This window comes from Ancylomarina longa, from assembly GCF_003996985.1.
Taxonomy (GTDB): domain Bacteria; phylum Bacteroidota; class Bacteroidia; order Bacteroidales; family Marinifilaceae; genus Ancylomarina_A; species Ancylomarina_A longa.
Window position 1 is genome coordinate 173,015 of the sequence record NZ_RJJX01000001.1, and the last position, 57,671, is coordinate 230,685.

Sequence of the window (57,671 nt, forward strand, 5' to 3'; positions counted from 1 at the left end):
CAGGATTAAAAGATGTTATCACCAATGTTGGAGATATTATTGTAAGATCTCAATTAGCCGATTTCACTTATAAAAATTCGAATACTTTAATTGAAAAACACACAGAATTGTTAAAATCTATTGGCCCGAACCAAGAGTTTTTTTACACCATGGTACAAGGGGTATTTGAATCAAATCTTGTGGTTTCAAAATCTCTAAAGGAAAAAGTGGAAGATACTTTTGCTGGGGAATATTTAATTAGCAAGAGTGATAAATTATCCTCTGTAACTTTAAAATTACCGTCTTCCAACAGCCAACAACTTGGCTTTTACTACTATATCCTAAAAAGCATTGCTTGGGCAGGTATTAATATTCAAGAAGTTGTATCCACTACCAATGAATTTACATTGGTGGTAAATGATGTTGATATAGATAAAACTTTTTCAGTTTTAAAAAACATGGGAAATCATTAAGACTTCCCGATTTTTATTTTATTTGTTCCTAAAACAACATTTCTTATATTTCTTTCCACTCCCACAGTAACAGGGTTTATTTCTACCATGCAATTTTTCAGGTTTTTCATCCATGGAATACTCTCCGGAAACGTACCTCCAACAACCATTCTCCTTTTGGAAAAATGATTTTTCATATAATTTTTGCCTTTTTCCTTCCTCGAGATATGTAGCCTGAAATTCAACATAACCTTCTACATCTAATATGTTGCCTTTTTCAGTATTTAACACTTCTAAACCCAGCCAATCCACCGATTTTGTCCAGTCCAAAATATTTTGTCTTTCTCCAATTGGGCGAGTTGTATCTGCATAGGTTAAGAGAATATAATCAACGTTTGCCATTACAAAGGCAGAATATCTACTTCGCATCAGTTCTTCTGCAGTCTTTGCTTTTCTCATTCCTGTATGCAAAGCCCCACAGCAATCTAAATATTTATCAGATTTACCACAATAACAATTAGTTTCCATGCTATTTTAATGTTAAAATTCACTAAAAAGGACATCCAACTTGTCAAAATCTTGCTCCCCAATTAGTCCTAAAAATAACGCAAAATTTGGTAGTACATTTTGTAAAGTATCTTTAATTTTAAACAAGGCGTTAAATTCTGTAATAAACTCAGCTCTCATATCAAAAGCGCTTACTAGTGTTTCATAGAATACACGAAATAGATTTTCCTGTAAGTACAACACCTGATCATCAATGGAAATTACCTTTAACAAATTCATCAACAACTGAAAATCTTTCAACTCGATAGCAACTGCTAGTCCCTTGGTGTAATTTGCAAAAAGCATTTGCAAAGACTCTTTATCATTATATTCAGGAATAGGAACCGGCATAAATTTACAATCAGAAAAAGCCTGTAATGCCTCGTCTTTTTTGCCTGTTGTTAAAAGCATAAAAGCCTTTACATTAATTAAACACAGGTGATAAAATGCCGTGTACTTATTTTCAGGTAAATCATGAAGAGCTTGATTCAATACAGCAATTCCATTTTCCATGGCGGTAATTATCTTCTCCTCTCCTCGTTTGAATGAATATTCAGCCATGAATTGCAAGGCCCAGTTCAACCCATATACCCATTTCCCTTCCTTGGAACAAAAGGAATATCCTTTGCTGTATTCTTCGCCTACCTTAATTAACTCCCCAAACAAAGAAAAAGCAGATGCTCTTAACTGAAGGATTTCCAAATAATATCCTGCATTCTCTTTTAACAATTCTACTGAATCATTATTTAAGAAAACTCGAATTAATCCAGCATCTTTCTTTTGAATTCCATTATTATATTCCTCAACAAGAGACTTATAAATCTGTTCCTTATTTTGTGTCATTTTATTATTTAATCAGATTTTTAATCCTTACTTCTTTTAAACTATTTATTTTTTCACCTTTATTAATTGCACAAATCCCAAAGAAATTATACTAACGATGGAACCTGCAATAAATGGTATTTGCCTATCAATCATCCATAACAAACCACCTAAAACAGGAATTACCACAGCAGAGATATGGTTAATAGTAAAACCAACTGCCATTGATGGAGCTATATCTTTTGCATCACCAGTTTTCTGAAAATAGGTATTAATTCCCATCGAAAATCCAAAGAAAATATGATCAATAATATATAAACCAGCAATAAACCAGGCATTCTCCACCCAAGCATAACCTAAAAACACAAAAATAAGACTAAAGTATTCCATACTAAGCATTATCCTTTCGCCCAATCGATTAATTCCCTTAGCAATAAAAGGAGAAATAAAATAGGTAATGATATTATTGATAACAAATAGAATAGCAATATCCTTAACAGAGTAGTGAAATTTTTCAACCATCATAAAAACGGCAAAAACCACGAATACCTGACGACGTGCACCACTTAGAAAATTAAGTACATAAAATAACCAATATTTCTTCCGCAGCACCATTCCTTTATTCTGAGGAGGTAAAGATTTATCTACAGGATTTAGGAAAAAGGCATAAATTCCAACGCAAAATACGGCAGCTCCAATCAATACAAAACTTGCCTGAACCGATATGAATTGTGAAACAATCAGTATGAAAGCTCCCATCCCTATATTTGCCATGGCAGTCCAGCTTTTCTGTTTTGCAAAAACAATTGGAGATTGATTTATAGAGAAGTATTGCAAGGTTAATGATTTATTTGTGGTTTCGAAGTAATGAAAACCAACTGACATCAGAAATGTTGTAAATATTAATCCCAAAAAACTTGGAAAAAATCCTGTTAATGCAACACCAAGTCCAACCAATAATACCGCAATTGCTGACAATTTATGTTCCTTAATTATCAACAACAGGTACACAACGAGAAGTGCTAAAAACCCGGGGATTTCCCTTACAGATTGAATAACTCCAACCTGGAATCCATTAATACCAATATCATCTACTGCAAAATTATTAAATAAGGTTCTCCATCCCTGATGTCCCGCCGTAGCCGCAATTACCAATAACATTAGATATTGGAACATTAGATTTCTTTTCAGTTCTTTTGTCATTTATAGCTTCATTTCCGAGTGAGTTTGCAAAGGTAGCAATTTGTTCTATTCTGTTTCTAATCTTTAGATTTTCAAAGATGAAATCAGTTGTCATTTCTTATCTTGTGTGCAATAAGTCGAAATACCATTTAAAAATAAAAAACGTTTTAGCTATGCAATTTTCACAATTAATTCTTCAAAGATATTCTGTACGTTCTTATCAGCAAATGCCAGTGGAGAAAACTGAATTATTGAAGATTTTACAAGCTGGTCAATATGCTCCATCAGCTGCAAATAAACAGCCATGGCATTTTATAGTTGTCCAAGAACAGAAAAATCATGAACAATTCTCTGAAATTTATCATCGAAATTGGTTTAAAAATGCGCCAGTCTATATTGTAATTTGTGCAGATCATGATCAGACCTGGAGAAGGCAGGAAGATGGCAAAAGTCATGGCGATATAGATGTTGCTATTGCCATTGATCATATGACTCTGCAAGCTACCGAACTTGGTTTAGGAACCTGTTGGATTTGTAACTTTTTTGTAGAAAAATGTCGTGATTTTTTTCAACTTCCTCAACATATTGAGCCTATAGCAATTCTTTCTTTAGGATATCCTGCAGACGAAAAAAGACCTGATAAGCAGAGAAAATCATTAGAAGAAATTGTGCATTGGGAGAAATTTAGTTTATAAAGGAAAACCACAACTATTCATTCGCCTACGATTTAGTTACAAAATAACATGCACATCAAAATTAATAAGGTTAAAAGTAGTGTTAAACCTTGGAATATAGTTAAAAAGAAAAAGAGAGGAAAAATCTCTCTTTTTTATATCATCCAGTTTCACTTATTCGTTCCAGATGCCCAAAATCTAAAATCTTAACATTTCTTCCATCTAAAATTATGATTTTTTCATTATGCAATTCTTTAAGAATTCGAATAGCACTATCCTTCGACATTCCTGTCAAATCCGCAATATCCTGTCTGGAAAGATGAATGTAAAAATCAAGACTTTCATATATTCTATTGGATAAATATATTAATCCATCCGCTATTCTTCCATGCATTTGTTTCTGAGATAGGCTCACCATTTTATCAAACGAAAAGATCCCTCTTTGGGTACTCATTTTAATAAACTCCTCTGCAAAATCAGAATTACTTCTAATAGCTTTTTTAAAGGATTCTATTTCTAAAAAACAAGCAGTAACCTCATCTAAAGCAGCTATTGAGTAATGATGTCGATTATCAAAATACAAAGAAGCCTGACCAATAACTTCCCACGGTCGTATTATTCTAATAATTAATTGTTTATCCTGAACACCTTCCACATACAACTTCGCAAGACCAGAAGTTAAAATAATAAGATGTGTTGCAGATGTTCCTTGTTTAAAAATAGTTTCACCAGATTTAAATTTTACTTCAAATCGATTAGCATTTAACTCGTCCAATTCACTTTGGGATAGTAAGCTTAATAAGGGAATTCGCATATTGCAATCAGTACAGTTTTTGCAATGATCCGATTTTGTAAATTTAGCCATATATCTAGGTAGAGATTAAAATTTCTCAATTATTGAATTCAAAGCTATTCGAAAAAAGAAGAAAAAAAAACCGTATTCCTTATAAATATAAGGGATACATCACGTTTCTTAATTTATTTTTTTTCTTATACAATATTTAAATATAGAAATTTATATGGGATAAAACTAGGGTAATGCTGTTAAATATCGATCTGAAATAGACAAATTCCTTTTTTCCATAAAAGAAATCTCGGCAATCTTGGTACATAAGGCAAATTGCAAATCTTTACCTTTAAACTTTCGGGCAACATTTATTAAAAGCCCAATTATTAGTACTTAATTCTAAATCTTAATACTATGCAAAAGAGAAAGTTCGTACGTCTTTCAATGATTTTATTGGCTGTTCTTTGTTTTTCTTCCTGCGAATACGACGTGATTGAAGAAGATCCGATCGTTATACCACCTACTCAGGAAATCAGCTTTGCCAATGACATTCTACCAATCTTCACATCAAATTGTGTGGCTTGCCATAATGGTAGCAATAATCCGGACTTTAGACCTGATAATGCTTACAACTCCTTAATTGACGGTGATTATATTAATATTGATAGTCCGGAAAACAGTGAAATTTATCAAAAACTACAAAGTGATCCTCACAGTACCAGAGCTTCATCCGCTCAAAAACAATTAATTTTGGAATGGATAACCAGAGGTGCTAAAAATGATTAAATCTAACCACTATGGAAACAAGAAAAAATATGAATAAAATTTCAATAAAATCAATGTGCTCCCAATTCCTGCTAATTATCTCCTTATTGATAATTTGTTTGTTTTCCAGCACGACCTCTTTTGCCCAAGAGAACGAATTTGCTAACGATCCTGTTTCAGGAACATTCGAGTCAGGTTTGTTGGGAGAAACACAAACTATTGAAACACCATTTGCCGGCGAATTTGAACTTCATATTCAACACCGATTTGGACTTGTTGAAAATGGTTTGGAAGATGTATTTGGTATCTATTCCACTTCCAATATCAGAATGGGCTTAAATTATGGTATAACCAAAGATTTTATGATTGGTTATGGCTATACCAAAGAATTTAAATTGCAGGAATTCCAAGGTAAATACAGAATATTTAATCAGACAGAATCCAATTCAATGCCTGTATCTGTTGCTTTATACGGCAATTTATCTGTGAATTCGTTAGATAAAGCATATTTTGGTAATAACTATAAATTCTCGGATCGCCTGGGTTATTTCTCTCAAATCATTGTTGCTCATAAATTTAACGACGCAATTTCTTTGCAATTTGCTCCAAGTTTTACACACTTTAATAAAACTCAGAACTTGGCAGAGCACGATAAATTTGCATTGGATTTGTCTGGTAGAGCAAAAGTTACTTCATCCATGTCAATATTCTTTAATTACACACAACCTTTAAATATTGACAGTATGAGAGAATATTTAAAGTCTGAAGAACTCGATCCTGAAGCAAATTTAACTTTTGGCGTGGAAATTGGTACAAGTACTCATGTATTTCAAGTATTTCTAACAAATTATAGCGGTATTACACCACAAAGAAATATATTGTATAACCAAAATAATATTGGAGACGGAGATTTCTTATTTGGATTTAATATTCTAGTAAGATTCTAATAATTTTTAATTAGAAAAAATAGTTAATATGAAGACAATTAAAATTTTTGCAATAATTGCGATCGCAATTATTGGTTTTGCATTTACAGGAATTCAAAAGAAGCAACCTGCACCTTGGAAAATTCCTGCGGAATATAAAACCATGAAAAACCCATTGGCTAATGATAAAGCAAGTGTTAATAAAGGGAAAATGATTTTTATGAAACACTGTCGTTCATGTCATGGAAATACAGGTATTGGCAATGGCCCAAAAGCTGCTAGATTGAAAACTTTCCCTGGTGATTTTTCAAGTACTAAATTTACCTTTACTGATGGTGAATTACTTTTTATCACTTTAAATGGACGTGATGAAATGCCAAATTATAAAACAAAAATTCCAGGTAAAAAGGATCAATGGTCACTTGTTAACTACTTGAAATCATTGAAAAAATAAATTAATGCATATTTTTAAAAATGGGTATAATTATATTTAATTACACCCATTTTTTTTTGTAATTTTAGTTAACCAAAACAATCCAATCCCTAAAACTTAAATATCATTTCAACTCTTATCAAGTTAGAAATTAATTTTTAAGTTAGACGATATATGAAATATCGTAATTCATCTCTTTCTAAATAGTAGCATCACACTATTTCCGACTAAATAATTCACAGATTAATTGAGCCTATCCTACCACAATGATCCGACCCAAAATCAAACATTTAATCCAATTTATCAGTTTCTTTTTTTTACTAACCGTCTTTCCGATACCCAAAGTAAATGCTGATTCTGTACCCGATCAGAATTATTCTTGCCTTAAGTGCCATGGACATCATACTTATAAATACCAAAATTCGGACTTGGGTATTGAAATTAAAGAAGCAATGTGTACTAAGAGAGTAATTGATACCTTAGCATTTATCCAATCAAATCATGGGAAGTTCAAATGCACCGATTGTCACGATCCGGAATATAATACTTTTCCTCATCCCGGTAATCTCAGAATGGAACTAATGTATGTATGCACAGATTGTCACGGTGGCGATCCGGAATATGCAAAATTTCATTTTGAGGATATTGAAGCAGCATTTTACGAAAGCATGCATTATCAGCGTGCCCCCGATGCATTTACATGCTGGAGTTGCCACAATCCTCACTCCTACAAAACACATGCTCGCTTTGGAGCTGACATTTCAAAAACAGTTTTGTATGATAATAACATTTGTTTAAGTTGCCATGCACACGTTAGTAAATACGAATTACTTACAGAAAGAGATAGCATCAACATACTTAAAACACACTCTTGGCTACCAAATCAAGAATTACACTTTAGAAATGTTAGATGTATAGAATGTCATACCCAACCTAATGATAGCTTGTTAATCAGTCATGTAGTAATGCCTAGAGCTAATGCAGTACGAAATTGCACTTCTTGTCACTCTAAGGATTCGCGTCTTATGGCAAGTTTGTACAAATACCAAAGCTTGGAATCTAGAAAAGAGAGAGGTTTTCTGAATGCTGTGATACTGAATAACTCCTATGTTATTGGAGCAAATCGAAATCAATACCTCAACAAATTGAGTCTAATACTATTCGGATTACTCCTTTTAGGAATTGCCATACATACTCTTTTTAGAATCTTTAAACATTAATATGATGACAACAGAAAAACTCTATTTATATCCACTTTGGGTTCGATTATGGCATTGGCTTAATGCTATATTTTTCCTTACGCTACTAGTTACCGGTATTAGTATGCAGTATTCCTCTCCTAACAGTTCCTTTTTAATTTCTTTTGAAAAATCTGTTCAATTGCACAACATTTGTGGAATATTAATAAGTATAAACTACCTACTATTTATTATTGGCAACATATTTACCACCAACGGGAAATTTTACAAAATTCAATTAAAAGGATTATTCAATCGCCTCACCAAGCAGATTCAGTTTTATTTATTTGGTATGTTTCAGCATCAAAATCCACCATTCCCTGTTTCTGAAAAGAGTAAATTTAACCCCTTGCAAAAAGTATCCTACGTAGCAGCAATGTATATTGGTTTCCCAATAATAATAATTAGTGGATGGGCAATGCTCTTTCCTGAATTAGTTCCGGCAGTAGTTTTAAATACTAGTGGATTACTTTTTACTGCTTTATTTCATGTTATTTTCGGATTTATATTATCTGTATTTCTGATAATTCACTTATATGTATGCACTTTTGCAAGTCCAATTGTTAGCAACTTTAAAAGCATGATTACAGGTTGGCATTACTAAATCTAAAATACTAGTTTGAATTCCATATCATAGAAAAAAGCTGCGATAAAATATCGCAGTTTTTTTTATGTCCTCCCATAGTATTGCATTTAATGAGTCGATCTAATCCTATTTTGTCAATTTATTCTTTTGGGATTTTGATCTAAATCCTGAATAATTAGTTAGTAAAAAAACTTCTTCCTTTATTTTCGAAACAAAGTCCTAAAATAATAATCTGCAACTGCAAGCTTTACATTCCCCGTATTGTTCATATTGTCTTTTATGTAATTTCCAACAATTTTACCATTCGTAAATCCTATTTTATATGCCCGATAACAAGCTCAAATGCTATCCTTATCCTACGTTTCTTTCTCCTTGTAGTTTTGCCATATGAGTGATTTGAATTTAACTATTTAGAGATGTCAATTATGATTCCATAAATCAGTTTTTTAAACGAAGACTTTTTTTAGTTTAATAATTTCCAGATTTACTATTCTTTGAGTCATCTACAAAAAGGCATAAAAAAAGGGCTATTGCAATCAACAGCCCTAATATTTAAATTTGTATTTTTTCTAATTGAATGAAGCGATTGATTCATTCAAAAGAGCTTCAGTATAATCAGCATTGTGAACTCCCATGCTCTTATCATCATGAATCATTTCATAGTTGAATAAGGCACCGGCTTGATCAACAGTGTAAGTACCTGTTACAATGCCACCGTTAGCATCTAATAAACCTGCTGTTATTAATTTAGCTTTTAAAGTCTCCATTAAAGCCTCTACATCAGTTTGAACGTTATTCACATCAAAATCTGTAGCATCAGTATGACATTGCTGACAAGCAGTAATTTGAGGTTCCCAATCATGAGTAGGAACACCATCTTTATCATTCATATGACATGTAACACAAGCTTCTGTATTCTTAAAGTGACCTGAATCATATGCAGTAGGATAAGCTCCACCGGTTTTTTCATAACCACCAATACCTGCAAACATAGTTGCTTGTGGACCGTGGTGAGGACCATAATGCGTACTTGTAACAGCAAAGTTACCATCAACATCACCTGTAGGAGGTGCAGTTCTTGGTTGGTGACAGTTAATACACAAGTTGCTTTCAGATTTTAGATCAATAGAAATAGTAGGATCTATCAATAATTTTACTGGAGCTTTTGTTCTTAATGGTAAGATTTCGTCAGCTTCATCACTATCAAGACTTGAATGTGATCCATGACAAGTTTTACAAGTTATATTTGTTGGATTTGCTATATCTGTAGCAGTTGTATCCAATCCTGTTGTTTGAGTTAAAATAAAACCTTCATTGGAGTGACATTTTGCACAACCATTTCTTCCTCCTGCATAATCCTTAACAAAAGGACTTCCCGGGTAAAAATTTTGACTTCCACCATGTACTGAAGATTCATATTGTGCTGTAATGGTAGACTGTACTGTTTCGTTATGACACTCCAAACAAACAGTTGTTCCATTGGTTCCATTGGTTCCATCAACCCCATTGGTTCCATCAGCCCCTGCTGGACCCATTGCACCCTCTTTGGTACAGCTGACCATAAATAAAGAAATGGCAAAAACACCAATCCCTAATAGTTGAAAAAACAAGCGATTCTTTTTCATAATCATTAATATAGGTTAAAATTTGATAGTTGCATAATTGGTAAAAGAACATGCGCTCTTCACACTTCTAAATATATAGTAATGAAAAAAGCATATCAATATTAGTACAACGAGATATACAAAAGAGAAAAAAGAGTTTTGTGATGATTAAAAAACGAGTATTTTATTTTTCTTATCGATATTTTCCAGTGTTCTTTCGTTATTAATCGACTCTGAATTAGATAGCTTAAGAAGAAAGCATTCCAGCCCTCTTGTAATTCCACTAAAACACCAATAAATATCATACAAAAAGGACAAACCAACATTTGCTGATTTGTCCTTTTCAATGAAACAATAATTCTATCTATAATTACTTATATTCTAAGATTTCTGTTTCCCTTCTTAGGATCATACGTCCATAATAGCTGAGAGCTCCTAAGACCTCAGCACCCGGATATACCGCTATTGGAGCTATTTTTTCGACGCGTCTTTTAATTTCACCAACGAATCTTTCATCCTTTGCCATACCCCCCGTAAGCAGAATTGCATCCACTTGTTCCCCTTCAAATACAGGATACATGCCTCCTATTGATTTAGCTACCTGGTATGCCATAGCAGCAAGCACTTCCCCTGCTCTCTGATCACCAGCATCTCTTCTTTTGCAAATCTCATATCCACTAAAAGTATTAAAGTGAGCATACAGTCCGCCTTCCCCTGTTTGTCTCTTTAGCATTTCTTCCTGTGTGAATTTGCCTGAAAAGCATAAACGAATAGTGTCGCCCATTGGTAAACTTCCACTTCTAATTGGAGAGAAGGGTCCATCGCCATCATAGGCTTGGTTAGAATCTACCACTTTGCCTTTGCGATGTGCTCCAACACTAATTCCACCACCTAAATGAGCCACAATTAGATTTAAATCCTCATATTTTTTATAGATACTCTTCGCATATTTTCTGGCTGTTATCTTATGATTTAAGGCATGAAAAACAGATTTCCGTTCCATATCAGGATGACCTGTTATTCTAGCCACATCTTCCAATTCATCCACCACAACAGGATCTGCAATATAAGCCTTTGCATTACTTATTTGACTAGCGATTCTATAAGCAAGTAATCCTCCCAAATTCACCACATCATTTCCAACTTCACAATCTGACAAATCATGAATCATAGCTTCATTTACTAAATAAACCCCAGATTTAACAGGTTTCAACAATCCCCCGCGACCTATTACGATAGCAATATCCTCCACTGAAATATCATTGGATGCAAGTTCCTCCAAAATAACTTTAGATCGTAATTTTACCTGATCACAAAAACAAGCATGCGCTTCCAGCTCCTCTTCGTTATGATTGATCTTTTTTAAAAAAACAGGTGAATTCATACGATAAACAGCTATTCTTGTAAAATGCATGCGTGGATTTAAAGCAAGTATCAGTTCTTTACTCATAATGTTCGTATTTAGTGTGTTTATGAATTTTTTATTAAAGCGAACCTCTGTGATCCTTCTTGAATACAGAATTTACACAAATCAACAACCAATATGCCTGGAAATTACCAAGCGCTGTATTTCGGATGTTCCTTCTCCAATTTGCAACAAGCGTTGATCTCTATAAAATCTTTCTATTGGATATTCCTTCATCAAGCCATAGCCACCGTGTATTTGCACTGCCTCATCAGCAACCTCCTTGGCTATTTCGGAGCAATATAATTTCGACATGGCAGCTTCCTTCGCAAATTCTTTTCCGTTATCCTTCAACCAACAAGCTTTGTACAATAAATTACGAGCCAATTCAATCTTCAAAGCCATATCAGCTAGTTTAAATGATATAGCTTGAAATTTAGAGATAGGCTTTCCAAATTGCTTGCGTTCCTTGGAATAGCTTAGTGCCATTTCGTAGGCTCCCTGTGCCAATCCCAATCCCATTGCAGCAATAGACAATCTACCGGAATCGAGCGTTTGCAGCATTATTTTAGATCCTGCCCCTCTGTTTCCCAGCATATTCTCTTTGGGGATACAACAGGTATCAAAAAACATTTCGGCAGTATCGGAGGAACGCCACATCATTTTACCGTGCATTGCCCGGGAAACCCAACCAGGAGTATCCTTCTCCACAATAAAAGTAGTAAACTCCTTATCTTCTCCATTCATAGCAGTAACTGCTTGCACAGTAACACCGGCACATAAAGGATTGGAACCATTGGTTATAAATATTTTTGAACCATTGATCTCCCAGTTGATGCCATTATCCTTAGCAAAGGTTTTGGAGCCACGCGAATCGGAGCCAGCCTCGGCTTCGGTTAAGCCAAAGGCCCAAAGTTGATTCCCAGTGCATAAACCTGGCAAGTACTTCATTTTTTGAGCCTCCGTTCCGAATCGGTATAAAGGTCCAATACCCAAAGAATTATGTGCCGCCAAGGTTGCAGCATGCGAACCATCCACACGGGCGATTTCTTCCACTGCGATGATATAGGATAGATAACCGGTATTTTGTCCGCCGTATTTTTCGGGCAGAAACATTCCGAAGAGTCCCATCTCTCCCATTTTCCTGGTTAAATCCAACGAGAACTCAGCCTTTTCGTCCAGTTCTTGTGCCAGGGGTTTAATTTCGCGTTCCGCAAAGTCGCGAACTGCCTTTCTTATAATATCATGTTCTTCGTTTAAATATGGAAACATATATTTTAGTTAGATTTAAATTTGTATGTAATTGATTTCGGAGAGTGCGAACTCTCCAATTCACCATTTATAGTGCAATTAAGGTAGCATTAATCAGGGATTATCCCAATCTATACTCCCGTTTTCATGCCTTTATTTTGCGATTCGGCTTCCAACACAGAGGAAAGAATTTTCTCCGGAATCTTTATTTCCTGATTGAGCAATGCCGAAGCATCTGTTTTGCCTTGCGCATCAATCATGAGAGATTTGGTTCCACCGCCATCTAAAGCTTCCTCCAGCAAAAAGTTAAGTGCCATAAGATTATCAATCTCGAAACGAGTCACCTTTCCTTTGCTGATTCCTGCAAACATGGTACTTACATACTCGGCAGTAAGCGCTGTTTTCATAAAGGCGTAAACCTCTTTTGAGCGAGCCAAAACGCCAATATTTACCGTATCGCCTTTATCTCCTGATCGTGCCAAACATATTTTGCGTAGGGGTACTGTAATCCTTTTGTCATCGGCGTAAGCTTGTTTTGTTTCCGCCACCTTACGAACAGGTGTCACCATCTCCCTTTCGTTGCCTAAAACAGATGCAATATCGTATTGTTCCTGCACCTCCCCATTATCATCTAAAATATGAACTTTAGAAATGATACTGGATTTGGGAACTAAGGTAGGCCAGTAGGTGATTACCTGCTGCATTCGGGCTCTTCCGCCGGTTACGGCTACTCCCGGAGGTCCGCTTAAAATAAGTGGAGCAATGCTCATCGAAAACTTCTTTATTTTCTCGGTATCGGTATCGTAAACCGACAATCGCAATAGTATTTCGTTGGGATCGATATGCTCTGCCAGATGTTGGTGACAAGCATTATATCCGACAAACTCGGTATTCTTTTTCAGATAATCAGTATTTAAACGCTGCCAGAATATTTTCTCAAATTCCTGTGCCTTATTTAGCACGCGACCACCACTAATTACGATGGAGCTGGTAGCTTTATATCCATCTTCGAAAGCCATAGACACCTTTAAGTAGGGAGTAGAAGGATACCCCTTGGCATTTTTCACCGACACTTTATTCTCGGCGACTTGTTCCAATTGCAGATGGCTAAAATCGGCCACCACATCCGGACTGATATACTGAGCAGGATTTCCCATTTCGTACACCAATTGCTCTCGGATGGTATCCACACTGATGAGTCCGCCCGTATTCTCGTGCTTGTAAACCGTAAATTCTCCATTTTTATTCATTTCCACAATAGGATATCCCATATTATCCCAGCGCTCCACCTTTTGCCAATCGGTAAAGTTACCTCCGGTAGATTGAGCACCACATTCAATAATATGACCAGCAATCAGTCCGGCAGCCAGTTTGTCCCAATCATCGAGTTGCCATCCCAACTCATGAATCATGGGAGCCATAGTAACCGAAGTATCGGTAACCCGGCCTGCCAAAATTAGGTCGGCACCACTTTCCAGAGCTTTCAAGAGCGGAGGAACGCCCAGATAGATATTGGCACTTTGCAAGTTTTGAGAGATAAGCTCAAAGCTTTCGCCGGTATCCATATTTTTAAAATCGGCTGCAGCCGGATAAAATTCATCAATCCTATCGATGATGTTATCGCCGTCCACCACAGCAATTTTAAGGCTAATGCCTTTCTTACTTAATTCGGATAAAATTTTGCGTGCGCAGCCAATAGGATTAATACCACCAGCATTGGTAATCATTCGTACGCCTTTCTGTTTCATCAGATCGGCAACATCCACAATTTGATCCACAAAATCGGTTACATATCCCAGCGACTCGTTCTTGAGCTGTTGTTTGCGAAGAATACTCATGGTTACTTCGGCAAGAAAATCGGAAGAAATATAATCGACCGCTCCACCTTCGAGTTGCCTGCGTAATACATCGAGATCATCACCCCAAAAACCGCCTGCATTTGCAATTCTGATTTTGTTTCTCATATCTGTTGATTTAATATTTAGTTGCAATATTGTCCTAATTAAATTGGTGCTTCGCGAAAACCAGCTGCGCTCGTGGGGAAGCTTTCGCAGATCCGCGGAAGCTCGCTGCCCTCAGCGGGAAACTTTCGCGAGTCCGCGGAAGCTTGCTGCCCTCAGCGGGAGACTTTCGCAAGCCCGCGGAAGTCTGCTGCCGCCAGCGGGAGACTTTCGCGCCTTATCGCTTTCCTAAAACCATAAGCTCCATCTCATTTTTCACTTGTTCGCCCTCATCAACCAACACATTCTCAATTTCCCCATCGAAAGGTGCTAGTATATTATTTTCCATTTTCATTGCTTCCACGATGATTAACACATCGCCTTTGTTTACCTTCTGTCCTACCTGAGTCTCAATCTTCACCACCTTACCGGGCATAGGAGATAGAATCCGTCCATCGCTCGCATCGGTAGTGGTATTTGCCTTGCTTTTTGATTGAATTTCGGACCAGCGTTCCATCTCATGCACCAAGCCCTGGCAGCTCACAAAACTCTTTCCCGCCTGATTTTTCGATCGGTAAAAGCGATATCTCACGCCTTCATATTCCAAGGTTATTTTGTTATCCTGAATCTGTACATTTTCGAGTTGATAAAGCTGCTGATTGATGCTGATTTGGCAAGGATGCTCACTTAAAATATCCACATCAAACAATTCTCCATCCAGTATTCTGATTCGTTTTCCTTGCTGTCGCCAATATCCTATTTCTTCCCAAATAGATTCCACCTTTTGTCGATGCAATTCAAATAGGGTGAAGCTAATCTGAAAAAGCGCTTCCGGAATTTCTTCTCGTTCGGCTTGCATTTTTTCCCTTAACACCTCTGCATGATCCTGACAGAAATGAGTAGAGATGCGATTCTCCTTAAAAGCATTAGTGCTTAAAAGTGCTTGCAGATAAAGGATATTATTCTTGATTCCGTGAATTTCGTACTCGTGCAAAGCACAATGCAATTGTTCCATAGCCAAAACCCGGTTCTCATCCCAAACCACCAATTTAGCAATCATGGGATCGTAATCAGGATAAATGGTACAGGGACCAACTATAGACGAATCCACACGCAAGCGATGGGGAAAAGTTTTTGGTGCCTTATAAAAGCTGATGTCACCGGGGGAAGGAATAAAATCCTTTTCGGGATCTTCGGCATATATTCTGGCCTCAATGGCATGTCCCTTCATCGGGATATCCGCTTGCACCAAATTCAAGGATCTTCCCGAAGCAATTGCCAGTTGTTGTGCTACCAAATCTATTCCGGTTATCATTTCCGTTACCGGATGTTCCACCTGTATTCGGGTATTCATCTCTAAAAAGTAGAAATTCAAATCCCCGTCAACCAGAAATTCCACCGTGCCGGCACTCCTGTAGTTCATTTTTTTGGCAATAAGAACAGCCGTCTGCCCCATTTTTTCCCGTAAGGCAGCGTTTAGCGTAGGCGATGGAGCTTCCTCAATCACTTTCTGAAACCTGCGCTGAATAGAGCATTCCCGTTCGTATAAATGCACCACATTTCCTTGCTGATCAGCCAAAATCTGCACCTCGATATGTCGGGGATTTTCGATATAGCGTTCGACCAAAAGCGCACCATCGCCAAAATAGGTTGCTGCCTCACGAGAAGTAGATTCCAGAGCCTGTTGCAATTCCTCCGTCCGATATACGATACGCATTCCCTTACCACCACCACCGGCCGCTGCTTTAATCAACAGCGGAAATTGTAATTGCTTGCTTGCCTCAGCCAGACTATCTATGGTGCCAGTGACCCCCTCCAATACCGGAACGCCAATTGATTTGGCAAATTCGCGGGCATTCACTTTGTTTCCCATAAGGGTGATTGCTGTTGCATCCGGACCAATAAAATCGATGTTCGCTTGCTGGCACAATAGTGCGAAAGCTGCATTCTCGGCCAAAAAACCGTAACCGGGATGAATGGCATCTGCATTGGCTCGTTTTGCAATCTCCACAATCTGATGAGCATTTAAATAGGTTTGCTGCAAATCGTTTCCCTTTAAAGGGAAAGCCTCATCGGCTTGCTTTACATGCTCCGCCTGCCTATCGAGTTCGGTGTACAAAGCTATGGTTTGAATGCCCAGATTTTTTGCTGTACGCATAATTCTGAGGGCAATTTCGCCACGATTCGCTATCAATATTCGTTTGTAGTACATGTAATTGTTTTCATTTGCGATGCCTATCCCGCACCTCTTAAATTAATCCATTTTATCCACCCAATTCGGTTTGCGTTTTTCGAGGAAGGAGTTCATGCCTTCCTGTCCTTCCGCTGATTGTCGGAGTTCGGCAATCATTCGGGCAGTATTTTCCATCGCCTGCTCATGATTCCATACATTTTTCACATCGTACAGCAGCTGCTTGCAGGTAGAAACAGCTATCGGACCGCTTGTCTTTAATTTAGATATCAGATCCACTAATTTAGCATCCAATTTTTTCTCTCCTCCCGACCAGTTCACCAATCCTGCTTTTTGAGCTTCCTTTCCTCTAAATCGCATGCCGGTAAGCATCAATTCCTTCGATTTATATTCCCCCACGCGCTTCACAACGTATGGCGAAATACAGGCAGGTACAATTCCTATTTTCACTTCGCTGAGCGAGAATACCGTTTGTTTATGAGCCAGCACAAAATCGCAGGCAGCAAGCAGTCCGTTCGCACCTCCAATAGCAGCTCCATGCACCAAGGCTACAGTAGGAAACTTACATGCATAAATGGCATTAAAACATTGCGACAGATTAAAACTCTCCTGATAATTTTCCTGATAGGAATAATTGGCAACTCCTTTCATCCAATTCAGATCGGCTCCGGCACAAAAGGATTTCCCTTTTCCTTTAAGCAATACCACGCGCAAAGTTTGATAATCCATCTGCTCTATTTCACCAAAACAATGCAGTATGTCGGCTATCATCACCTCGTTAAAGGCATTATGAATTTCCGGTCGATTCAAACAAATGGTACCGATCTTATTTTCTATACTAAAGGTTATCGTTTGATATTCTTTCATTTTCTTGCTCGGATAGATTATTAAAATTACATGCGGAAGATGCCAAATTCCGGCTCACCGTATTCTTTATTGAGAGAAGCTGCAATTCCCATAGCCAGCACCTTTCGGGTATCTGCCGGATCGATAATACCATCGTCCCATAAACGAGAAGTACTGAAATAAGCAGAACCCTCCCGTTCATATTTTTCCAGAATATCGGCTTTCAATTTATTCTGTTCCTTCTCCGGAAACTCCAAACCTCTTTTCTTCAATTGCTGTTCTTTTACCTGAACCAACACTCCGGCAGCTTGCTCCCCGCCCATTACCGAAATCTTGGCATTGGGCCACATAAACAACAAGCGAGGTTCATAAGCCCGACCAGCCATGGCATAGTTACCAGCACCAAACGATCCCCCTACAATTACAGTAAACTTAGGAACCTGAGCGTTAGCAACCGCATGTACCATTTTAGCACCATCGCGGGCAATTCCCTTGTGTTCGTATTCTTTTCCTACCATAAAACCGGTAATATTCTGCAAGAAGATCAATGGTATCTTCCGAAAACTGCACAACTCGATAAAATGAGCTGCTTTCAGCGATGTTTCGGAAAAGATGATGCCATTATTAGCAATAATTCCAACTGGAAATCCCATGATCTTTGCAAAACCAGTTACGATAGTCGGAGCATATCTCTCCTTAAATTCCTGAAAAGAGCTGCCATCCACAATCCGCATGATGATTTCCCTCGCATCCACAGGTTTTTTGAAATCCAAAGGAGCCAAACCGTATAATTCTTCAGCTGGATACAAAGGTTCCTGAACCTCGGTGCGTTCTAGTCCATACCTTTTCACCTTAGGCATGGATTCGAATATATCACGACAAATCTGTATCGCATGTCGATCGTCCTGAGCAAGATGATCAGCCACTCCCGAAATACTGGTATGTACATCGGCACCACCCAGTTCCTCTGCCGTTACCTCTTCGCCTGTTGCGGCTTTCACCAATGGAGGTCCGCCAATAAAAATGGTTCCCTGTCCTTTCACGATGATGGTTTCATCACTCATGGCAGGCACATAAGCACCACCAGCGGTACACGAACCCATTACCAGTGAGATTTGCGGAATTCCTCTGGCGGACATCTTCGATTGATTGAAGAAAAACCTGCCAAAATCGTATTTGTCAGGGAATACTTTCGATTGCTCCGGCAGAAATACACCTCCCGAATCGACCATGTAAATACATGACAGATGATTTTCCATGGCAATTTCCTGTGCACGGATATGTTTTTTAATCGTTTCCTTGATGTAAGTACCACCTTTTACAGTAGCATCATTGGCTATTATTACGCATTCCCTTCCATGAATAACCCCAATACCGGTAACAATACCCGCTGAAGGGAATTGATTTTTGTATTGATCGCAAGCAGCCATCGCTGATAGCTCCAGGAAGGGAGTATTCTTATCCAAGAGTAGTTCTATTCTATCGCGTACCAGCAATTTTCCACGCTTCAGATGCCTATCCTTAGCCTTTTCGTCGACTCCATTCATGATAGCTTGTAATCGCTGCCGATAGTCCGTCAACAATTGTTTATAGGCTTCTCTGTTCTCCAGAAAATCCGCTGATTTCACGTTTATTTTAGTTTGTAGGGCTTTCAATTTTATTGTCTTTTTGGTTTCTAAGTTTCAGAGTAACTATTACATATTCCTTCTATATTGTCCGCCAACCTCATATAAAGCATTGGTAATTTGTCCTAGCGTACAGTATTTACAGACTTCCATAAGCGATGCGAATATGTTCTCGTTATGTAGCGCAGTTTCTTTTAAATTTTGTAGCGCCAAACCAGCTTTTTCTTTCTGATTCTCCTGAACAAGCTCTTTAAATTTAACCTGGTGTTCCTTTTCCGATTCGTCTGATCGGATCACCTCTTTGGGTTGCACAGTTGGAGAACCTTGAGAATTTAAAAAGGTATTTACTCCAATAATTGGTAATTCGCCACTATGCTTTAAACCTTCGTAATACATCGATTCTGATTGTATTTTACCACGCTGATACATGGTTTCCATAGCTCCCAATACTCCACCTCTCTCGGTCAACCTGTCGAATTCTAGCATTACGGCCTCTTCAACCAAATTGGTAAGCTCATCCAAAATAAAAGAACCCTGCAATGGGTTTTCATTCTTCACCAAGCCAAATTCCTTATTAATAATAAGCTGAATTGCCATTGCCCTGCGAACCGATTCTTCTGTTGGCGTTGTAATTGCCTCATCGTAAGCATTGGTGTGTAAAGAATTACAATTGTCATAAATGCCTGTTAGCGCCTGAAGTGTGGTTCTAATATCATTAAACTCAATTTCTTGAGCGTGTAAGGATCTTCCGGATGTTTGTATATGATATTTCAATTTTTGAGAGCGACTGTTCGCCTTGTATAAGAATTTCATGGCCTTCGCCCAAATTATTCTGGCTACTCTGCCTATAACGGTATATTCCGGATCCATCCCATTGGAAAAGAAAAAGGATAAGTTCGGGGCAAATTCATCTACATGCATTCCTCGGGAGATGTAATATTCAACTAAGGTAAATCCATTAGACAAGGTAAAGGCCAATTGAGTAATAGGATTTGCTCCCGCTTCCGCGATATGATAGCCGGAAATAGAAACTGAGTAGAAATTTCTTACTTGCTTATCTATGAAATATTGCTGGATATCCCCCATCATCTTAAGGGCAAAATCGATAGAAAAGATACAGGTGTTCTGCGCCTGATCTTCCTTTAGCATATCCGCCTGAACTGTTCCGCGGATCTTGCAAATGGTTTCTGATTTAATCTTGTCATATACTTCTTTTGGCAATACCTGATCTCCGGTAAGCCCAAGTAATAACAGTCCTAATCCGTTATTTTCCTTTGGTAGATTGCCTTGATAAGTAATTCTTTGTTTGCCGGCATATATTTGCACAATCTTTTGATTCACCTCATCCAAGAGTCCATTTTCCCGAATATACTTTTCGCATTGCTGATCGATTGCCACATTCATAAAGTAAGCAACCATCATTGGTGCTGGTCCGTTGATTGTCATGGAAACCGATGTTTTGGGATCACATAAATCGAATCCACTATATAATTTCTTGGCATCATCCAAACTGGCGACTGAAACACCGGAATTTCCAACCTTTCCGTATATATCCGGACGATAATCTGGATCGGCACCATAAAGTGTGACCGAATCAAAAGCTGTGGACAAACGAACAGCTGGTTGTCCTGCAGCTAAATAATGAAAACGCTTATTGGTTCTTTCGGGAGAGCCTTCCCCGGCAAACATTCTGGTAGGATCTTCACCTTCCCGTTTGAAAGGAAAAACACCTGCAGCATATGGAAATTCGCCTGGAACATTTTCCATTAAATTCCATTTCACAATATCACCCCAACTTCTGTATTTTGGTAATGCAATCTTAGATATCCGACTATGCGACATCGTTTCGATGAAAGTCTTTACGCAAACTTCCTTATTTCTTACTTTATAACAGTACAGATCATTTTTATACTTCAACTGCTTCTCTTTCCAACCATCGATAATAGCCTGATATTTGAAGTCTTTCTTTAAGGATTTTATCTTTTCTTTCAAACTGATTTGAACCACATCTTCCACAAATAAAACAAGTGATTTGTTCAATGCATAAAGTTGATCTGCTATTTCAGCTTGTTCTTCTGCTTTTCTGTTATATTTTCGGACCGTTGCGGCTATTTCAGACAAATAACGAACTCTCGAAGGTGGCACAATTTCTATTTTTTCCACCGCATCCAATAATGGCTTCTCGCCATCCTTAAAAATATCTGCTTTTGTTGATTCTTTGATAAATTGAACCAGCTTATGATACAGAACATTCACCCCATGATCATTAAATTGGGAAGCCACTGTACCGTAAACTGGCATATCCTCTACTTCGGTATCCCACAATAAATGATTTCGCTGATATTGCTTTTTCACATCGCGTAAAGCATCCTGCGCACCATACTTATCAGATTTATTAATCGCAACAAGATCAGCAAAATCAAGCATATCAATTTTTTCTAATTGTGTCGCTGCTCCAAAATCAGGAGTCATTACATACAATTTCACATCGCTATGATCTACAATTTCCGTATCGGATTGTCCAATGCCAGAACTCTCCAAAAAGATGCAATCAAAACCTGCCGATTTAAAAAGAATTAAAGCATCTCCAACATGTTTTGACAATGCCAGGTTCGCACGGCGTGTAGCCAATGATCTCAAATAAATATTAGGATTATGGATGGAGTTCATTCGGATACGATCACCCAGCAATGCACCGCCACTCTTTTTCCGGGATGGATCCACGGAGAGAATTGCAATCTTTAAATCCGGATAGTCAAATTGAAACCTTCTAATCAGCTCATCGCTAAGGGAAGATTTTCCTGCTCCGCCAGTTCCCGTAATTCCAATCACAGGAGTTATACTAATCTTTGCTTGGTTTCTTAGTTTTAGAAACAAGTCTGATTCCTGAAGTAGATCTTGTTCTGCCAAACTTATTAAGCGGGATAATAGTTTTACCTGATCTGTTGTAATTTCAGATGCTTTAGGAAGCTCAATTTGATCCAGTGAATAATCAGATTTTTCCAATACCTCATTAATCATTCCCTGTAATCCCAGATTACGCCCATCATCCGGAGAATACAATCCTGCAATTCCATATTGCTCCAATTCCTTAATCTCTGATGGCAATATCACACCACCTCCACCACCAAAAATCTTAATATGATCAGCCTTTTTCTCTTTCAGCAAATCATACATATACTTAAAAAACTCCATGTGCCCACCCTGATAAGAACTAATTGCAATAGCCTGAGCATCTTCCTGAATAGCACAATTCACGATTTCTTCTACAGAACGATTGTGTCCCAAATGAATGACTTCAGCTCCCGAAGCCTGAATAATTCGGCGCATAATATTAATGGAAGCATCATGCCCATCAAAAAGTGAAGTGGCAGTTACTATTCGTACTGAATTCTTAAGCTGATAAGCAGTATTTGTATTCATATCAAAATATTACAATTCTAAAGCTCTTTCAATTATTTCGGCTACATCCAAATTCTGTAATTCGTTCTCTTTATTCTTTAATTTTATTCCATCGGTAAGCATGGTCATGCAGAACGGGCATGCTGAAGCGACTTTATCAACCTTTCGCTCGATTATTTCTTCGGTACGCTCAATATTTACTTCCTTCTCCCCCTTTTCGGCTTCCTTAAACATTTGAGCTCCACCGGCTCCACAGCAAAGACCAAAGCTTCTCGATCTTTTCATTTCCTTCACCTCACCAAAAACTGCTTTCACAACATTGCGTGGTGCCTCATATATTTTGTTTCCTCTCCCCAAATAACAGGGATCATGATAGGTTATGGTCTCCCCTTTAAATGGGTTATTCTCCAATTTTAGCTTTCCGGATTGAATCATTTCATTCAAAAAGACAGTGTAATTAATAACCTCGTAATTACCTCCAAGATCTGGGTATTCATTTTTTAGAGTATTATAGCAATGCGGGCAGGTACAAATTATCTTTTTCACTTCATAAGCATTCAATGTCTCAATGTTTTGCATTGCCTGCATCTGAAATAACATTTCATTACCAGCTCGCTTTGCAGCATCACCAGTGCAGCTCTCTTCTTTTCCTAAAACAGCATAACTAACCCCCAGGTGATTTAAAATTTTGGAAAAAGCTCTCGCTACCTTTTGGTATCTATCATCGAAAGCACCCGCACAACCAACCCAATAGAGGTATTCCGGATTTTCACCTTTTGCAGCTAAATCTGCCATTATCGGAACATTAATTTTAGTATCCTTTGTCATTATTTAATGTAGTTAGATTCTTATCAATAACTTCTTAACATAGTCCTTTAATTCAATTTCTATAGATGATAAAGCCAATGCGGAATATTTAATTAACAACTTCACCACAAATCGCTAACACTTTAATTACCAACACCTATCAGCCAAGAATTTATTCCGTCCATTTTAATCTATCCTCAGGAGAAAATTGCCAAGGTGCACCGTTATTTTCTATATTAGCGAACATTGCATTAAGACCTGCAGGAGCAACTGCCTCCTCCATCACTAAATACCTTCTCATATCCATGATTAGGTTTGGATGGCTAATATCTATCGGACATTCCTGTGCGCACGCATTACAAGTAGTACAGGCCCACAATTCCTCCTCACTTATATAATCTCTCAAAAGAGATTTCTCATCTCCTTTGCCGTTCACAGCCAATGGACCTATTTCATTCATACGATGACGCAGATCCACAAAGATTTTTCTTGGAGATAATAATTTCCCGGTAATATTTGCAGGGCAAACATCTGTACATCTGCCACATTGCGTACAAGACAAGGAATCCATATAATTCTTCCAACTCACATCTTGTACATCTTTCACACCAAAGCGAGCCACTTCTATAGTATCATCATATGCAGCATTAGGATCTAACATTAAATTTACCTCTCTAGTGATACTTGCCAAATTAGGATACTTGGTTAAAGGGGCGAGATTTGCAAGAAATACATTTGGTATCGATAAAAAGACATGAAAATGCTTGGAATATGGCAGATAATTGGCAAAACAAAAAATTAATAAGATATGAATCCACCAACCAGGCTCCTGAAGCCAGCCGAAGTTTATTCCTATTAAATGAACTAATGTTGCAGAAATTGGATATACACCATCATATCCATTAGGATGATTACTTACGTAACCCATATTATATGCAAGCAAAGAAACCATCAAAAAGCCTATGAAATAAAGAGAGATTTGTGCATCCCAATTCGCTTTTGGAGTCATTTCCACTCCAGAAAAACGTTTAATTTTCATAAACATTCTGCGAAGTAAAAAAATCTTAATAAATGCAATTATCAATAATGCAAATACATCTCCCGAGGCAATTACAAAATCATAAAACCAACCTATTATAACGAAAGATCTTTCCGAACCTGTAAGACCATCCACAACAATTTCTATGCTACCCAAAGTAATTACAAGGAATCCCCAAAAAACAATGGCATGCATGAAACCAATCACTGGTTTCCGAAAAATCTTACTCTGCCCAAAGGCTACATTCATTGTATGTGAAATTCTTGCAGCTATATTTTTAATTGGATATGCAGGCTTGGTCAGCCTAAAAAAGGACCATAAACGTCTCACAGACCAAGCAAATACAGCTAAAGTAATTAGAAGGGATAAACTAAATACAAATTGTTTTATCATGACTCATGATTTTAAAATTCAATTAAGATTTGGATTTTCGAAAAGCTTCCGTTAATCGTGGTAAAACATCCATAACATCCCCGATAATTCCATAATCAGCAACGCTAAATATCGGAGCTTCAGGATCTGTATTAATGGCAACAATACATTTGCTTCGGCTAATGCCTGCTACATGTTGTATAGCTCCGGATATACCTGCAGCAATATATAAGTTTGGTGCGATCACTTTTCCTGTTTGTCCCACATGTTCTTCATGACTGCGCCATCCTTCATCCGATACAGGCCTTGAGCAGGCTGTCGCTGCTCCCAGAACTTCTGCCAGCTCTTCTACAGGTCTCCAATTATCCGGACTTCTCATGCCACGACCTGCGGAAACAACACAATCTGCATCTGTAAGGATAACTTTATTTTTTTGCTCCTCTTCACTTATAATCTGGATCTTAAACAGCCCGGTGTTCACCTCTGGATGAGATATGTCAATATTACATTCCACAGGATTCTCAACTAATCCAAAGCAGTTCTTTGCAAGAGTCAAAACTCTTATTGCTGAATTGATCTGAACATACCCAAAAGTTTTTCCCGAAAACATTTGCTTCTTCACAACAAATGGCTTTATCGAAACGGGTAATTCCTGAACCGCTGCAACCATACCTGCTTTCAGTTTTACAGCTACTCTAGGAGCAATAGCTTTGCCACTATTATTATCTGTCATTACAACAAGCTCCGCACTCTCCTTTTTAGCAATCTGAGCAATAACTTCTGCATAAACGCGACTTGTAAGCACATTCATTCGGGCATCATTAACGGAAATGATTCTATCCGCACCATATTGTGAAAGTTTATTTAATTCTTCTTCAGTTATTTTTCCAATAGAAACAATAACTAAATTTGTTTGCATCTGATTGGCTAACTCTTTTGTATAGGATACCAATTCGTAGCTGGAATTCTTAAATTTTCCATTCCAGTTTTTGGCAAATGCGACTACTGACATAGGCTTTCAATTAAAATTCGTTAAAGTTTAATGATCAAAAGGAAATTCAATTACAACACCTTAGCTTCATTTTTTAATAATTCAACTAACTGTTCCACATGCTCTGGATCAATCATTTTACAGGTCCCTTTTGCTTGTGGTAATTCAAATTTTACAGTTTGTGTTAAAACTGGTAATTCAGCGGCGGGAATTACTTCCAATGGTTTTTTACGAGCCATCATAATCCCTCTCATCGAAGGAATCCGTGGTTCTTTTGCTATTCCTTTCTGAACAATAGCTACAAAAGGAGTTTCTGTTTTAATCATTTGTTTTCCTCCGGGAATAGCACGTGAAACCACAATATCATCATCTAAATTAACATTAGTCACGGATGAAATACCTGAATAATTCATAAATTCGGCTAACATCGCACCCACAGATGAACCATTATAATCACTGGATTCAATACCACTAAATATCAAATCATATACATTTTCTTTAAGATATTCAGCAATTTGTCCTGCTACATGATAAGCATCCGATGGACATGCGTCGATACGAATTGCTTTATCTGCACCAATTGCCAAAGCCTTTCTTAGGGTTGCTTCAGTTAATGAGCCACCAACATTAATAACACAAACCTCATTCACCGAATTTCCAGCATCTTCCTTAAGCTCAAGCGCTCTTGTCAAGGCCAATTCATCCCATGGATTAATTATCCATTGAATTCCTGAATCATCCAGCAATGTATTGTCTTCCTTAAACTTAACTTTTGTAGTAGTATCCGGAACATTACTAATACAGACTAGTATTTTCATATATCATATTTTTAAATTTATTAAACAAGCGACTGAAACTTTAGAAGTCCTTAATGATCTAATCGACATTAATCTTCAAATTTATTTGAGTGATTTTCAATCCATCAAACCACGGGAAATAACAATTTTTTGTATTTCAGAAGTCCCTTCATAGATTTGCGTGAGTTTAGCTTCTCGCATCAGTCTCTCCACATGATATTCCTTCACGTAACCATATCCTCCATGAATTTGAACTGCTTCAGTAGTTACCTTCATTGCCGTTTCAGCAGCATAGAGCTTTGCCATAGCACTTGCGTGTCCATAAGGTTTTCCCTGATCTTTCAACCATGCAGCTTTCAAACAGAAATAACGAGCGGCTTCAATTTCAACCGCCATATCAGCCAATTTAAATGCAATTACCTGATGATTTATAATTTCTTTACCAAAAGCTTTTCTTTCCTGAGCATATTTTAATGCCAACTCATACGCTCCGGAAGCAATTCCCAGAGCCTGAGAGGCGATACCAATTCTTCCACCTTCCAGAGATTTCATAGCCAATTTAAAGCCAAATCCCTCTTCCCCTAATCTATTTTCTTTTGGAACCTTAACATTATTAAACATCACAGAATGAGTATCAGAGGCTCTCATTCCCATTTTATTTTCATGCGGACCAACAGAGATTCCTTCTGTATCTGCCTCCACAATAAGTGCATTGATACCACGATGTTTTAACTCTTTATGAGTTTGCGCAAACACAATATAAGTAGATGCTGATTTTCCATTAGTTATCCAATTTTTTGTTCCATTCACCAGATAATGATCTCCCATATCTATTGCAGTAGTTCTTTGAGATGTGGCATCAGAACCTGCTTCCGGTTCGGATAGGAGAAATGCGCCTATTTTCTCACCTCGAGCCATAGGCTTTAAATATTTTTCTTTCTGTTCTTCCGTACCATATTTTTCCACTCCCCAACAAACCAATGAATTATTTACCGACATAATAACCGCGACAGAAGAATCAACCTTCGAGATTTCTTCCATTGCTAACACATAAGATATAGTGTCCATTCCCCCACCATCATACTTCGAACCGACAAGCATTCCTAAAAACCCCAATTCAGCTAATTTCTTAACTTGTTCAGTCGGATAGATTGCCTTATCATCTCTTTCAATTACCCCAGGTAACAATTCGCGTTGTGCAAAATCACGAGCCGCATCACGTATCATCAAATGTTCTTCGGTAAATTCAAAATTCATAGTTTAATTTTTTAGGTATGATTAATGTTAAAACATAAAGTATGATCAGAGATTTTAGATGATAAAATCTCCGATCAACTATTAATTAAAACGAAATGAATTTTCTTATTTTCATTGATTTATCTTACTTCATTCGTCTCCTATCTTAAATTCCTCTACGATAAACAATAGCAACAAGAGTTTTATCATCTCCTCCCATATTCACTGACATAGCAAATGGTTTTCCCTTTGAAATTTCAATCTGTGCAGCACCAGCTTTACCTGTTAATTGTTCCCATACGGTTACTGCCTGATGCACACCAGTAGCTCCTGTTGGGTGTCCCCAACCAATTAAGCCCCCGGTAGTATTAAAAGGCACCTTACCATTTCTGGATGTATTCCCGTTCAAAACAAATTCACATCCCTTTCCCTTTTCTGCAAAGCCAAGAGCTTCTGTTGCCATAATCCCTGCTATGGAAAAACAATCATGAACTTCAACTGTCGCTATTTGATCCAGGCTAATTCCTGCCATCTCAATCGCCTTCTCAGCGGCTTTTTTCATGGTAGATAAACTAGTTAAATCCTCTGGCTTTTGAGTTATATCAGCAGCTACCTGTGCAAAGCCAACCACCTCAATCGCCTCACTTGCCGGCACACCAATTCGCTTCAACCCATCGTCAGAGACAATAGCAATTGCAGAGGCTCCATCAGATACTTTAGAACAATCAAAAACATTCAGATTCTCCACAAAACGTCTTGGATTTAATGGTGTATTTGCAGTTGCTTCTAAATTTGGATTTGTATTCTGATATTCCTGTGCTGTTTTGCACAATCGTGCATTTTCAATCGCATTACAATACCATTTAGCCATAGCTTTTCGGGTCAGTTCCTTCCCATACTTTTCGTAATAAGCTCCCGCACGATCACTAAAAGCACCAGGAAAAAAATAAGCATGACCATTTTTTCGTTCCTTTTGCCAACCCGCGCCAGCAAGAATATCAGCACCATACATAGCTTTAACAGTATTCTGCACCTCAAATCCTACAGCTAAAACAACATCTGCAGTCTCAGCAAGTACTGATTTTATTCCCGAAGCTAATGCCAATCCCCCCGAAGCACAAGCTCCTTCCACACTAATAGAAGGTTTATACTTCAAATCAGGATCAATCATTGGCAGGAAGGCAGGTAAATTCGCCTGCTTATTAAATCGAGCTGCCATAAAATTTCCTATTACACCTTCATCTACATTTTTTGCTCCACCAATTCCCTTTAGCGTGGCTTGTCCTGCTTCTTTTATATAATGCTCCAATCCTGGTCTTTCTTTTCTTGGATTGAACTCCTTTCTTCCGGTTCCCATAGAAATGGTGTTGTAACCGGCTAGCATATATACTTTTTTGCGTAATTTTTTCATTTTACTCAGATTTACTATTCAAAATACTCATTGATTGGTCCATAAGCATGAAAAAAACCCGTTTCCAAAACCGTATTCACATCAGCTGCAGATTCAGCAACATCTGTATCAACCAACATTTGTGCAATTGCTTTGGAATTTTTGCCATAGTTCATCGCCAGCTTAGCTGCAAAACCATCAATTTGGCCAAGCTCATTAAAGAATTGCTCCAACAGCTTTGCTTTCAATTTATCACGCACTACAGTTTTCCATGCTAGTAGCGAAGTTGGCAAAACACCCATCTTAGTTTTACACTCCGATTCAAGCGCAGCAACAGGAATATATTTCTTTTCATTTAGATCATAAACCTCTTTAATTCTACCCCTTTCATATTTAAAAATCCCGTCCTTCTGTGAACCATCGGCAAACTGACCACCTTTCACATCATTGTCAAGCAATTGATTTAGGACCCCATGAGACAAATTTTCATTCGGAAATGATGGTTGCATACTATCTAAAATAAATCGAGTCACATCTACTCCAACATAATCAAGTAATTGAAAGATACCCATCGGACGAACCAGAAGATCACGACTAATAGTATCAATCAAAAAGAAAGCCTTTGACCAGGAAGATTCCTTTGCAATTTCCTGAGCTTGATCCAGAGCATAAAGTGCATCACGCATAAAATGACCATTACCAATAAAACCAGCTACATCTTTAGATTGAACCACAATTTTTCGCATCGATTTCGCTAAATCAACAGCAAATGCAAGTAATTCTTTATTCGTTTTTTCTGATTTAATAATTTCTAATAGCTTTTGGATTACCGGAGGATTGTAAAAATGATAACCAATGATATCTCCATTTAAACCAGCTTCCTGATCAATTTCACCTATTGGAATAGAGGAAGTATTGGTTAAGAACCAAGCTTTGGCGTTATTCTGTTTTATTTGAGAAAATAATTTTACTTTCAACGACTTATCTTCTTTTATGGCTTCAAAAACCATATCTGATTCATAAGCTGTCTCCAAACGGGTGGTTGTTTGGATAATAGCCATAACATCAGCAACATACTGACGAATTATCTCTTCATTATCAATTAAGTCTTTGCGATTTTGATACCACCCCCTTAATTCAACTATATTTTTTTCCGCATGTTTTAACAATTGAGACTCCACATATTTTATTAAGTTGGATAAGGCGACCGGAGATACATCTATAGCATTTAGCACAAAATTACCTTCCTCTTTCTTTCCAATTTTTAATTTTCCCATTTCAAGAGAAAGAAGCACCAATATTCCACTTCCCATTTTGCCTGCTGCTCCAAGCACACTTACATTTTCCATTTTTCGGATTGAATCCATTTTCAGTGATTGTTTTTGTTGATTATTTTTTAAACTAAACGGATGCACCTCTTCCATTTGAGCTACTTCATAAACCCATCAGCACATCCTACATCATCATCATGATCAAGCATGATTTGTTTCCCTACAAAATTTGATTATTCCCAATTGGGTTGGCGCTTCTCTAAAAAGGCTGTAACACCTTCAATTCGCTCTTTTTGATCTTCCTTGAATAAATTGCCGAAAGCCCGAGATTCCATTTCACCGGCATCTTTCAAACTCATTTCCATCCCTTTACCAACCATTTCCTTTATTAAACTGAGTGAACGGGGACTTTTAGAAGCGATCTTTTCCGCCAATTGTATTGCTGATGAAAGAACTTCGCCTGGCGGTACAAGTTTCTGAACAACACCAAGTTGATAAGCTTCTAGTGCAGAAATACCTTCTCCTTGCATCATTATATACATGGCATTTCCTGCTCCAATCTGACGCGAAAGTCTCTGTGTTCCATTAAACCCTGGTATCAAACCCAGATTTACTTCTGGCAATCCCAATTTAGTTCTTTCACTTGCAATTCGAATATCACAAGCCAATGCTAATTCCAGCCCTCCCCCAAGGGCAAAACCATTAATAGCAGCAATAACAGGAATATCCAGGTTTGCAATTCGATCGAACAAAAGCTTGCCTAATTCGGCAAACTCATATGCATTCTGTGAAGAATAGGTTTGAAATGCTTTGATATCTGCTCCAGCAACAAAGGCCTTTCCTGCTCCAGTAAGAACCAGGACACGAATACTTTGAGTAAAATCAGCATCAAGAAAATCTGACAATTCCTTAAACACATTTTCATTTAGGGCATTCAAAGCATCAGGACGAGTAAAAGTTAGAATTCCGATTCTTTCTTTCTTCTCGAATTTTAAATAGTTAAATTTCATACGCAAATAATTGTCTTTTTTTGCCGTATAAAACTTACCATATTAATTTTCATTCTGCCGAATAATTTTTCGGAGAAAAAAAATTAAAAGGACGTTTCATAGGTGTGAGTAAAACTTTTTTTTGAATCTATATATCTAAATATAACAAAAACTCTCAAGATACAAAACACGAGATCTTCCGTGTATTCCAAAGTCTCTCCCACCATCAACGTTTACAGGGGTTTAGAAAATATTAAAAATCATTATAAGACCTGTTTTTCTTTTTCTAAAGTAAAGAAAAATAAAAAAGCCTAATCCAAGTAAAAGGATCAGGCTTTATATATTTGCGAATATTTTAAAATAATGATTTCTTAGACCATATTGTGGTAAACATTTTGAACATCATCGTCCTCTTCCAATTTCTCCAACAATTTATCAACATCTGCAGCTGCTTCTTCAGAGAGTTCCTTGGTATCCATTGGAATTCTTTCGAATCCTGAAGAAATAACGGCAACATTGTTTTCCTCTAAATAAGATTGTATTCTACCAAAATCAGAAAATGCACCGTATAACATGATACCATCCTCATCTTCAAACACCTCATCAACTCCCAGGTCGATTACCTCCAACTCTAATTCCTCTAAATCCTGACCTGTATTTTCAATTTTAAAATGGCATTTGTGTTCGAACATAAATTCCACACTACCTGCAGTTCCTAAACTACCATTGGTTTTATTGAAATAACTACGCACATTTGCAACCGTTCTGTTATGGTTGTCCGTTGCAGTTTCTACCAATACAGCAATTCCGTGGGGTGCATACCCTTCATATACAAGTTCTTTATAATCTTTTTGATCTTTTGATGTAGCACGCTTTATGGCTCTTTCAACATTATCCTTAGGCATGTTGGCGGCTTTTGCATTTTGGATTACCGCACGCAACCGAGAATTCGATGTCGGGTCAGGACCGCCTTCTTTTATTGCTATTACAATATCCTTACCTATTCGGGTAAAGGCTTTGGCCATCTTATCCCAACGCTTAAATTTACGCGCTTTTCTAAATTCAAATGCTCTTCCCATAATTGTTAATAAATTTTTTGCAAAAATAGTACTTGTGATTCAATCTTTGAAGTGAAAGTAGAATTATTTTAGGAGAATGCTGTTTATTATGGGAAAATGAAACTTGCAATTACAATTTATCTACAGTAAATTATTTCACTATGACTTAATTATCAATTAAAAACAGTCGTTAGTTAATACCATGGCAAGTGAGCTAAAATATTTTATTATTTCTCCATAAAACGATTGAAGTTAAAATATTTGTGGAGCATGAAATTGCTCATTGTTTTCGGGTTAAGGAATATATACTTTAGGCACACCATTATAATTTAAACAAAACCTATACATATGAAGAAATTTATTATTCTGTTTTCTACAGTGCTCCTATTTGCTTCCTGCGAAAAAATAACAGAAAAAACATCTAAACCAGATGCTTCTAATATTACTGAAAACTCCATGAATCAAACCATTACCAAATTATCTGAAGCAAATGCAGATAAAGCCTTATTGGAAAAAGGTGTAAAACATGTGGCAAAACTTTGGAGAGCCAGTGATGGCACAATAGCTGAATTCGAAAATTTTTGTGAGAAAAACTACATTACCTCTTCAGAAGAAAGGGAACTTGTTTTTCACAAGATCTCCAGAAATATTGAGATTATTACCGGACATTTTAATAAAATAAATCTGGATTTATTGGCTCCCGTACAGCTTAATACTTTTAAACAGCATCCTATTGATAATTATTTTGGTGCTTATAGTGTAGATGCTCACTGGTTGGATGATTTTTACAAGAATAAAATAGCCTTCATTATTGCACTCAACTTCCCTCCTTTTAGTTTGGAAGAAAAGGAAATGCATGCGAAAACATGGTCGCGCCTGCAATGGGCTTATGCTCGATTAGGGGACATGTTCACCGCCAGAGTTCCTGCAGAATTATTACAGAATGCGAATAAAGTAGCTGCTGACAACGATCTTTATATTGCGGATTACAATATTTATATGGGACATTTGACCGATGCAAATGGCAATACATTTTTTCCAAAGGATAAAGTTTTACTATCCCACTGGAATCTTAGGGATGAGCTAAAGGCGAATTATGTCAATAAAAAAGATGGTCTGCAAAAACAAAAGATGATTTATCAGGTAATGCAAAGGATCATCTCACAAGAAATCCCTGAAAAGGTTATTAACAGTGGAGCATATGAATGGAATCCTTACAGCAATTTGGTATATCAGAATGGCAAACAAATAGACGCTAGTCCGGAACCAAATGAAAGATACCAACAAATATTAAATACCTTTCACGCCAATAAAGCCATTGACGCTTATTATCCTGATCAAAACACCTTCATCAAACGACAGTACGACGGCGCAAAAGAAATCTCTGCAGAAAATACAGAGAAGATTTTTACAGCATTCCTAAAGTCTGAAGAAACCAAGAAAGTTGGAGAATTGATCAAAAAGAGATTGGGTCGTGATTTAGAGCCTTTCGACATTTGGTATGATGGTTTTAAGGCACGAAGTGGTATGGATGAATCGAAGCTGGATGCCATGACCAGAAAGTTATATCCAAATGCAAAAGCCTTAGAAGCAAATTTGCCTAATCTGTTGATGAAATTAGGATTCAAAAAGGAAAGAGCTCAATTTATAGCCAATCATGTTTCTGTGGATCCAGCCAGAGGATCGGGTCATGCCTGGGGAGGTGCAATGAAAGGTCTCAAATCACACTTGAGAACCAGAATTGGTAAAAAAGGAATGGATTATAAAGGATACAATATTGCCATTCATGAATTTGGACACAATGTAGAACAAACCATCTCGATGTACAATGTGGATGATTTCATGATGAATGGAGTTCCCAATACTGCTTTTACCGAAGCACTTGCCTTTATATTTCAGAAAAGAGATATGTTATTATTGGGTATAAATGACAATTCTCCTCAGAAAGATGCCTTTAAGAAGTTAGATCTGTTTTGGAGCGCCTATGAAATTATGGGAGTTTCCTTATTGGATATAAGAATGTGGAAATGGATGTATGCCAATCCTGATGCAAATGCTGCTCAGCTTCGCGATGCTACCATGCAAATTGCCAAAGAGGTTTGGAATGAGTTTTATGCTCCGGTGTATGGAATCAAAGACCAAACTATTTTAGCTATTTATTCCCACATGCTAAATAGTCCGTTATACCTCTCTAATTATGCATTTGGAAATATTATTGAATTTCAATTGGAGCAACAATTGAAAGGACGGAATTTTGCTACGGAAGTCGATCGGATTTTCAGACAAGGTCGTTTAACTCCAAACCAATGGATGGTTGAAGCTACAGGAAATGATTTATCGGCTCAACCTTTATTGAATGCAGCCAAAGAAGCACTGGAAGAATTAAACTAAAATATCCTTTCTCCTTACAAAAGCAGCCAATAAACCGGCTGCTTTTTTTATGCACTTCGGAGATGTTTTTTCGCAGCATAATTTTTTTATATTTGTTGTTCATCTGCATTTTAATACGAAGCCACTATGACAAGCGATCCTATTCCGGAACTAGCCAAACATCAATTTGCAATTCTTTCTATCGAAACAACAGGAATATCCCCGCAACACGGAGATCAATTGGTAGAAATTGCCATACATACCGTTAACTGGAACGGTGAAATACTGGATTGTTACGAAACACTTGTACATCCCGGGAAGGATATATCAGGATTTCAAATTCATGGCATTACAGATGATATGGTGAAGAATGCACCCAGCATTGAGGAAGTCATTCCCGACATCTTATCGCGGATCAATGGAAAGACATTAGTGGCGCACGATTTAGATTTTGTATTGAGCTTTTTAAAGCCTGCCATAGAGGCACAAGCTTCGGTCTTGATCGGTATCTGCACTCTGAAATTAATGAATAAGGTTGCGCCGGAATCCGGATTACGCAGACTGGAACAAATCTGCACCTATTTCGATATTGATATTTCAATACATCATAGTGCCAAAGCAGACTCTCTGGCGACTGCGAAACTATTCTCCATTTTAAAGAATCTCTACCTGCAGCAATTTGATTTGGATGTGTTTTTAAAAGATTTACTGACGATTATCCAGGTGAATAATTGTCCGGTTCAGCGAAATCTTTATATGAAGCGTAGTGAAGCGAAGAACATTGCAAATATTCAAAAAACCAAATTATATAACGTTCTAAACCGACTGACTTCCAGTTCCGGAGACACAATTCCCATCAAACAATATTTGAATGTATTGGATCGGGCTTTGGCCGATCGCATTCTCACCGAAAGAGAAATTATCTCTCTGGTAGATTTAGCAGAGAATTATAGATTATCCAAAAAGCAGGTGATTGAAATTCATCAAGAATATCTGCGCAAGCTCATTCGTATCTATCTTTTAGATGAAATTCTTACCAGTTCTGAAATGGATGATTTGTATTTGGTAGCCGAATTACTTTGCATTTTGCCGAAGGAGTTGAAATTACTAATTGAATATGAAAAAACGAAAATACCAATTACAACGCCAGGCTACCAAAAACAGTTGAAATCATTAGCAGGCAAAAGCGTTTGTTTTTCGGGTCATCTTAGTAGTAAAATCAATGGAGAAAAAATAGATAGAGAACTAGCGCAACAATTGGTGAAAGAAAGAGGATTACTTGTAAAACGAGTAGTTTCTAAAAATGTAGATTACTTAGTAGTTGCTCTCGCCGAAAAATTTTCTGCAAAAGGTCGCAAAAACAGGAAAGCCATAGAATATCATGTCAATGTAATAGAGGAAAAGATATTCTGGGAAATGATAGGAGTACAAGTAGATGATTAGCATAACTATATCAACACCTAACACTTTGTTATTTCTTGCTAAATTCATCCTTGCGAATAAGCCTACTACTCACCCGGAATTGAACTTTCATTAAAAATATCACCGGTATTAATTGTCGGGCAAATTGAAACAGACTGTTTTGTAATTCTATGGATAAATCTACTATCTTGTGATGAATCTTAAATATTAAAATAGAATCTGATGAAAAAATCTTACTTATTACTGATTGCACTGTTTACAGGACTTTTATTTTCCTGCCAATCCAAACAAAACACCTCAAAAGAACAAGCTCTTCCTGCTGGCTACAACAAGCTGCTTGTATCCAAAGTAATTGAGGGAGGAACCTACAGCTATCTAAAAGGAAACAATGGAACAGCTGATATTTGGGTTGCCATTCAAAAGCAAGCAATTACCGTTGGAAATACCTACTATTATAAGGGAGCTTTGGAAATGAAAGATTTTCACAGCAAAGAATTAGATCGTGATTTTCCTGTAATTTATTTCTTAAACGAAATATCCGATAAAATTGCAACAAGCAATCCTGCCATACCAGCTTCCCATATGAAAAAAAGCACAGCCAAAAAATTAGAGGTTACTATCGAAGCAGAAGAAGGAGTTACCAATCTATCGGCTCTATTTGCAAAAAAAGCAGAGCTTAGTGGCAAAAAAATTACAGTAAAAGGTAAAGTTGCCAAGTTCAACAAAAACATTATGGGTAAAAATTGGATTCACATTCAGGATGGAAGTGAATTTGAAGGTAATTTTGATCTTGCCATCACTAGTGCCGATATGGTAAGTATTGGACAAATCGTGAAATTTAAAGGAGTTATTACTTTGAATAAAGATTTTGGTGCTGGTTATTCTTACGATGTGATTATGGAAAATGCTATTTTAGAAAAATAAAACATTCCATTTGACAAAATAAATTGTAGTTATTATCTGAAGTAAAGTTATTTTCTTCTAAATTTGCTTATCAAATCTCAATTACTACATACAATTTTTATTTAACTCAATTAAAAAGCGATTCCGGTCGCTTTTTATATTATATGCCAATAGTATTCAGTTTGCGCATCTCCCCAATAAAATCATTCTTGTAATTTCTTCCGATAGGTATTTCGTGCCCGGAAATCTCTATTACCGATGCCGAATAGCTATCGATATGCTTGGTAGCCACCAAAAAGGAACGATGCACTCTGTAAAAGCCATAAGATTTTAACTTCTCCTCAAATTCGCTGATACGCTTGTAACAAACATGCTTTTTATCTGCTGTAATTACTTTTACATAGGAGCCCATACTTTCGACAAACAAAATATCTCTCAATAAAATCTTAACCATTTTCTTATCCACTTTCAGATACAAAAATTCCTCTTCGGAATTATTCTGCACTGAAGGAGCCGAATCAAAGGAAGGTACTACCCTGCCTATAGATTTTAGGAAACGTTCGAAAGAAATTGGTTTCAAAAGATAATCCGACACATTCAGTTCGAAACCATCCAAAGCATATTCGCGGTAGGCAGTGGTGAGGATGATTTTTGGAGGATGACTCAGATTACGAATCAATTCTAAACCGTTTAAATGCGGCATTTGAATATCAACAAAAAGCAAATCCACCTCGCAGCTTTGTAAGATTTCAAAGGCCTGCACCGGATTCTCACAACGCTCCACCAATTCCAGATGATCTAAGCGGCTAATATATTCTTCCAGCACATCCAAAGCCAAGGCCTCATCATCAACAATCAAACATTTTAATTTCATGTATCTAAAATTTGTCTTGCAGACCCGATTGGTTTTTGCAACCTGTGCGGTCTCACTGGTGATAATTCGATTTATAAAGATATACTTAATTTCACTTGAAAGAAATTGGAGTGATGCTCTATTCGTAAATCATGCTTTTCGGGATATATCAATTCCAGACGTCGGCGAAGATTTCGGAGGCCAAATCCTTCCTCTACACTCTTCGGTTTAGAATCTCCCACTTCCTGCAGACTATTCTTTAATTCGAAGAAGATTTGATGATCAGAAATCTCTAATTTAAAATCAATTTGACTGGTTTGAAAGTTGCTATTCACCCCATGCTTAAAACAATTCTCGACAAAAGGAAGTAAGATTAAAGGAGCAATTTGTGTGTGATTCACATCTCCTTTTACCTTAATATTAACGTGAAAGCGTTCCCCAAAACGCACTTTCTCCAGAGCTATATAATTTCTGATAAACTGCAATTCCTGACTCACATATACTTTGGGTTGTTTGCACTCATACAGCATATAATGCATTAATTCCGACAACTTCATCACCACCTCTGATGTTTTATCGGATTGTTTTAAACTTAAAGCATACAGACTATTTAGCGTATTAAATAAAAAATGCGGGTTGATTTGAGATTTCAATAATTTTAATTCCACCTGCAAATTTTCATGCTCTAAGGATTGTTTGTCTTGTTGCCCACGATACCAATACTGAAACAATTTACCCATAGAAGGAATAATCATAGGTGTAGTAATCCCAATAATGGAGGTTAGAATAAAAGTAATTTTAAAAAAACCAAGCGGAAGCCTTTCTGGCCAATAAATAGGTTCGATAAAGTAAAAAGTTACGGTTCGCTGCAACAATCCTCCAATTACTAAGGCCAGACAAACATATACGATATAGCGTATGTATTTTCGTTGAAACAATAAATACGGCATAAACCAGTAGATATTCACATAAACCAATAAAATCTTTACAGGCAGCTCAATAATCTCGATCAGAAAAGTCTTTGTAAAATCGTGATCATAGGTTCCCCACATAAAACCAAAAAAGCACACCCATAAAATCCAATACGCAAGATGAATGAATATCCTATTTCGAGAGAAATAATCGAACATATTGGTGTTTTGCAAAAAATCCTCTTTCATGTAGCTAAAGTTAAACCGAATAGAAATATCCGTTAAGATGATATTTTTTTTTCGAATGCCTGCAAAGCTTCCTATAAATTCAACCAACAGCAGTTCCTGACCTGCTTTCGCCAAGAATAACCTCGCCTTATCGCTTTAGAGATCGTCCTGTCAAGATCTGTTCTTCGCAATAAATTGTTAATTTTAAGGATCTAATTAATAGCTGATCTATGATTAAAATCAAACCCTCTGCCACGATAATACTACTTCTGTTTTTGCTTAGCTACACACTACAGAGCTGTGATCAAAACGATACTCCCTTATACAGTTCAGCCGAATACAGTATCTATCCAAATAGAGTGATACAAGGAAAGTATACCGCTCTGGCGAAAGATTCCATCCACATCACCACAAATTATCCCATTGGAAGTTCGAAAAAAAAGAAGAGCTGGACTTTGCAAACCGATCTGTCTCCTCTTCCAAGCTATCACTCCAATCAGGTATTGTTGAATGCGATATACAACTTATCGTTGGAAGAGCTGGAAAAAAATATAGCCCCAGACACTACTTTTAATACCGGAGAAAAGTGGCAAGGAGTGTGGACCAGAGATATTAGCTATAGTACGATTTTGGCATTAGCCATTACCCACCCCGAAATTGCGATGAATAGTCTTTTACGGAAAGTGAAACACGGAAAGATTATTCAGGACACCGGAACAGGAGGATCGTGGCCCATCAGCTCCGATAGGATGATTTGGTCGACAGCAGCATGGGAGATCTACAAGACAACAGGAGATCCGGACTGGCTACGCAGGGTTTATTTCCTGATAAAAAATTCAACTGAAGATGATTTAAACGTAGTGTGGGATTACCAGCAGCATTTGTTCAAAGGAGAATCCTCCTTTTTAGATTGGCGCGAACAATCCTACCCCAAATGGATGGAGCCCAAGGACATTTACAACTCCTTCGATCTGAGTACCCAGGCAGTGCATTATCAAAGCTTGCAGGTTTTAATAAGAATGGGTTACATCTTAGGCAAAGATGTACAGAAGTATGAACATATATCCAAGGCCTTAAAATCGAGTATCAACGAAAAGTTCTGGATGCCTGAAAAACAATACTACGGGCAATTTTTATACGGCGAAAAACACCATGTCTTATCCCGCAAATCGGAAAGTCTGGGAGAAGCCTTAATGATATTATGGGGTATTGCAGATAAGGATAAAAGTACTAAGATTATCAGAAATTGTCCGGTAACGGCTTTCGGAATACCTTGTTTTTATCCTCAGATTCCGGATATTCCTGCCTATCACAATCAGGCAATATGGCCTTTTGTGCAAGCTTATTGGAATTGGGCGGCTGCAAAAACCAAAAATATGGAGAGTCTGGAATGGGGACTGGCATCTATCTTTAGGAGTAGTGCTCTCTTTCTCACCAACAAAGAAAATTTTCGCATTACGGATGGCGATTTTAATGGCACTGCTATCAATTCGAACCGACAATTGTGGAGTGTTGCAGGTACTTTATCAGCCTATTATCACTGTCTGTTGGGACTAAACTTTACAGCAGGTCGCCTGGAATTCCGTCCCTTTATTCCGCGGGCATACAAAGGCATTCAACACCTAAAAGGATTGCATTATCGCTCTACAATTCTGGATATTGATATTTACGGATTTGGCGATAAGATACTCTCCTATTCGGTAGATGGAGTTCCTTATAAAAACCCGATAATACCCAAGGATCTGGAAGGATATCATCAGGTTAAAATAATGATGAACAACCAGATGCCAGCAGAATCGAAAATCAATATCGTGGCCAATGCAGTAGCACCACGAACACCGGATCTATCCTATTCCGAAAATCAACTGAGATGGAATAAAATTAAGGATGCCGATCATTACAATATCTATCAGAATGGCAATTTGTTATTGGAAACATCAGACAATTATATGGCTGATGTGCAGATTAACGAAACGGTTGAATTCGCGGTTCAGGCTGTGGATACTTTAGGATACCAGTCGTTCACCAACAAACCTATATTGCTGAATCAGTCGCGCTTTCATCGATTTTTGGAAGCCGAGTCTTTTTTGCCAAAAACAAAATCGAAAACAGCTAATAGCTATGCAGAATTATCAAAAAAACAGAATCAGGAATACCTTTTTAAGATTAAAGCACCTCGCGATGGAGATTATTGGATAGACTTTTTATATGCGAATGGTAATGGTCCAATCAACACCGATAACAAATGCGGATTGCGAAGCTTTTGGGTAAACGACAGCTATGTGGGAAGCATCGTGTTTCCGCAACGGGGAAAAGATAATTGGACCGATTATGGCTATACCAATACCTTTGAAATAAGCATACCAAAAGGAAATAATTACTTTCGCATCAGCTTCGAAGACTTTAATGAAAATATGAATGGAGAAGTTAATTCGGTACGAATAGATAAAATTAGATTGATTCGTAAACGCTAAGATTAAACCAATACCCATTATTCTTCAAGTTAAAAATCCATCTATCGCAAGTCTGTGAATTGTGACACTTCCTGTGACACTACCGGCAAAATGCTCTCGATGTTCAGAATATGGAAAAAACCGTTGGCAAAATGCTCTCGTTAACCTGAGTTGGCAAAATCCACATGGCAAAATGCTCTCGTTGATCTGAGTTTGCAAAATCCACATGGCAAAATGCTCTCGTTGACTTGAGTTGACAAAATCCATGTGGCAAAATGCTCTCGTTGGCCTGAGTTTATAACCGCCAAAACGATTTGTACACAAATTTAAATCAAATTGTGCAAGAAAACACACACCGACACCATTAAACAAAAATAGTTACCTTCACTTAGTATAAACCTAAACACATTATACTAATGGAATGGACAGAGTTACGCATTGAAATGGCTGATTGTGAACTTAAAAGATTTCACAAGGAAAAAGGTAACCCAATAACGCTTAATCCTGGAAGAGGCGTTCAAAAAGAAAAATATAGTTTGATATCGACTGAGGATATTAAATTTGTGGGTGAAAAATTAATAAAACTAAATCTAATCGAAAACTCGCCCTTAATCACCAACAAAAATATATACATCATTACAGACTTTGGAAAAGAAATAGTCAGAGACTATGATCACTTTTCTAAGTTCCTTGCAAAACAGGAGCGTAAAAAAAAGAAAGCAAATAGACAGAGGTTATGGGAGGTATTCATTAAATATGTACGTGATTTCAATGAAATTGGAAAAGCAATAATATTAATTGCTCCAGCCGTTCTGTTTGTTCTTTCAATATTCTTTAGCGAAGAGATAACAAGTGCTAAGAACCAAATACAGGAGTTTATAAAACCTGACACACCAACTCAACAAACCACCACAACCGATACAATACAGAACCCAATAATAAAGGGGCACTAAGCCCCCCACCTGCCGCAAGTCTGTGCCTAAAATCCGCAAGTAAAAGTGGAAAAAAGATGTAAAACTTGCTATTTCAAAGCTTTACATCTTTGATTTTTTCACCTAAATTGGTGATAAAACCTCGCACTATGAAAATACAACAAAGTTCTCATTTATCCCCATTTGGTGGTTTAAATTTTGTACTTGAAGAATTTGAAAATCTACAAATAAATGAAATCTTAGATGCTAACTTGCCTAAGTTGGCAACCAATAGCTATTACACATGGAAAGATCTGATCTATTCTTTCTGGTCCATTTATTTTTGTGGAGGGAGTTGCATTGAAGATCTTAATGACAATTTCAAAAACTTTCTTAAAGACACTCCGTTTATGCATGTTCCAAGCCCGGACAGGATACTCAGCAGATTCAAAGATCTATCAAAACCAAAATATACATGTAAAACCAAACGCGGAAAAGCCATTAATGAATTCAGTGAAAATACAAATTTGAATTTACTTAATATCAGACTATTGAAGAGGATTAATCCAGAGAAATATTTAAGACATGATTTGGTTCTAGATTATGACAACACAATTATTTTTACAGAGAAAGCTGATGCGAAAAATACATATCTAAAAGCATATGGTTATCAGCCTGGAGTTGCAATTATCGGTAGTGACATTGTTGGAATTCAAAATAGAAACGGCAACAGCGTAGCCTATGCCCTGCAAGAGAAAACTTTGGAAATGATGTTTGAAAATCTCAGGTCAGAGGGAATAGCGGTAGATTCATTCAGGGCGGATAGCGCTTCCTACAAATTCGATATTTTAAATGTTGTGAATCGCTATGCCAATAAAGTGTACGTTCGTGTGAAAATGAGGCAAAGTATTTATCAGGTAATTAACCAAATAAGCAACTGGGAAGAGATTAAGACCACAGATGGAAGAACCTTATTTCGGGGCTCCTCGAAATTCACACCTTTCAGGAAGACTGCAAGGGAAGATAACAAAAAAGACTTGCTAAGAGAATATAAGATTGTTGTCACCAAAGAAAACAACCTGGATGGTCAATTAAATGTTTTCACCAATGAAGCATGTGTTTACAGTTGTATTATGACCAATGATTTTGAAAAGTCAGATGATGACATTGTTTTCTTTTATAATCAAAGAGGCGCTATAGAAAGAGAATTTGATGTATTGAAGAATGATTTTGGTTGGAAACACATGCCTTTTTCTAAACTTGAACAAAACACAGTGTTTTTGTTGCTTACAGCAATGTGCCGGAACTTATATGGTTATATTATTCATAAATTCTCAAAGATTTATAAGTATTTGAAAACAAACTTTAGAATCAAGAAATTCATTTTTCGATTCGTGTGTATTCCTGCAAAGTGGATAAAGCACGCAAGGTGTAAACAATTAAGGATATATGGCAAAATTGCTTTTAAAACGTAGAATTTGCCTACCAATCGAATAGCCACTACAATTCTACTTCTCAATACCGGTAATCCAATTGTATTACCGAGTATGCCTGTAATACCTCATAATGAGCACCCAACAGGATGCAAACTGTGTTTTTCAATTACGATGAATTCTCCGAAGTGATTTTTAATACTTTTAAGCCTTATTTATGAAATAATCAATGTAAAATGGTATTTAGTGAGTTACTTGCGGATTTTAGGCTGTGACTTGTGGCTTCTATACCAACACTACATCAATCAATCCTTTTCCTCCAGTACTTTCATGCGTTGTAATGCTTATATTTTCCGCCATACCGTCATTTGCGCTATGGTATGCTGAAATTTTCGGGAGGTCTCGCGAATTACAAAAGGAATGTCTTGAGGTTCGTGTATTAGCACCATCTGGTCCTTTAAGATTTCTTTCAGACCTTCCAAGGTACTATAAGGCTCACCATCTTTTCTATAGCCTCCTACCCAATATGCTGTATCGGTAAATTCCTCTAACCAAGTGTAAGGCGAAGTAAGCACCAACAAACCGCCACTATTAATTCTGGAAGGAATATCCTGCAAAAACTTAATTGGATTGTACAAACGATCGATTAAATTTCCGGCAAACACCAAGTCATAACCCGTATAAAGTGCTTTCAAGTTACAGGCATCGGCCTGAAAAAATGCTACCTTATCGCTGTATGCATCTAAACCAAAAGTAGCTAATTTTTTCTCCTGATAAGAAGTCAGTTTGCCTTCTTCCTGTCTTAGGTAATTTAGTTTACCGCTTTCCTTTAATTGGGTACCTATACGTATAAAACGTGCCGAAAAATCCAAGCCAGTAACTTTATCGAAATAGCGTGCCAGTTCAAAAGTCATTCGTCCGGTGGCGCAGCCCAAATCCAGCGCTGTATTTTTCTTACCAGCATCCAAATCTTCTTTTATCAATGCCAAACATGCTTGGGCAAAATTAGGAATATCAAAATACTCCTCTCCATACTGGAACTCGCAATATTGAGCAACCAATTCATCTGTTTCATAGTAGTCTGCCTGAATTTCCACCTCCTCTTCCGATTCTATATAGCGGAATCCGGCATGCTGGAAAAAGTGTCTGCGAAAAGCATATCGCGAATCCCGTATGGCAAGATTCCCTGTAGAAACCCACGAGCCACCCTTAATCAAGTTGTGTTTGGCATCGAAAGTTGGGGTGGAAAAATCATCGTAGTAGGGATGAATCTCAAAACCATCAAGACCCGAAATTGGCATCTCGGTCCACTGCCACACATTACCAATTACATCATAAAAGCCATTAAATGCGAACTGATCTACCGGACAAGAAGACGCGTAATGCTCCAGATTAATATTACCCGGAGCCTTCTCCCAATCAGGCTGATCGGGAATATTTAAGGAATCGTGTAAACGATAATATTCGGCTTCGGTAGGCATGCGAACTTGCTTTCCGGTTTTGGCCGCTTTCCAATTGCAAAAAGCTTTTGCCTCCAAATAATTCACTTCGGCTGGCCAATTCCAGGGCATATCAATCTCCTCCAGCATGCATCTTAACTTCCAGCGCTCTCCCTCCTTCTTCCAAAATACAGGATATTCGCATTGCTTATAGCATACCCAGCTCCATCCTTCGGCAGTCCACCATTTTTCTGTTTTGTATCCTTCCTCCTCCACAAATTCAAGGTACTCTTGATTCGACACCAGATATTTGGCTGCCTTAAAAGCAGAAATCTGATCAGAATAAGATCCAAATTCGTTATCCCAGCCATATAAAGGATTCTCCTTTGTTTTTCCGATAGATACACATCCGGAAGCTACCGGAAGCAATTCATTTTTAGGAGCATTTCCTGCAAACTGGCAAATCGGAAATAATGAATTTTTCCTCACTGAAGAGAGAGGAAGTTCCCGAATAAGAACCGAGGAGGTTTCGATATGAATCCGTTGATGCTCTATTCCCATCAATAGAACCCAAAATTGGGAATCCCATGTGATAGGCATATTTAATGGAAGCGATTCAATAAGTAATTCTACCAGGCTTTTAGCTTTATCGCGATAATTGTGCACAGCTTGTACATCTGGCCAGTCGTAGTGTTTTTCGTTCAAATCGTCCCACGACATTTCATCCACGCCAACAGCAAACATCGATTCCAATTTAGGATCAATTCTTTCGCTAATAATTCCGGCAAGAATAAGCTTATTGATATAAAAAGTAGCAGTGTGCCCGAAATAAAATATCAAAGGATGGCGCAAAGGATCGGCTCTCTGATAAAAAGCATCTTTACTGCTTAAGGAATCGTATAACCGCTCATCTAGTTCCCAGGTGGCTTGAAAATAGCTCAATATTTCTGCTCTCTTCTCTTCCAGTAAACCTTCGTTTAAAATTGGTGTCTTGGTATTTAATATATCCTGATCGTTCTTACTTTTAATTAGTTTGCTCATAAGAATAACATTAAGGTATGGCGATAATTCTACAGCATGGAAGTTAATCATTTTTCAGACTCTATCTGAGTGTTTAGGAGCGGTTTTTACTTTAAAAATAAAAACGGATATGCATATTATTTTGTTTTTTAGTATCTTAATTGCTCATTCTTAATAGAACACACTATGCATTATCTTATTTTTTTACTCATTGGTTTAGTTGCTGGTTGGTTGGCAAGCATCTTAATTAAAGGACGTGGATTTGGTATTTTTATCAATATGATTTTAGGCGTTATTGGGTCTTTTATTGGCGGCACTGCCTTTGGATTGATGGGAATTCAGCTCACCGGTTTTTTTGGATTACTAGTCTCCGCCACTGTTGGAGCCATTTTTATTATTTGGGTAGTCGGTCTCTTTTCTCGGGAGAAAAGCTAAAACAGACTTAATCTGCAGATGGCAATCACCAATCCATTCCTGATAACAGTTCCCAATAGCGAACATTGGGAGCTTTTACTTTTCAAAAAAGTAATCCGTTTCTACCTTGCAAATACGAACAGCATACTTGCTATACCATTTCGATTTGCCAGATTTTTGAGCCATTTGGTGTTCTGTATTATGCTTCCAGCTGTTGATTGCCTCCAAACTCTCCCAATACGAAACCGTAATTCCCAATTCACTTCTGGCTGATTCCACACCTGAAAATCCTTGCTGCTCTTTCGCCAATTCTATCATCCGGTCGGCAGTCTCCTCGTATCCCTGATCTCCTTCCGTTCGCACCGAAGTAAATATAACTGCATAGTAAGGGGTTTTCATAGTTTTCGCAATCATGATTCCATAAAATTAGTTTTGACAATATCCTTATGCTCCCCGCTAAGCATCTGTTTGGGAATACACTCTTTTATAACCTTGCCAATCGCCTCCAGCAAATTTAGTCTTACCTCACTCTTCAAGCTCACCATGCTAATCTCCCGAACCCGTATTTTACCACTAATATCCTTAATCATCTCCTCCTGATCTGCGGGAATCATGAGTGTAGAAAGCTCCGGTAAAAAAGTAATGCCACCTTTATATTCTACAATCCTTCGCAAGGCATCAATATTATTACTTTCGTAGATAAAGGGACCTTCCTTTTTTATATCAGTGGCACAGATATTCGTCACCTGATCCATAAAGCAATTCCCCTCCTGAAGCATCCATATATCTTTAAAATCGAGCTCTTCAATTGCAATCTCTTCCCGATTAAACAAAGCATGCTTTTCCGATACATACAAATAGAATCGCTCATAAAACAGGGGATGAAATTTCAGATTACTCTTCGATGCTATCGGTGTAGAAATAATTCCACCATGAAAACGACCATCCTTTAAACCTCGTAGAATCTCTTCGGTAATAGCCTCCTTAATAGTAAGTCTTATATTAGGATATTTTTGGTTCAATTCATTCAGGAACAAGGGAACCAAAAAAGGCGAAAGTGTTGGTATAATACCCAAACATATATCTCCCTGAATCTCTTCGGATAGTTGTAAAGCAAAATCCTGCAAATGTTTCGATTCTGTAACAAGACTTTGTGCCTTCTCCAAAAACAAAAGGCCATTGAGCGTTGGTTCTACCTTCTTGCCCGATCTGTCGAACAGCAAAATTCCCATTTCGTTCTCCAGGGCCTGTATTTGCAAACTAACAGCAGGCTGCGATACTCCCATTGATTTGGCAACCCTGCCATAACTTCCCAAGCTACCCAATGCCAAGGCATATTCCAGTTGTTTTAAAGTCATGTTATTATATTTTCTTATTCAATCACCAAAGTTAATTAAATGTTCTTATACCGATAAGTTCTTTTACCAGATATTCATTTCGCCTACTCCTTCTTCTCTGGTTTGGAAAGCGGATAACAATTCCCATCATTATTTTTTTATCAGCTTAAGGCAAAAGCAGCATTCTTTTATAACTTTGGCATTTCAAAACAGCAGATCGGGAATATTCCGAATATGCTGCACAGATCATTTGACATTTATAGACATGAGAATAGGAATAATAGGAGCAATGGAAATCGAAGTAGTACGACTTCGCGAACTATTGTCCAATAGAGCAGAACAGCAAAAAGGAGGATTTGTATTCTATACCGGAAATCTAAAGGGAGTGGATGTTGTTCTACTTCAATCAGGAATAGGAAAGGTAAATGCAGCAATAGGAGCTGCAATACTCATCGATACTTTTCAGCCTGATTTTGTGATTAATACCGGGGCCGCCGGAGGATTTCCATCCGATTTAAAAGTTGGCGACATCGTGATTTCACAGAAGGTCTTGCATCATGATATGGATTGTACCGTTTTTGGTTACAAAGCTGGTCAGGTTCCGGGAATGCCCGAGCATTTTGATGCCAACGCCCAATTAATTGAGCTGGCAGACAAAAGTATTCATAGACTTACCAATTTGCAGACCAAGATCGGAACTATTCTCACTGGCGATCAGTTTATGAACGATCCGAAAGCAACCCAACGCATTAAGAAGATGTTTCCTGATGCCGATGCTGTAGAAATGGAAGGTGCTGCCATCGCCCAGACCTGTTATCAATTTCATATTCCTTTTGTGATTATCCGATCTATTTCAGATATTGCAGGTCAGGAGAATGCGGTAGAATATGAAGAATTTGTAGAGACTGCGGCCATTAATTCTGCCGATATGGTTATGGAAATGGTTCGTGAGTTGGGAAATAAGAAATAAAATCAGATATGGAAAAAATAGCAAGTTTTACAGTCGATCACAATAAACTAAAGCGTGGAATTTATGTATCCCGCAAGGATAAAGTGGGAGCTGAAACCTTAACCAGTTTCGACATCAGAACCAAATTGCCTAATCAGGAACCAGCAATGGATATTCCTGCCATGCACACTATGGAACATTTGGGAGCTACCTTCTTACGCAACCATAAAACCTGGGCCGAGCGCACCATCTATTTCGGACCAATGGGATGTCGTACCGGTTTCTATTTGATCTTTCAGGGGGATTTAAATTCTACCGATATTGTAGATGTTACCAAAGAGATGTTTGATTTTATGGCTTCCTACGAGGGGGAAGTCCCGGGAACCAATAAAATAGAATGTGGTAACTATATGAGTCACGATTTGCCAATGGCAAGATGGGAAGCAGAAAGATACAGAAGAGAAATTCTGGAAAATATAAGCGAAGAAAATCTAAACTATCCTGAATAATAGTAATTCAGAAAAAAATTGAAGGCTGCTCCATTCGAACTTAGCAGCCTTTTTTTTATGAAAAATTCATTACTTTTATCGGGAAGTCAATCTCAAAACTATGAAAGATTCCGGATGGAAGTTTTTTTTAATCACGATTCTTATCGTTCTGATACCTGTTTACGGGAATTGGAAATTACTTCTCCATGGAGAGAAAACCCAGGGCACGGTAGTGAAAATGGCTCAGGACAATCTGGGACCACTCCTCTCCTTTTATGCAATCATAGAGTTTCAGACAGACGGAAATAGCTACACTTTAATGGGACCGGAGAATGTGAAATATCCTATTGGGAAAAAATTCACGATCCTCTTTCGCCCGGCACAACCCGATGATGCCATCATTTTCTCGGCACGTGGAGTGTATTTCAATAAATATACTCCTGTTGCAGTAGTGCTTTTCATTTTATGGATTGCTTTCTATCTTAGTTTTTGTCCCAAAAGCAAAAGAAGAAAATCGGTGAAAGATAGATTTATCAGAGAAGATATTTCTCACAAAAAGAAGCTTCTTTAAGAAAATACATCATCGTACTCAGGCTTTTTATACATTCTGCACCCAATCCTCCTCCTTTTATTTGGTTATTATTATTCCTGCTTGTTTCTAAACAGGTCGATTTACACCTATTTTTCAGCGCCAAAATAAAAATTCCACGTTTTTCAATTCTATCTTTGCAATTAGAACAAATCCTTGAATTATGAATAAACCCGAATTGCTTTTACCGGTTGGAAATCCGGAAATGTTTCACGCTGCAATCAAAGGTGGTGCAGATGCTGTTTATCTCGGCTTGCGACAATTTAATGCGCGCGGACGAGCCAGCAATTTCACCACTGCGCAGCTGCAAGCACTCCTGAAATTAGCCAAAAAGAATCATATCAAGGTATATCTTACCTTGAATACGGTAATTAAAAATGCGGAACTTTCTGATATGCTCGACATGTTGAACCTGATTCAGAAGACAAGTATTAGTGCTATCATTATTCAGGATTGGGGCGTGTATCATTTGGTAAAAAAACATTTTCCGGATATCACCATCCATGCGAGCACTCAAATGGCTCATCACAACTCATTGGGAGCAATCTATTGTAAACAGAAGGATTTTGAGCGTGTGGTAATGGCAAGAGAATTAACGCTTGCCGAGGTTCGGGAAATTAAAGAAAAAAGTACGATCGAGTTGGAGATTTTCATGCATGGCGCACTTTGTTATTCTTTTTCGGGAATGTGCTTATTCAGCAGTTTCATTGGTGGATGTGGAGCTAATCGTGGCTTGTGTACACAACCCTGTCGCAGACTTTATGAAACCGGAAACGAAAATCGATATGTATTCAGTTTAAAAGACAATCAGGCAGTGGAAGTCCTTCCTCAACTCATGAAAATGGGAGTGGAATCTATTAAAATCGAAGGACGATTAAAACCTGCAGAATTTGTTTATAATGTGGCGAAAGCCTATCGCGAAGTAATTGACAATAACGACCTAAAAACAGCAAAGGAAATTCTTGCCTATGATATGGGCAGAGAGAAGACAGGTTATTTTCTCGCTGGAAACGTTGATAAGGCAATTACAGAGAATACCAACACAGGTATTTTAATCGGGATTGTGGAGAAACGAAACAGAGAAAGCATATTGTTTTCCTCCAGCTATGAGATACAAACCGGAAACCGTATTCGTTTTAAACAACAAAACGGAGAAGCACAGAAGGCGGTTAAGGTAAAGGCATTCCAAACTCTTGGGAAGGGAATGTATCAAATCGAAGCAGGAAATATTATTGCTCAAAAAGGCGATCAAGTCTATTTGGCCGGACGCATGCAGGAAAAATTCCCCAATAAATTCAGGGAGGAAGGCAGAGCCTTTCAAGCGAATATGCACAAAGCCGAAAAAGCAAAAATCTTAAATAATATCGGATCAAAAAATATCCCCCGAAAGGAACAAATATATGTTCGCATTGATTCACTGGCCTGGCTTCGCAAAGTACAATTGAATGAAATTGACTGTCTGATTCTGAATCTCAAAAAATCGGAGTGGAAAGAATTAAAATGGGAAGTTCCTTTTCTTCAGAAGAATGCACACAAAATACACATCGAATTGCCCAAATTTATATCCGAGAAGGAGATTCCTTTTTACAAAGACTTATGCAAATTGTCCATGCAAAAGGGATACTCCAACTTCATGATTAGTCACCTTTCCCAAAAGCTTTTACTGCCTCCCAAGGCAAGAATATCCTGTAACGAGAATGTATACCTTTTCAACGATGCTGCAATAGCCCATCTTCGAACAGATAAAATAAATCTATACACCTATCCACAGGAAAATGATTTGGAAAATCTTCTACTGGGAAAAGATCGTTTTGGCATTGTCCCCCTATATTTCTACCCTCAACTATTCTACTCCAGAATGCCGATTAAGACAGGTAATGATAACGAACTTATCGACGATATGCAAGGCGAGTATGAGAAAGAACTACGCGACGGCATCACCATTATTTACCCAAAACATCCGGTAAGCTGGGTGCAACAAAAAAACAATTTGTATAAGGAAGGATTCCGAAGGTTTCTGATGGACTTAAGTCATGAAAAGCCATCTTCCAATGCTTTTAAACGCCTGATGAAATACTACCAACAATCGAAGCAGGTACAACCATCCACCAGCTTTAACTTAAAGAAAGGTTTGAAATAACAGTAATCTGTTCACAGTAACCAGATAACAATAAGCACTTCATAAAGTCCGCTACAAATCTAAATAATAAAGATTAACACTATGAGTATGTTTCAAAACTTGCTTATACACAAAGCCAGTCTTCTTGTTTTTTACTAAATTGGCGGGCAATATTAAAATATTACTAACACTAAAACAAATAACGTGAAAAAAACATTCCTTTACGTTCTTATTGCAGGCATTGGATTCACTGCTTGTAACTCGAACAAAAGCGAGCAAAAGACGGACAATCCATTTTTTGCTACTTACAACACTCCTTACCAAACTCCCCCTTTTGATTTGATTAAATTCAAACATTACGAGCCTGCATTTACAGCAGGAATGAAAGAAGGCAGAGAAGAAATTGAGGCTATTGCCAACAATACAGAAGCTCCTACTTTCGAGAACACGATCGAAGCAATGGATAAATCAGGACAATTACTTTCCAAAGTAAGCGATGTCTTCTTTAATCTTACCGGATCGGATACCAATGATTCCTTACAGGCATTATCCAAAAGATTGGCTCCTGAGTTGACAAAATATGAGTCGGATATTAAATTAAACAAAAAGCTATTTGTAAGAATCAAGGCTGTTTATGACCAAAAAGACAGTTTAAAGCTTAGTGTAGAAGGAAACACTTTATTGGAAAAAACTTACAAGTCATTTATTCGCGGTGGTGCCGGTTTAAATGCAGAGCAAAAAACCAAGCTTCGTGAAATTGACGGGAAACTAGCATTACTTACCCTTCAATTCGGTGAGAATTTATTAGCAGATAACAATGCCTTTGAAATGGTAATCGATAATGAGGCTGATTTAGCAGGACTTCCTGAATCGGTGAAAGCAGCAGCAGCAGAAACAGCAAAAGAAAAAGGCAAAGAAGGAAAATGGGTTTTTACTTTGAATAAACCAAGTATGATTCCTTTTCTACAGTATGCCAGCAATCGTGAGCTTCGTAAAAAGATTTACATGGGTTATGTAAGCCGTGGCGATCACAACGATAAAAACGATAATAAAAAGGTATTAAACCAAATCGTAAACCTTAGAGCAGAACGCGCTCATTTGTTCGGATTTAAAAACCATGCAGCATATATTCTGGATACAAACATGGCAAAGAATCCTGAAAACGTAATGAATCTGCTGAATAAACTTTGGGTTGCTGCACTTCCAAATGCGAAAAAAGAAGTGAAGGAAATGCAGAAAATCATCGACAAAGAAGGTGGCAAATTTAAATTGGCTTCTTACGACTGGTGGTATTATTCAGAAAAAGTAAAGAAAGCAAAATACGATTTAGATGAGTCGGAATTGCGTCCTTATTTTGAGTTGAACAATGTTAGAAACGGTGCTTTTACTTTAGCCAATAAATTGTATGGTATTAAATTCGTAGAAAGACACGACATCAGTAAATACAATAAAAATGTACAAACCTGGGAAGTTCAGGAAGCAGACGGCACTCATATTGGTATTTTCTATTTAGACTATTTTCCAAGAGCTTCAAAAAGAGGTGGCGCCTGGATGAACAGCTTCCGCAAGCAATCTGGCTGGGGCGAAAAAGATGCGGTTACACCAATCATTTGTAACGTATGTAATTTCACCAAGCCTGTAGGCGATCAACCAGCTTTATTAAGCGTTGACGAGGTAGAGACTTTATTCCACGAATTCGGTCACGCCCTTCACGGATTTTTCTCAAGATGTAAATACAATACCTTATCAGGAACTGCTGTTTCCCGCGATTTTGTGGAATTCCCTTCACAGGTAATGGAAAACTGGTGTATGGAACCTGAAATGCTTGCTTTATATGCAAAACATTACAAAACAGGCGAAACTATTCCTTTGGAATTGGTAAAGAAAGTGCAGAATGCCGGTAAATTCAATCAGGGATTTGCAACCGTAGAATATCTTGCGGCTTCTTTGTTAGATATGAAATACCATACTTTAACTGAACCTAAGGATCTTGATGTAGATAAATTTGAAGCAGACTATTTGAATTCTATTGGTTTGATTCCGGAAATCTATCCTAGATATCGTTCTACTTATTTTGCTCACATTTTCAGCGGTGGATATTCTGCTGGATATTACGCTTATATCTGGGCAGCAGTTTTAGATTCAGATACATTTCAGGCATTTAAGGAAACAGGTTTATTCAATAAAGAAACTGCAAAATCCTTTCGTGATAACGTGCTATCTAAAGGAGGTACTGAAGATCCAATGACATTGTACAAGCGATTCAGAGGAGCAGAACCAAGTATCGATCCTCTTTTGATTAAACGAGGTTTGAAATAAGTAATACAATTAATAAATAAAAAATCCGGTTCATCAAATGAACCGGATTTTTTATTGCTTGTAACATTTAAACAGAACTATAATTCATTTTTGTGTCATCCTGAATTTATTTCAGGATCTCAATATCAAATAAGAACAGATTCTGAAACAAGTTCAGAATGACGACTGATTCTTTTTCGGATATCCTCATCCTATTCCTTTCAATTTTAAAAACTAAGCCTTATTGCACCGCGAACTGTTTACTCTTCATATTCTGCAGCCCGAATATACATATTCAGAACCTTATGCTCCATATCATGCAATGGATATCCTTCGGGTTCCAGCACGTAATTCATAGCAATACCATCTAACATCGAAGCCAAAAAACGAGTCTCCATTTTCGGGTTCTCGGCTCCACTATCAGCAAAATAATTAATTAGCAGTTCCAGTAGCGGACTCACAATTCTCACCAATTCATTTTTATAAAGTGGCACAACACCTGGTTGCAATCTTAGGGAGTAAAATTGTCTTAAAAAGTCAAGATTTTTCTCTAGAGATTCAAAGTAGTCTTCAATAAAAAAAAGCAATTCCACCTCCATAATCACCCCATCCTGATTGGGATCAATACTATCAAAAAACAAATGGAAAGCCTCGCCCACGATGGTGTGGAGCAGATCTTCTTTGGTTTCAAAATAACGGAAAAGAGTATCCTCTGGAATTCCTATCTCCTGAGCAATGACAGCTCCTGTTGTAGTAAAGTAGCCATCTCTCACAAAAATTTCCAAAGCCTTTCTTAAAATCTCTTTTCTCTCCTCCTCGATTGGTATTTTATTTCTAACAGCCATAACAGTAGATTGTAAGTTTATCGACCTTGTTTCGATCTAAGTTACAATACAAAAGTAATTGACTCCAAAAAATATTTTTAGTCAGCAAATAACAACCAAGCGATAAGTGAGAAAATATACGTGATTTTTACGGGGTAGAAATTAATAGATAGGGAAAGAAAAATTGGAAGTTTTTTACTTGTTTACAGGGGCTGCTGCATCCATTTCATTGCAGCTTACTAAAAAGTAAAGAAACAAAGTTAAAACTCCTTTAATTTATTTTGAACAGTTTCAATATATCCATAATATATAGACACAAAAATAAAAGGATGCCCATTTTTAGACATCCTTCTCGTTTTAAAATACGAATAGAATAAATACTTTTATCCTACTTCACTTTATTCGTTGCAATGCTTTGCCATTCCAAATATGCTCCATCATAAACCCTAACTTTTGGATAATTCAATACAGAAGTTAATGCAAGATAAACGATACCGGCTCTAATACTTGTTTCACAAAAAAGAATGACCTCTTTATCAGGAGTAATACCTTTAGCCTTGAACAACTTTGCCAGTTCATCTTTACTTTTAAGCATTTTTTTTGTGTTAAGCATATGTTTATATTCCAAATTTATCGAGCCAGGAATCTTCCCCTTTCTTATTTTACTCTCTTTTGTTCCATTAAATTCCTCAGGAGAACGAGCATCCACTAATACAAAATGGGGATTATTTATTACTTTTTTCACATATGCCATATCGGCTATTAAATTAGGATTTGGTTTCGCATGAAAAATAGTTGCTTTTACTTTGGTTGGAATTCGCGTTACCGGTTTTCTAAGCGCTTTCCATGCACTAATATGTCCATCTAAGATTTTCACATCAGGAGCCCCCAAGTATTTTAAGATCCAATATAAGCGTCCGGAATATTTACCTGTACCTCCATCATAAAGAACAATTTTATTCGTTTCGCTAATTCCTTTAGAACCTAATATTTTTGCGATTTCATTTACTGGCTTCAAAACAGTTTTAACCGGAATATTATTATACAAATCCTTGTGATTTATATTAATAGCTCCTACGATATGCACTTTTTTGTAATCTGCAGGTTTCCTTGCCGAAACCAGAACCACATTCTTGTCTTTCATTATCTTCAAGTAATCCTTTACGGAGATTACATCAGCTTGAGCCAAACCCATTTGAATGCCCAAAAAACAGATAAGGGCAAGAAATAAAAGTCTTTTCATAATTTTTTATATTTAATTATTTCAGTATCATTTAAATTAAAACCTAAAATATTCTACATCTTAATTAGTATTAAAATTTCACAGTAACCTGAAGCATGAAAATATCATTATCAATTTCATGAGCTCTTTCAGCACGATATATATAGTTTGCCTGAATTTTTGTCCAATCATTTATAAAGTAATTTAAACCATAAGTCGTGCAATATTCCGTATTGTCATCAAGATCTTTATCTGAATCGAAATATTCAAACTTCACAACAGGCTGAAGGTTAGATTGCGTTCTGTACATTGCCATTAAAAACATACCATCACGCTTCACATCTCCTGTATGCAATTCAAGCTCTTCTCCGCAACCTCCTCCAGTTGTATAAGAACCAACATCCTTACCGTACAAATACTCACCTTGTAACATAAATGCACCTTTTTTATACTGAAAATCTGCGCCATAACGAGTTCTTTCATCATCCGAAGCCCCTTCTACCTTTGATGCTGATTTGCCATACTTATAACTAACACCAATCTTTAAATTTTTATGAGGATTCATTACAATGCGAGCCGCATAATCTTTGTATTTATTATTATCGTTTTCAAATAATCCGGTTCCATTAGTTATTGCAACACGATATTGAAATAATGTTGTATCCGCACCACCCAAAATCATAATTCCACGATCACGATCTGGTGTAGCTAATTGCATTACCACTTTTGAACGATTAATGGTATGCAGTTTATGGCATGGAGTATTCAATTCCAATGAAATAGGAGACTTAAATGATCCCACTGATATTTTAGCAAAATCATATCTCGAGTAGGTAACAAAAGCATCCAATAAGTATGGAGTTCCATCATTTTTAGATGGACTT

Annotated in this window: 48 protein-coding genes (2 of these 48 running past the window's edge); 19 read left to right on the forward strand and 29 right to left on the reverse strand. The window is 37.3% G+C overall.

Going from position 1 to position 57,671, the window contains the following annotated elements:
• Nucleotides 1–452 carry the 3' portion of an aspartate kinase gene (locus tag DLK05_RS00680; protein ID WP_127342044.1) on the forward strand. 208 nt of this gene lie to the left of the window's left edge, so 452 of the gene's 660 nt are visible here — the last part of the coding sequence; the start codon falls outside the window, past its left edge; the stop codon is at nt 450–452.
• Between the two features lie 18 nt (nt 453–470).
• On the opposite strand, the gene DLK05_RS00685 is transcribed toward DLK05_RS00680, so the two are convergent.
• The 3 genes from DLK05_RS00685 to DLK05_RS00695 are packed head-to-tail and all read right to left on the reverse strand — an operon-like array spanning nt 471 to nt 3,002.
• A complete protein-coding gene (locus tag DLK05_RS00685; RefSeq protein ID WP_127342045.1) occupies nt 471–959 on the reverse strand; it encodes a YchJ family protein in 489 nt (162 codons plus the stop codon).
• 12 nt (nt 960–971) lie between these two features.
• Entirely contained in the window at nt 972–1,820 is an 849-nt protein-coding gene (locus DLK05_RS00690) for a hypothetical protein (protein WP_127342046.1), read from the reverse strand.
• A gap of 45 nt (nt 1,821–1,865) precedes the next feature.
• Complete coding sequence (locus tag DLK05_RS00695; RefSeq protein ID WP_127342047.1) at nt 1,866–3,002, reverse strand: MFS transporter; 1,137 nt, start codon at nt 3,000–3,002, stop codon at nt 1,866–1,868.
• A 77-nt stretch (nt 3,003–3,079) separates the two neighbouring features.
• On the opposite strand from DLK05_RS00695, the gene DLK05_RS00700 reads away from it, so the two are divergent.
• Nucleotides 3,080–3,676 (forward strand): nitroreductase family protein, encoded by a 597-nt coding sequence (locus tag DLK05_RS00700; RefSeq protein ID WP_235831935.1) that lies wholly within the window; start codon nt 3,080–3,082, stop codon nt 3,674–3,676.
• Between the two features lie 139 nt (nt 3,677–3,815).
• On the opposite strand, the gene DLK05_RS00705 is transcribed toward DLK05_RS00700, so the two are convergent.
• Nucleotides 3,816–4,520 (reverse strand): Crp/Fnr family transcriptional regulator, encoded by a 705-nt coding sequence (locus DLK05_RS00705; protein WP_127342048.1) that lies wholly within the window; start codon nt 4,518–4,520, stop codon nt 3,816–3,818.
• A gap of 336 nt (nt 4,521–4,856) precedes the next feature.
• Between DLK05_RS00705 and DLK05_RS00710 the strand changes: the two genes are divergently transcribed.
• The 5 genes from DLK05_RS00710 (at nt 4,857) to DLK05_RS00730 (ending at nt 8,408) form a co-directional block, all read left to right on the forward strand.
• Nucleotides 4,857–5,228 carry a cytochrome c family protein gene (locus DLK05_RS00710; RefSeq protein WP_127342049.1) on the forward strand — a complete coding sequence of 124 codons (372 nt, stop codon included), beginning with the start codon at nt 4,857–4,859 and terminating at the stop codon, nt 5,226–5,228.
• Between the two features lie 11 nt (nt 5,229–5,239).
• Entirely contained in the window at nt 5,240–6,154 is a 915-nt protein-coding gene (locus DLK05_RS00715; RefSeq protein ID WP_127342050.1) for a DUF5777 family beta-barrel protein, read from the forward strand.
• Nucleotides 6,155–6,182: 28 nt separating this feature from the next.
• Nucleotides 6,183–6,587, forward strand: coding sequence for a c-type cytochrome (locus DLK05_RS00720; RefSeq protein ID WP_127342051.1), 405 nt, complete (start codon nt 6,183–6,185; stop codon nt 6,585–6,587).
• 245 nt (nt 6,588–6,832) lie between these two features.
• The gene (locus DLK05_RS00725) at nt 6,833–7,786 is read left to right on the forward strand and encodes a cytochrome c3 family protein (RefSeq protein ID WP_127342052.1); all 954 of its coding nucleotides are present in this window, start codon (nt 6,833–6,835) and stop codon (nt 7,784–7,786) included.
• A 4-nt stretch (nt 7,787–7,790) separates the two neighbouring features.
• A complete protein-coding gene (locus DLK05_RS00730) occupies nt 7,791–8,408 on the forward strand; it encodes a cytochrome b/b6 domain-containing protein (RefSeq protein WP_209319631.1) in 618 nt (205 codons plus the stop codon).
• A gap of 551 nt (nt 8,409–8,959) precedes the next feature.
• Here the strand turns inward: DLK05_RS00730 and DLK05_RS00735 are convergent.
• The 17 genes from DLK05_RS00735 to DLK05_RS00815 all read right to left on the reverse strand — a co-directional run bounded on the left by DLK05_RS00735 (nt 8,960) and on the right by DLK05_RS00815 (nt 32,625).
• Nucleotides 8,960–10,015 carry a multiheme c-type cytochrome gene (locus tag DLK05_RS00735; protein WP_127342054.1) on the reverse strand — a complete coding sequence of 352 codons (1,056 nt, stop codon included), beginning with the start codon at nt 10,013–10,015 and terminating at the stop codon, nt 8,960–8,962.
• Nucleotides 10,016–10,364: 349 nt separating this feature from the next.
• A complete protein-coding gene (gene buk / locus DLK05_RS00740) occupies nt 10,365–11,444 on the reverse strand; it encodes a butyrate kinase (protein ID WP_127342055.1) in 1,080 nt (359 codons plus the stop codon).
• A gap of 81 nt (nt 11,445–11,525) precedes the next feature.
• On the reverse strand, nt 11,526–12,671 hold the full coding sequence (locus DLK05_RS00745; RefSeq protein WP_127342056.1) for an acyl-CoA dehydrogenase family protein: 1,146 nt from the start codon (nt 12,669–12,671) through the stop codon (nt 11,526–11,528).
• Nucleotides 12,672–12,781: 110 nt separating this feature from the next.
• Nucleotides 12,782–14,614 carry an acyclic terpene utilization AtuA family protein gene (locus DLK05_RS00750; protein ID WP_127342057.1) on the reverse strand — a complete coding sequence of 611 codons (1,833 nt, stop codon included), beginning with the start codon at nt 14,612–14,614 and terminating at the stop codon, nt 12,782–12,784.
• A gap of 214 nt (nt 14,615–14,828) precedes the next feature.
• On the reverse strand, nt 14,829–16,802 hold the full coding sequence (locus tag DLK05_RS00755) for an acetyl/propionyl/methylcrotonyl-CoA carboxylase subunit alpha (RefSeq protein WP_127342058.1): 1,974 nt from the start codon (nt 16,800–16,802) through the stop codon (nt 14,829–14,831).
• A 42-nt stretch (nt 16,803–16,844) separates the two neighbouring features.
• Nucleotides 16,845–17,648, reverse strand: coding sequence for an enoyl-CoA hydratase-related protein (locus DLK05_RS00760; RefSeq protein ID WP_127342059.1), 804 nt, complete (start codon nt 17,646–17,648; stop codon nt 16,845–16,847).
• Nucleotides 17,649–17,674: 26 nt separating this feature from the next.
• A complete protein-coding gene (locus tag DLK05_RS00765; RefSeq protein WP_127342060.1) occupies nt 17,675–19,282 on the reverse strand; it encodes a carboxyl transferase domain-containing protein in 1,608 nt (535 codons plus the stop codon).
• 39 nt (nt 19,283–19,321) lie between these two features.
• Nucleotides 19,322–22,675 (reverse strand): methylmalonyl-CoA mutase family protein, encoded by a 3,354-nt coding sequence (locus DLK05_RS00770; protein ID WP_127342061.1) that lies wholly within the window; start codon nt 22,673–22,675, stop codon nt 19,322–19,324.
• Nucleotides 22,676–22,684: 9 nt separating this feature from the next.
• On the reverse strand, nt 22,685–23,482 hold the full coding sequence (locus DLK05_RS00775) for a (Fe-S)-binding protein (protein WP_127342062.1): 798 nt from the start codon (nt 23,480–23,482) through the stop codon (nt 22,685–22,687).
• Between the two features lie 151 nt (nt 23,483–23,633).
• On the reverse strand, nt 23,634–24,893 hold the full coding sequence (locus tag DLK05_RS00780) for a 4Fe-4S dicluster domain-containing protein (protein ID WP_127342063.1): 1,260 nt from the start codon (nt 24,891–24,893) through the stop codon (nt 23,634–23,636).
• Nucleotides 24,894–24,915: 22 nt separating this feature from the next.
• On the reverse strand, nt 24,916–25,884 hold the full coding sequence (locus DLK05_RS00785) for an electron transfer flavoprotein subunit alpha/FixB family protein (protein WP_127342064.1): 969 nt from the start codon (nt 25,882–25,884) through the stop codon (nt 24,916–24,918).
• A 50-nt stretch (nt 25,885–25,934) separates the two neighbouring features.
• Nucleotides 25,935–26,681: an electron transfer flavoprotein subunit beta/FixA family protein gene (locus DLK05_RS00790; protein WP_127342065.1), complete on the reverse strand. Its 747-nt coding sequence runs from the start codon at nt 26,679–26,681 to the stop codon at nt 25,935–25,937.
• A gap of 96 nt (nt 26,682–26,777) precedes the next feature.
• On the reverse strand, nt 26,778–27,917 hold the full coding sequence (locus DLK05_RS00795; protein ID WP_127342066.1) for an acyl-CoA dehydrogenase: 1,140 nt from the start codon (nt 27,915–27,917) through the stop codon (nt 26,778–26,780).
• A gap of 145 nt (nt 27,918–28,062) precedes the next feature.
• On the reverse strand, nt 28,063–29,307 hold the full coding sequence (locus tag DLK05_RS00800; RefSeq protein ID WP_127342067.1) for a thiolase C-terminal domain-containing protein: 1,245 nt from the start codon (nt 29,305–29,307) through the stop codon (nt 28,063–28,065).
• A 14-nt stretch (nt 29,308–29,321) separates the two neighbouring features.
• Nucleotides 29,322–30,653 carry a 3-hydroxyacyl-CoA dehydrogenase family protein gene (locus tag DLK05_RS00805; protein WP_209319632.1) on the reverse strand — a complete coding sequence of 444 codons (1,332 nt, stop codon included), beginning with the start codon at nt 30,651–30,653 and terminating at the stop codon, nt 29,322–29,324.
• 137 nt (nt 30,654–30,790) lie between these two features.
• Nucleotides 30,791–31,567, reverse strand: coding sequence for an enoyl-CoA hydratase/isomerase family protein (locus DLK05_RS00810; protein WP_127342069.1), 777 nt, complete (start codon nt 31,565–31,567; stop codon nt 30,791–30,793).
• 350 nt (nt 31,568–31,917) lie between these two features.
• Nucleotides 31,918–32,625 carry a YebC/PmpR family DNA-binding transcriptional regulator gene (locus DLK05_RS00815; protein WP_127342070.1) on the reverse strand — a complete coding sequence of 236 codons (708 nt, stop codon included), beginning with the start codon at nt 32,623–32,625 and terminating at the stop codon, nt 31,918–31,920.
• A gap of 327 nt (nt 32,626–32,952) precedes the next feature.
• Here DLK05_RS00815 and DLK05_RS00820 point away from each other — a divergent pair, with 327 nt between their 5' ends.
• The 3 genes from DLK05_RS00820 to DLK05_RS00830 all read left to right on the forward strand — a co-directional run bounded on the left by DLK05_RS00820 (nt 32,953) and on the right by DLK05_RS00830 (nt 37,320).
• Complete coding sequence (locus DLK05_RS00820) at nt 32,953–34,995, forward strand: hypothetical protein (protein WP_209319633.1); 2,043 nt, start codon at nt 32,953–32,955, stop codon at nt 34,993–34,995.
• A gap of 126 nt (nt 34,996–35,121) precedes the next feature.
• Nucleotides 35,122–36,417: an exonuclease domain-containing protein gene (locus tag DLK05_RS00825; RefSeq protein WP_127342071.1), complete on the forward strand. Its 1,296-nt coding sequence runs from the start codon at nt 35,122–35,124 to the stop codon at nt 36,415–36,417.
• Nucleotides 36,418–36,618: 201 nt separating this feature from the next.
• On the forward strand, nt 36,619–37,320 hold the full coding sequence (locus tag DLK05_RS00830) for a hypothetical protein (protein ID WP_127342072.1): 702 nt from the start codon (nt 36,619–36,621) through the stop codon (nt 37,318–37,320).
• A 139-nt stretch (nt 37,321–37,459) separates the two neighbouring features.
• Here DLK05_RS00830 and DLK05_RS00835 read toward each other — a convergent pair whose 3' ends face one another.
• A complete protein-coding gene (locus DLK05_RS00835; RefSeq protein ID WP_127342073.1) occupies nt 37,460–38,173 on the reverse strand; it encodes a LytR/AlgR family response regulator transcription factor in 714 nt (237 codons plus the stop codon).
• A 71-nt stretch (nt 38,174–38,244) separates the two neighbouring features.
• Nucleotides 38,245–39,312 (reverse strand): sensor histidine kinase, encoded by a 1,068-nt coding sequence (locus DLK05_RS00840; RefSeq protein ID WP_148114097.1) that lies wholly within the window; start codon nt 39,310–39,312, stop codon nt 38,245–38,247.
• Between the two features lie 209 nt (nt 39,313–39,521).
• Between DLK05_RS00840 and DLK05_RS00845 the strand changes: the two genes are divergently transcribed.
• The 3 genes from DLK05_RS00845 (at nt 39,522) to DLK05_RS00855 (ending at nt 44,130) form a co-directional block, all read left to right on the forward strand.
• Entirely contained in the window at nt 39,522–41,765 is a 2,244-nt protein-coding gene (locus tag DLK05_RS00845; protein ID WP_127342075.1) for an alpha-L-rhamnosidase-related protein, read from the forward strand.
• A gap of 395 nt (nt 41,766–42,160) precedes the next feature.
• On the forward strand, nt 42,161–42,697 hold the full coding sequence (locus DLK05_RS00850; RefSeq protein WP_127342076.1) for a hypothetical protein: 537 nt from the start codon (nt 42,161–42,163) through the stop codon (nt 42,695–42,697).
• Between the two features lie 128 nt (nt 42,698–42,825).
• Entirely contained in the window at nt 42,826–44,130 is a 1,305-nt protein-coding gene (locus tag DLK05_RS00855) for an IS1380 family transposase (protein WP_127342077.1), read from the forward strand.
• A 302-nt stretch (nt 44,131–44,432) separates the two neighbouring features.
• Here DLK05_RS00855 and ovoA read toward each other — a convergent pair whose 3' ends face one another.
• Nucleotides 44,433–46,568, reverse strand: coding sequence for a 5-histidylcysteine sulfoxide synthase (ovoA, locus tag DLK05_RS00860; RefSeq protein WP_127342078.1), 2,136 nt, complete (start codon nt 46,566–46,568; stop codon nt 44,433–44,435).
• Nucleotides 46,569–46,733: 165 nt separating this feature from the next.
• On the opposite strand from ovoA, the gene DLK05_RS00865 reads away from it, so the two are divergent.
• Nucleotides 46,734–46,982 (forward strand): GlsB/YeaQ/YmgE family stress response membrane protein, encoded by a 249-nt coding sequence (locus tag DLK05_RS00865; protein WP_127342079.1) that lies wholly within the window; start codon nt 46,734–46,736, stop codon nt 46,980–46,982.
• Nucleotides 46,983–47,057: 75 nt separating this feature from the next.
• Here the strand turns inward: DLK05_RS00865 and DLK05_RS00870 are convergent, their stop codons facing one another.
• Nucleotides 47,058–47,375, reverse strand: a complete 318-nt coding sequence (locus tag DLK05_RS00870; protein ID WP_209319634.1) for an antibiotic biosynthesis monooxygenase family protein — start codon at nt 47,373–47,375, stop codon at nt 47,058–47,060.
• Entirely contained in the window at nt 47,372–48,319 is a 948-nt protein-coding gene (locus DLK05_RS00875; RefSeq protein ID WP_127342081.1) for a hydrogen peroxide-inducible genes activator, read from the reverse strand. The genes DLK05_RS00870 and DLK05_RS00875 overlap by 4 nt, the downstream gene beginning before the upstream one ends.
• Nucleotides 48,320–48,563: 244 nt before the next feature.
• Here DLK05_RS00875 and DLK05_RS00880 point away from each other — a divergent pair, with 244 nt between their 5' ends.
• The 5 genes from DLK05_RS00880 to DLK05_RS00900 all read left to right on the forward strand — a co-directional run bounded on the left by DLK05_RS00880 (nt 48,564) and on the right by DLK05_RS00900 (nt 54,762).
• The gene (locus DLK05_RS00880; protein WP_127342082.1) at nt 48,564–49,268 is read left to right on the forward strand and encodes a 5'-methylthioadenosine/adenosylhomocysteine nucleosidase; all 705 of its coding nucleotides are present in this window, start codon (nt 48,564–48,566) and stop codon (nt 49,266–49,268) included.
• Nucleotides 49,269–49,276: 8 nt separating this feature from the next.
• Complete coding sequence (locus DLK05_RS00885) at nt 49,277–49,756, forward strand: S-ribosylhomocysteine lyase (protein WP_127342083.1); 480 nt, start codon at nt 49,277–49,279, stop codon at nt 49,754–49,756.
• Nucleotides 49,757–49,856: 100 nt separating this feature from the next.
• Nucleotides 49,857–50,306 (forward strand): DUF3592 domain-containing protein, encoded by a 450-nt coding sequence (locus DLK05_RS00890; protein ID WP_127342084.1) that lies wholly within the window; start codon nt 49,857–49,859, stop codon nt 50,304–50,306.
• 181 nt (nt 50,307–50,487) lie between these two features.
• Nucleotides 50,488–52,464, forward strand: a complete 1,977-nt coding sequence (locus tag DLK05_RS00895; protein ID WP_127342085.1) for a peptidase U32 family protein — start codon at nt 50,488–50,490, stop codon at nt 52,462–52,464.
• 183 nt (nt 52,465–52,647) lie between these two features.
• Nucleotides 52,648–54,762 carry a M3 family metallopeptidase gene (locus DLK05_RS00900; RefSeq protein WP_127342086.1) on the forward strand — a complete coding sequence of 705 codons (2,115 nt, stop codon included), beginning with the start codon at nt 52,648–52,650 and terminating at the stop codon, nt 54,760–54,762.
• 239 nt (nt 54,763–55,001) lie between these two features.
• Here the strand turns inward: DLK05_RS00900 and DLK05_RS00905 are convergent, their stop codons facing one another.
• The 3 genes from DLK05_RS00905 to DLK05_RS00915 form a co-directional block, all read right to left on the reverse strand.
• Nucleotides 55,002–55,586: a TetR/AcrR family transcriptional regulator gene (locus DLK05_RS00905; protein ID WP_127342087.1), complete on the reverse strand. Its 585-nt coding sequence runs from the start codon at nt 55,584–55,586 to the stop codon at nt 55,002–55,004.
• 367 nt (nt 55,587–55,953) lie between these two features.
• The gene (locus tag DLK05_RS00910) at nt 55,954–56,808 is read right to left on the reverse strand and encodes a sulfurtransferase (RefSeq protein ID WP_127342088.1); all 855 of its coding nucleotides are present in this window, start codon (nt 56,806–56,808) and stop codon (nt 55,954–55,956) included.
• A 70-nt stretch (nt 56,809–56,878) separates the two neighbouring features.
• On the reverse strand, nt 56,879–57,671 hold the 3' portion of the coding sequence (locus tag DLK05_RS00915; RefSeq protein WP_127342089.1) for a porin. The gene runs 242 nt beyond the window's last position; 793 of the gene's 1,035 nt are visible here — the last part of the coding sequence; its start codon lies beyond the right edge, outside the window; its stop codon occupies nt 56,879–56,881.

Bases quoted from the DNA above. Each gene is read 5' to 3' on its own strand.
- DLK05_RS00685 (WP_127342045.1), bottom strand. From the start codon at position 959: ATGGAAACTAATTGTTATTGTGGTAAATCTGATAAATATTTAGATTGC.
- DLK05_RS00690 (WP_127342046.1), bottom strand. From the start codon at position 1,820: ATGACACAAAATAAGGAACAGATTTATAAGTCTCTTGTTGAGGAATAT.
- DLK05_RS00695 (WP_127342047.1), bottom strand. From the start codon at position 3,002: ATGACAAAAGAACTGAAAAGAAATCTAATGTTCCAATATCTAATGTTA.
- DLK05_RS00700 (WP_235831935.1), top strand. From the start codon at position 3,080: ATGAAATCAGTTGTCATTTCTTATCTTGTGTGCAATAAGTCGAAATAC.
- DLK05_RS00705 (WP_127342048.1), bottom strand. From the start codon at position 4,520: ATGGCTAAATTTACAAAATCGGATCATTGCAAAAACTGTACTGATTGC.
- DLK05_RS00710 (WP_127342049.1), top strand. From the start codon at position 4,857: ATGCAAAAGAGAAAGTTCGTACGTCTTTCAATGATTTTATTGGCTGTT.
- DLK05_RS00715 (WP_127342050.1), top strand. From the start codon at position 5,240: ATGGAAACAAGAAAAAATATGAATAAAATTTCAATAAAATCAATGTGC.
- DLK05_RS00720 (WP_127342051.1), top strand. From the start codon at position 6,183: ATGAAGACAATTAAAATTTTTGCAATAATTGCGATCGCAATTATTGGT.
- DLK05_RS00725 (WP_127342052.1), top strand. From the start codon at position 6,833: ATGATCCGACCCAAAATCAAACATTTAATCCAATTTATCAGTTTCTTT.
- DLK05_RS00730 (WP_209319631.1), top strand. From the start codon at position 7,791: ATGACAACAGAAAAACTCTATTTATATCCACTTTGGGTTCGATTATGG.
- DLK05_RS00735 (WP_127342054.1), bottom strand. From the start codon at position 10,015: ATGAAAAAGAATCGCTTGTTTTTTCAACTATTAGGGATTGGTGTTTTT.
- buk (WP_127342055.1), bottom strand. From the start codon at position 11,444: ATGAGTAAAGAACTGATACTTGCTTTAAATCCACGCATGCATTTTACA.
- DLK05_RS00745 (WP_127342056.1), bottom strand. From the start codon at position 12,671: ATGTTTCCATATTTAAACGAAGAACATGATATTATAAGAAAGGCAGTT.
- DLK05_RS00750 (WP_127342057.1), bottom strand. From the start codon at position 14,614: ATGAGAAACAAAATCAGAATTGCAAATGCAGGCGGTTTTTGGGGTGAT.
- DLK05_RS00755 (WP_127342058.1), bottom strand. From the start codon at position 16,802: ATGTACTACAAACGAATATTGATAGCGAATCGTGGCGAAATTGCCCTC.
- DLK05_RS00760 (WP_127342059.1), bottom strand. From the start codon at position 17,648: ATGAAAGAATATCAAACGATAACCTTTAGTATAGAAAATAAGATCGGT.
- DLK05_RS00770 (WP_127342061.1), bottom strand. From the start codon at position 22,675: ATGAATACAAATACTGCTTATCAGCTTAAGAATTCAGTACGAATAGTA.
- DLK05_RS00775 (WP_127342062.1), bottom strand. From the start codon at position 23,482: ATGACAAAGGATACTAAAATTAATGTTCCGATAATGGCAGATTTAGCT.
- DLK05_RS00780 (WP_127342063.1), bottom strand. From the start codon at position 24,893: ATGATAAAACAATTTGTATTTAGTTTATCCCTTCTAATTACTTTAGCT.
- DLK05_RS00785 (WP_127342064.1), bottom strand. From the start codon at position 25,884: ATGTCAGTAGTCGCATTTGCCAAAAACTGGAATGGAAAATTTAAGAAT.
- DLK05_RS00790 (WP_127342065.1), bottom strand. From the start codon at position 26,681: ATGAAAATACTAGTCTGTATTAGTAATGTTCCGGATACTACTACAAAA.
- DLK05_RS00795 (WP_127342066.1), bottom strand. From the start codon at position 27,917: ATGAATTTTGAATTTACCGAAGAACATTTGATGATACGTGATGCGGCT.
- DLK05_RS00800 (WP_127342067.1), bottom strand. From the start codon at position 29,307: ATGAAAAAATTACGCAAAAAAGTATATATGCTAGCCGGTTACAACACC.
- DLK05_RS00805 (WP_209319632.1), bottom strand. From the start codon at position 30,653: ATGGATTCAATCCGAAAAATGGAAAATGTAAGTGTGCTTGGAGCAGCA.
- DLK05_RS00810 (WP_127342069.1), bottom strand. From the start codon at position 31,567: ATGAAATTTAACTATTTAAAATTCGAGAAGAAAGAAAGAATCGGAATT.
- DLK05_RS00815 (WP_127342070.1), bottom strand. From the start codon at position 32,625: ATGGGAAGAGCATTTGAATTTAGAAAAGCGCGTAAATTTAAGCGTTGG.
- DLK05_RS00820 (WP_209319633.1), top strand. From the start codon at position 32,953: ATGAAGAAATTTATTATTCTGTTTTCTACAGTGCTCCTATTTGCTTCC.
- DLK05_RS00825 (WP_127342071.1), top strand. From the start codon at position 35,122: ATGACAAGCGATCCTATTCCGGAACTAGCCAAACATCAATTTGCAATT.
- DLK05_RS00830 (WP_127342072.1), top strand. From the start codon at position 36,619: ATGAAAAAATCTTACTTATTACTGATTGCACTGTTTACAGGACTTTTA.
- DLK05_RS00835 (WP_127342073.1), bottom strand. From the start codon at position 38,173: ATGAAATTAAAATGTTTGATTGTTGATGATGAGGCCTTGGCTTTGGAT.
- DLK05_RS00840 (WP_148114097.1), bottom strand. From the start codon at position 39,312: ATGAAAGAGGATTTTTTGCAAAACACCAATATGTTCGATTATTTCTCT.
- DLK05_RS00845 (WP_127342075.1), top strand. From the start codon at position 39,522: ATGATTAAAATCAAACCCTCTGCCACGATAATACTACTTCTGTTTTTG.
- DLK05_RS00850 (WP_127342076.1), top strand. From the start codon at position 42,161: ATGGAATGGACAGAGTTACGCATTGAAATGGCTGATTGTGAACTTAAA.
- DLK05_RS00855 (WP_127342077.1), top strand. From the start codon at position 42,826: ATGAAAATACAACAAAGTTCTCATTTATCCCCATTTGGTGGTTTAAAT.
- ovoA (WP_127342078.1), bottom strand. From the start codon at position 46,568: ATGAGCAAACTAATTAAAAGTAAGAACGATCAGGATATATTAAATACC.
- DLK05_RS00865 (WP_127342079.1), top strand. From the start codon at position 46,734: ATGCATTATCTTATTTTTTTACTCATTGGTTTAGTTGCTGGTTGGTTG.
- DLK05_RS00870 (WP_209319634.1), bottom strand. From the start codon at position 47,375: ATGATTGCGAAAACTATGAAAACCCCTTACTATGCAGTTATATTTACT.
- DLK05_RS00875 (WP_127342081.1), bottom strand. From the start codon at position 48,319: ATGACTTTAAAACAACTGGAATATGCCTTGGCATTGGGTAGCTTGGGA.
- DLK05_RS00880 (WP_127342082.1), top strand. From the start codon at position 48,564: ATGAGAATAGGAATAATAGGAGCAATGGAAATCGAAGTAGTACGACTT.
- DLK05_RS00885 (WP_127342083.1), top strand. From the start codon at position 49,277: ATGGAAAAAATAGCAAGTTTTACAGTCGATCACAATAAACTAAAGCGT.
- DLK05_RS00890 (WP_127342084.1), top strand. From the start codon at position 49,857: ATGAAAGATTCCGGATGGAAGTTTTTTTTAATCACGATTCTTATCGTT.
- DLK05_RS00895 (WP_127342085.1), top strand. From the start codon at position 50,488: ATGAATAAACCCGAATTGCTTTTACCGGTTGGAAATCCGGAAATGTTT.
- DLK05_RS00905 (WP_127342087.1), bottom strand. From the start codon at position 55,586: ATGGCTGTTAGAAATAAAATACCAATCGAGGAGGAGAGAAAAGAGATT.
- DLK05_RS00910 (WP_127342088.1), bottom strand. From the start codon at position 56,808: ATGAAAAGACTTTTATTTCTTGCCCTTATCTGTTTTTTGGGCATTCAA.